A 56833-nucleotide genomic window follows, 5' to 3' on the forward strand; every position below is an offset into this window, starting at 1 on the left:
CTCGGTGCCCGGCGCGATCTGGTTGCGCAGGCGGATGTTGGCGAACGTACCGCGGATCATGACCTCGTGGTTGCCGCGGCGCGAGCCGTAGCTGTTGAAGTCACGGCGCTCGATGCCGTGCTCCGTGAGGTACTTGCCGGCCGGGGTGTCGGCCTTGATGGCGCCGGCCGGGGAGATGTGGTCGGTGGTGACCGAGTCGCCCAGCTTGGCCAGCACGCGGGCACCGGCGATGTCCTCGACCGGGGCCGGCTCCATCTGCATGCCCTCGAAGTACGGGGGCTTGCGCACGTAGGTGGACTCGCTGTCCCACTCGAAGGTGTCGCCGGTCGGGATGGGCAGCGCCTGCCACTGGGCGTCGCCGGCGAAGACGTCGGCGTAGGACTTGGAGAACATGTCCTCGCCGATGGCGTTCGCCACGACGTCGTTGACCTCGGCCTCGGAGGGCCAGATGTCCTTCAGGAAGACCGGGTTGTTGTCCTGGTCGTAACCGAGGGCCTCGCGGGTGATGTCCACCTTCATGGAACCGGCGAGCGCGTAGGCGACGACCAGCGGCGGGGACGCCAGGTAGTTCATCTTGACGTCCGGGTTGATCCGGCCCTCGAAGTTGCGGTTGCCGGACAGCACCGAGGTGACGGCCAGGTCGTGCTCGTTGACGGCCTTGGAGACCTCGTCCGGCAGCGGGCCGGAGTTGCCGATGCAGGTGGTGCAGCCGTAACCGACCAGGTTGAAGCCGACCTTGTCGAGGTAGGGGGTCAGGCCCGCCTTCTCGAAGTAGTCGGTGACGACCTTGGAGCCCGGGGCGAGGGTGGTCTTGACCCACGGCTTGCGGGTCAGGCCCTTCTCCACCGCCTTCTTGGCCACCAGCGCGGCGGCGACCATGACGTACGGGTTGGAGGTGTTGGTGCAGGAGGTGATGGCCGCGACCGTCACCGCGCCGTGGTCCAGGGTGTAGGTGGTGCCGTCGGGGGCGGTCACCTCGACCGGGTGGGAGGGCGCGCCGTTGGAGATGGCCGGGGCGTCGGAGGCCGGGAAGGACTCCTTGCTGGCCTCGTCGACGTCGCCGCCGTCCTTGACGTAGTTGCGCACGTCCTGGGCGAACTGGGTCTTGGCGTCGGCGAGGACGATGCGGTCCTGCGGGCGCTTCGGGCCGGCGATGGACGGGACGACCGTGGCCAGGTCCAGCTCGAGCTTCTCGGAGAAGTCCGGCTCGGCCTTCGGGTCCAGCCAGAGGCCCTGCTCCTTGGCGTACGCCTCGACCAGGGCGACCTGCTGGTCGCTGCGGCCGGTCAGGCGCAGGTAGTTCAGCGTCTCGTCGTCGATCGGGAAGATCGCGGCGGTGGAGCCGAACTCCGGCGACATGTTGCCGATGGTGGCGCGGTTGGCCAGGGAGGTGGCGGCCACACCCTCGCCGTAGAACTCGACGAACTTGCCGACGACGCCGTGCTTGCGCAGCATCTCGGTGATGGTGAGCACCAGGTCGGTGGCGGTGGTGCCGGGCTTGAGCTCACCGGTGAGCTTGAAGCCGACGACGCGCGGGATCAGCATGGAGACCGGCTGGCCGAGCATGGCGGCCTCGGCCTCGATGCCGCCGACGCCCCAGCCGAGGACGCCGAGGCCGTTGACCATGGTGGTGTGCGAGTCGGTGCCGACCAGGGTGTCGGGGTACGCCTTGCCGTCGCGGATCATGACGACACGGGCCAGGTGCTCGATGTTCACCTGGTGGACGATGCCGGTGCCGGGCGGGACGACCTTGAACTCGTCGAACGCGGTCTGACCCCAGCGCAGGAACTGGTAGCGCTCCTTGTTGCGGCCGTACTCCAGGTCGACGTTCTGCTTGAAGGCGTCGTTGGTGCCGAACTTGTCGGCGATGACGGAGTGGTCGATGACCAGCTCGGCCGGCGCCAGCGGGTTGATCTTCGCCGCGTCGCCGCCGAGCTCCTTCACGGCCTCACGCATCGTGGCGAGGTCGACGACACAGGGCACGCCGGTGAAGTCCTGCATGATCACGCGGGCCGGCGTGAACTGGATCTCCTGCGACGGCTGCGCCTGGGAGTCCCAGCCGCCCAGGGCACGGATGTGGTCGGCGGTGATGTTCGCGCCGTCCTCCGTGCGGAGCAGGTTCTCCAGCAGCACCTTCAGGCTGTAGGGAAGGCGCGCGGAGCCCTCGACCTTGTCCAGCCGGAAGATCTCGTACGACTCGTCGCCCACCTGCAGCGTGCTGCGGGCGTCGAAGCTGTTCGCCGACACGACAGTCTCCTTCATTGATGTGCGCGTACCACCGTCAATCGTGCCGCCACGCCGGCTTGGCCGTTGAGGTGAGGTCAGGCTAAGTTAGGTTGACCTAACTCGCGTGGCGACCGCGGTGCGCCTCGGCAGATATCTCGATGTCGAGATAACTCTAGTACACGGGCGCGGAATGGTCATGCCCGGGTTCCGGTGTGGCCCCGGTGCGCCCGCTCCCGGCGCCCTTCCGCGGGCGCACTGTCCTCCTCCCCTCCACCCTCCCGCCGCGGCGGGCCGGGCGCCACGGGTGACACGGCTCCCGTGGCGCCCGGAGCCGTCGAGGGCACCCGGGCACGTCGGCCGCCGTGGACACCGACGGGGCCGTAGACGCCGTAGATGCCGTAGACGGCGAGGAGGCCGTAGACGCCGTCGATGCCGTAGACGGCGAGGAGGCCGCGAGAACACCGGGTGCCATCACCGCTCCGGACCGGGGTATCCGACTGAGACACAGTCAGTCACAACAGGACCGACCAAGGAGGCGAGGATGCCCCTCACGTTCCGTAAGAGTTTCCGGATCCTTCCGGGGGTGCGGCTGAACATCAACAAGAAGTCGTGGTCCATCACCACCGGCGGAGGGAAGAACGGCCCCCGGTACACCCGGAGCAGTACCGGATGTCGTACGACATCGATGGATTTGCCCGGACCTTTCGGATGGCGGCGCACCACCGGCAGCCGCCGGACCAGGGGATATTGACGTCACATCACCCGACCATCACCCGAACGGACCCCCCAAGAGGCGCCATCTCATATCTGAGATAGCCTCAACCCCATGGCAGACGACTACCTCGTACGCATCGGCAAGCTCATCCGTGACGCCAGGCAGCACCGAGGCTGGACACAGACCCAGCTCGCCGAGGCACTCGGCACCAGTCAGAGCGCCGTCAACCGCATCGAGCGCGGCAACCAGAACATCAGCCTTGAGATGATCGCCCGCATCGGTGAGGCGCTCGACAGTGAGATCGTCTCCCTGGGCTACGCCGGTCCGATGCACCTGCGGGTGGTGGGCGGTCGGCACCTCTCCGGCTCCATCGACGTCAAGACGAGCAAGAACGCGTGCGTGGCACTGCTGTGCGCCTCGCTGCTCAACAGCGGGCGCACGGTGCTGCGCCGCGTGGCCCGCATCGAGGAGGTCTACCGCCTCCTGGAGGTGCTGAACTCCATCGGGGTGCGCACCCGCTGGATCAACGAGGGCGTCGACCTGGAGATCGTGCCGCCGGCCGAGCTGGACCTCGCGGCGATCGACGCGGAGGCGGCCCGCCGTACCCGCTCCATCATCATGTTCCTCGGCCCGCTGCTGCACCGCCTGGACCGCTTCATGCTGCCGTACGCCGGAGGCTGCGACCTCGGCACGCGCACGGTGGAGCCGCACATGATCGCGCTGCGCCGCTTCGGCCTGGACATCGCGGCGACGGAGGGCCAGTACCACGCGGTGGTCGACCGCGCCGTCGCCCCGGACCGCCCGATCGTGCTGACCGAGCGCGGGGACACGGTCACCGAGAACGCGCTGCTGGCCGCCGCGCGGCACGACGGCACGACCGTCATCCGCAACGCGTCCTCCAACTACATGGTCCAGGACCTGTGCTTCTTCCTGGAGGCGCTGGGCGTCAAGGTCGACGGCATCGGCACGACGACGCTCACCGTGCACGGCGTGCCGAAGATCGACGTGGACGTCGACTACTCCCCCTCTGAGGACCCGGTCGAGGCGATGAGCCTGGTGGCGGCCGCGGTGGTGACGGAGTCGGAGCTGACGGTCCGCCGGGTGCCGATCGAGTTCCTGGAGATCGAGCTGGCGGTCCTGGAGGAGATGGGCCTCGACCACGACCGCACACCGGAGTACTTCGCGGACAACGGCCGTACGCGCCTGGTGGACCTGACCGTCCGGCCCTCCAAGCTGGAGGCGCCGATCGACAAGATCCACCCGATGCCGTTCCCCGGCCTGAACATCGACAACGTGCCGTTCTTCGCGGCGATCGCGGCGGTGGCGCAGGGCAAGACCCTCATCCACGACTGGGTCTACGACAACCGCGCCATCTACCTGACCGACCTCAACCGCCTCGGCGGCCGACTCCAGCTCCTCGACCCGCACCGGGTCCTGGTCGAGGGCCCGACCCGCTGGCGCGCCGCCGAGATGATGTGCCCACCGGCCCTGCGCCCGGCCGTCGTGGTCCTGCTCGCCATGATGGCGGCGGAGGGCACGTCGGTGCTGCGCAACGTGTACGTCATCAACCGCGGTTACGAGGACCTGGCGGAGCGGTTGAACTCGATCGGGGCGCAGATCGAGATCTTCCGGGACATCTGAGGACACCCAGGCGGATTGAAGACTCGAGCGCTTCCAAGACGTGGAGTGTCGGTGGGCGCCCGCCCACCGACACTCCACGGGCGGGCCCCTCGCCGGCGCGGTGTCGGCGCGGTGTCGGGCTATTTCGGGCCTTCCGTGCCGGGTTCGCTGCGGCTGGCCAGTCGTTCGTACCGCTGCCTGGCCGCTTGCGGAGTGCCGAGCCCGAGGCCGAAGGCGATCTCTTGCCACGTCATGCCTCGTCCACGTGCCATCTGCATGAGTCCCGTTTCCAGTTCGTCCATCTCCCCGCGCATCAGCGGCACGAGGCTCAACGCAGCGGTGATGTCGGCCTGGTCCACCTCCGGCTCGCCGTCGTCGAGCAATGCGGCCCCGCTGAGCAGGAAGGAGACGAGCCTGACAGCTTCGTGCGGTCCGAGGACCGAAGGATGAACCTGTCGGTGGCGTTGCTCGTCGGTGACCGCGTGCCGCTCGGCGATGCGAAACAGGGACGCATGGACACGGTGCGCTCGCGCCTGCTCCGGCTGCTGAGGCGTGAACGGATCGGCGTGCTGTTCAGGAGTGGACGACATGAGAAGAGGATGCGACGACCTACGAACCGTTGTCAACGAATTGATGTAAACAAGTCGTTCAATTGTGGCTCGCCGCGGCTCCCTGCGCTGTGGCTGACAGGTTCACCGGGGCGGATCGAGCCCCGAGCCGCCTGCGGCTTATCCGTGGCGGGGACGGCGGTCGATCATGCGGGTATGAGAGACGAGGTGCGGGCGTTCGTCGCCGACGGGCCGCTTCCCGACTGGGACGCGGACGAGGAGGAGATCGACTGGCGTGACGGGCAACTCCGGGCGATCGCGCGGCCGGTGACCGCGGTGGAGGCGCGGGCACTCCTCACCTGTTTCGGCCCCGACGACTGCTACGGGCTCGCCTGGTCGCTGCTGCACCTCGTCGAGACCGGACCGGGCCCCGCCCTCACCGCCGACCCCGGACCGGATGCCAACGAATGGCACCGGCGACTCTTCCTCCGCGCCGCCAACGCGGGACTCGTCCCGTGACGTCTCGTTCCGCTGCGCTTCGGGCAGTGCGCGTTCACCGTCCCGTGAGCTGTTGATTGGGCGTGGGAACAGTCCCGCTCCACGCCACCTCCTCGTCTGGTTGACTCCGCGGGCCACCCCCACATCCGTGCCGGCACCCCACCGCGGGTGCCGGATCGTCGTGCGTGAGCGGAGTCGTCTTGGAGTTCTACGAAGCGGAGCCGTACCGGCAGGGGCCGCCGGTGCCTGATGACCGCGCCCTGTCCGCGCACGTCCCGGCGGAGGCCGCGCGGTTGAAGGTCGGCTTGCGGGTCGGTCTGCGGATCGCCCTCGTGTGGGTGCTGTACGTGGTGGCCGCCGCGCTCGTGCCGGGTGTGTACGGCACTCCGGTCGCCGGGGCCGTGAGTCTCGGGGCGGTGCTGGCAGTCGTACCGCTCGGGATCGGTGTGCACGGCCTGGTCGTGTACGGGCGGCGGGTCGACCAGGTCACCGCGGCCTCCGACGGGGACGACCGGAGGTGGGCGTGACCGCGTTGCTCGACTCCTCCTCACGGTCGCTCGTCTTCGCCGTGTTCTCCGTGTTCGTCGTCATCTGCCTGATGCTGTGCGTCATCACCGGCGCCGACGAGGACGACCGCGCGCTCGTGCGGTCCGACAGCCGGCGGCTGCGGTCCTGGCAGCAGGGCATCGCGATGGGCGGCGACACCACGACCGTCGCGACCGTCACCGTGCTGGTGGGTATGGTCGCCACGACCGGGTTCGACGGGCTCGGCGTGATGCTGGGCAGCCTGGTCGGTGTGCTCCTTTTCCTCGTGCTGGTCATCGAGCCGTTGCGGGCGCACGCCTCGCTGACCACGCCGGACCTGCTGGACGCGCGTGGCAGCGGCGGGTCCGGCGTGCGGGTGGCCTGGGGTGTGGTGACGCTGCTGGTCTGTTTCCCGCTGCTGGTGGTGCAGTTGGTGGTCGTCGGCAATGTGGCCGCCGCGCTGCTGGGGCAGCCCGGCGCGCGGACCGGGTGCATCGTCGTCATCGGCTGCGTGATGACCGCGCTGGCCGTCAGCGGCGGCATCCGGGGCACGGGTGTGGTGATGATCGCCAAGTCGGTGATCGCCCTGCCCGTGCTGCTGGTCGCCGCCGCGCTCGTCCTGCACCGCTTCGGCGGGGATCTCGGGCGCCTGCTGGACGCGGCCGCGAACGGTTCGGGGACCGGCGAGGGGTTCCTTCGGCCCGGTGGCTACACGGGTGACGGATGGGTCGGGGCGGTGAACCGCGTCGGACAGATCCTCGGCATGACCATGGCCACGCTGGCCATGCCCGCCGTACTGATGCGGGCCATCGCGACGAAGAGCCCGCGCGGGGCCCGTACCGTCGGCCGCTGGATGCTCGGTGAGCTCGTCCTGCTGTACGGCGCCCTCGCCGTCGTCGGCGTCGGCGCGGCGGCGCTGGCCGGCGGGGTGCTGCGGGAGGCCGGTCCGTCGGCGCAGGTGTTCACGCCGCTGCTGCTGGGGCGGGCGCTGGACAGCGGCGGCATCCTGGTCGCGGCCCTCGCCTGCGTCCTCTTCCTCACCGCGCTGGCCGCCGTGGTCGACGTGACCCTCGCCGCCGGGATCACCCTGGGCCGGGACGTGGTCGGGGCCTCCGGTGGGCGCCCGGCGGGCCGGGTGGACGGCACCGCGTCGCGGTGGGCCGCCGCGCTGACCGGGCTGGCCGCCGCGGCCGTCGCCGTGGTGTGCGCCGACTGGAACCTGGTGGTCGTCTCGACGCTCTGGCTCGGCCTCTGCGGCGCCGCCCTCGCGCCCGTCCTGCTGTACGCGCTGTACTGGCCCGGGTTCACCGCCCGCGGCGCGCTGTGGTGCCTGTGGGGCGCGACGGTGGTGACCGTGGTGGCGCTCGCGGTGTCGCCGTACATGTCCGGCACCCCCACGTCGATCATGCCGGGGCACGACTTCCGGGTCTGGGACGTGACCATCCCGGGGCTGGTGACGACGCCGGTCGGGTTCCTGCTGGGCTGGCTGGGCAGCGTCACGGATCGGCGCCGGACGGCCGGCGACACCGTCCTGAGGTCTTCACCGCGTGCCGCGCACCGATGATTTCCGCTCGGTGGCACGGTCGTAATCGGTAACACGGACCGGACACCCCAGGAGGACACCATGTCCCGGAAGATCGTCGCCAGCCTGTTCATCTCGCTCGACGGTGTCGTCGAGGCACCCGACCAGTGGCACTTCCCGTACTTCAACGACGAGATGGGCGCGGCCGTCGGCGAGGGCCTGAGCAACGCCGACACCATGCTCTTCGGACGCGTGACGTACGACAGTTTCGCCGGCGCCTGGCCGGCGCGGGAGACGGCGGGCGCGGAGGACGCGGGCTTCGCCAAGCAGCTCGGCGACATGCGCAAGATCGTGTTCTCGCGCAGCCCGCTCGAGTTCCAGTGGCGCAACTCGGAGCAGGCGCAGGGCGACGTCGCCGAGGTCGCCGCCGCCCTGAAGAGCGAGTCCGGAGGTGACATCGCGCTGAGCGGCTCGGTGTCGGTCATCCGGCAGCTGCTCGCCGCGGGCCTGCTCGACGAGCTCCAGCTCCTCGTCCACCCCGTCGCCGTCCGCAAGGGCATGCGCCTGTTCGACGAGGGGGAGCCGTCGATCCCGCTGCGGCTGCTGAAGTCGGAGACGTTCGGGACGGGGGTGCTGAACCTGGTCTACGGGCCGGACACGGCGCCGCCGACGGGCGGGTACGAGGAGGCGGTGGCGTCTCTCGGGGAGTAGGCACGGTCAACAGCGCTTCATGAGCGTCCTCATCTCAGTGGAAGGCCAGCCATCCGACTCCCAGGGCACAGGTGAGGCCGGCGGCGGTCATGGCGGCGGGCCGGTTGCGGTGCAGTGCGAACCAGAGCAGCACGGCGGTCACCGCCACGGCGCCCGTCCCTAGGGACGCGCGCAACGGCCCGTCGTTGTACCCGAATTCGTCGACATGCTGTGCCAGCCAGGCGAACCAGGTGATTCTCACGGCGCTTACGCATCCCTCTTGTTGGGGTGGTGTTCGGTCTCTGGAGTGCGGCACAGGATCCGCGTGCCGACCTCGCTTCGGCGCGCCCGTCAACTCTTTCACGCGACGCCGTGACGTTGTTGAACGTGGCAACAGGCGTGCCAGGGGTCCCAGTTGAGGCGTAAGGTCGTACCTCCTGAGGGAGCGCGAAAGGGGAGACGCGTGGAACCCGTGGCGGCGGACCTTCTCATGGCCCTGGCGAGCGGGACCGCCGGGGCGGCCGGGCAGAGTGTGTGGGAGCGGCTGCGGGCCCTCGTGCAGGGGTCACCCGACCGACAGCCCGATGCCGGGCAAAGTGACGGCGAGCCCGAGGTGGGCGCCTTGGTCGGAGCTCTCGACGAGGACTCCTCCGACGAGGAGCGCGCCGCCCGGCTGGCCGAGGGTCTCGCCCTGCGCGCCCGGCAGGACCCCGCGTTCGCCGAGGCGCTGGCGCTGTGGCGGCGGGAGGCGGAGCAGGTGTCCGGCGCGGCGGCCGGCGGTGGCACCCAGCATCAGGAGATCTCGGGCGGCACGCAGCACAGCGTCGTCTTCACCCGCGACGTCCACGGTTCGATCAATCTGGGCTGACCGAGGAGGAGCGGGACGTGGCGAGCGGCGGCGACGGCCTGCACCAGGAGATATCCGGGGGAACCCAGCGGAACGTCGTCTTCGCGCAGGTCGTCGAGAACGTCTCCCTGCACGGGGACGGCGACCTGTACGCGGGGCACGGTGCGGGCGGGCCCGGCGCCCGTCGCAATCCTGGCGTGGCCGTTCTGCCCTACGCCGTCGGTCTGCTCGGGGTGTTCCTGCTCATCGCCCGCCCCGAGCTCCCTCTTCCCGCACGGCTCGACCCGGGACCGGTGGTCGGTGGCGGACTGCTCCTTGCCGGCACCGTCGGACTCTCCGCGTGGTCCTGGCTGCGCGGGAAGTGGGCCCACCGGCGCCGGGCGGCCTGGCGCACCGAGCGCACCCTCGACCGCGCCGCCGAGGCGCTCACGGAGAGCCTGGTCGTCCGCTACGACGAGGACGAACGCCTGAGAAGGCTCAACGACCCCCACCCGCTGGACGTGGCCTGGACGACCCTGCCGCCGCCGAGAGAGGAGAGCGGCGAGGAGGAGGACCCGTCGGCGCGGCCCGGCCCACCGGACATCGCCGACTACTACACCGCCACCCCCGCGCGTCGCCTCGTCGTCCTCGGCGGCGCCGGCGCCGGAAAGTCCGTGCTCGTTCTGCGCCTGGCCCACGCCCTGCTGCACCGCCGGACCCGCGGCTCCGGCGATCCGGTCCCTTTGATCGTGTCGCTGGCGTCCTGGGACCCGGACCAGGGACTGTTGCGCTGGATGGCGGAGCAGCTCGCCGACGCGCACCCGGAAGCCTGCACCCCGGCGCCCGACGTCCCGCCGACGGAGGTGGCCTTCCACCTCCTCCTCACAGGTCGGGTCCTGCCGGTGCTCGACGGTTTCGACGAACTCCCCGAGCACCGCCGGCCCGCCGCCCTCCGCCAGATCGGCGAGACCATGCGCGGCCGCCGGCCCTTCGTACTCGCCAGCCGCGAACCCGAGTACCGCCGACACGTCCTCGACCAGCTCGACTTCGAGCGCACGGAGATCCACCTCAGGCCGCTCGGCGAAGCGACCGTACGGGCGTATCTCAGCCCCGGCCGAGCTCCCACTCGCTGGACACCGGTCCTGGACCGGATCGCCGACCGCTCACCCGCCGCCCCACCCGAGGTACGGCGGCTGAGGCAGGTGCTGTCCGTTCCGCTGATGGTGGAACTCGCCCGGGTCGCGTACGCCCGCGTCGGTGCCGATCCCTCGGAACTGCTCGAGTCGGATGTGTTCCTGTCCCGCGCCGACATCGAAAGCCATTTGTACGACGCGTTCCTGGACGCCGTCTACAGCTCCTCGTACGACATCCAGACGGCCCACGGCGGCTGGTCACCCCAACAGGCCCGCACCTGGATCGGCTTCCTCGCCGCGCACATGAAGGCGGTGAACGAGCAGGACTTCGCCTGGTGGCGGCTGGACCGCACCCTTCCCCGGTTCGCCTCCGTGCTCGTCATGGTGCCCGCACTTGTGGTCGGCTGGCTGTCGGTGGCCGTCGTCGCCTTCGGGCTGCCGTGGTGGCGGCAGTGGCCGGCACTGCCGTCCCTGGCCGGGGCGTACGCGGTGCTCTGCGGGCTGGCTCTCCTGGCGGAGGCGGCCGAGCGGACCACCGGGCGGCAGGAGCCGCCGCGCAGGCTGCGCCGCCCTGGGCGCGGAGATCTCCGGGGCGCGTTCACCTCGTGGTGGGAGCGAGGGCTGGGAGTTCTGGCCGTCCTCACGGTCGGCGCCACGATGACGGCCGTCGTCCGCCGGGACGGCTCGTCGTTCCTGTACCTCTGGCTCTCCGGCGTAGTGGTGTGGTGGTACGGGCGCCGAGCTCTCAGACACGTGTGGCGCGGCGCCGATCCGGCCAGGGCGGACAGCCCGGCCGGCCTGCTGCGGGCGGACCGGCGGAGCGTGATCACCGTGGGCTGGTTCTCCCCGCTCCGCCTGGCCGACGATGCGACGCCGTTGCGGCATGTGCTCGCCCTGCCGCCCGTGCTGCTGCTCGCCTGGCAGTCCATGGGAGGCGGCAGGGACGTCGTCACCGTCGGCGACTGGACGCTGATGGCGGTGGCGACGCCGGTGTTCTGGCTGCTGTTCGCCTTCGGCTCCTCCGCGTGGGGCGGGTTCACCGTGGCCCGCCTGTACTTCTGGGCCACCGGCCGGCTGCCCCGGCGCCTCCTGCCCTTCCTGGAGGACGCGCATGCCCGGGGGGTGCTACGTCAGGCGGGCGGCGTCTACCGGTTCCGGCACATCGAGCTGCGGAACCGTCTCGCCCTCGGTGTGCCGTCCGAGGTGCGGGCGCGGCCCCGGAGCGCGCCCGGGCGGGTTCGCCGATCCGTGGCCGCGGGGCTCGCCGCCGCTGTCGCCGGCGGGCAACTGGTGGTGGGCTCCGGTGCCGTGGTCGCCGAGCGTCTGCCAGGACCCGTCCGCTCGCTGCCCACCGCCTGCGCACTGCTCGACGCGGCGGACGCGGCCCGGCTGATGCGGGATCCCGCCCGGGTGGCCGCCGACGACGCTGCTTCGTGCTCGGTGGGCGAGCAGGCGCCGTTCAGCCGCAACGTGACCATCGGCATCAGCCGCATCCTGCTCACCGGGAACGGCGTCACCGTCAGCGGAAGCGACATGGCTCAGGCCCGGTACGGACAGCTTCGCGCCGGCGCACCCAACGCCGGGGAGAGGGAGGTGTCGGACGACGGCTTCCACAGGGATCTCCGTGGTCTCGGCCACGAGGCGTACGTGGCCGCCTGGTCCCGCTCGGCCGACACGACGGCCCGCCTTGAGCGTTCGAGGACGGTGGCCAGAGTGGGCGTACGGGTCGCCAACGCTGTGGTCCAGGTCGACTACAGCGAGGAGTTCGCCTCCTTCGACCGTGCTGCCGAGGTCGCCCAGGTCCTGGCCCGGCAGGCGCTGCACCGGGCCGGCCTCGACGGCACACGCCCACGGGACGGTGACCCGAAGCCCCTTTCCCGGGGTGCCACCGAGCCCGCCGTCGACGGGCCGCTCTCCTCGGTCACCCCGCAGTCGGCGCTGCCCGCCAAGGAGAACCGCTTCGCCTTCTACAACCGGCGGGCCACCGGTTCCGTGTACGGCGCGACCTGGCAGGACGACGACCGCTCGTACATCTGGGAGCTGGTGTTCGCTCCTTTCGTCTTCCGCGCGCCCAAACACATGGACTGTCACCAGGCCGGCAGCTACACGCGGAGCGCGTACACGTGCACGGCGGTGCCCGACCTCGTCGAGGCCGGCCTGCTCCCCGACCTGCGCCTCGAGATCCGCAACCTGCGGTGCGGGGTGAACTGCAGCGACCAGCAGACGGCGGCATACCTGCGCTCCGCTCCCGATCACGCCACCACCCCGTGGACGAAGCACAACGAAGCCACGTACTACGCGGCCGACGTGGTCGGTGACGGCCGCTACCGCATGACCATGCAACGATTCTGGGCCTGGCAGAACAAGACAGAACGCACCCAGCAGGCCTACCTGCTGTGGGTGCGCGTCGAGGTTCCGTCCACACACCGGGCCTTGGCACAGAAGATCGTCAACGACATGTACGCGCAGACGGGCGCCGGCGACATCGTTCAACTCGGCTGAACCCGTCCTGCTCGGACTCGTCGCCCATACGTGACCCGCCTGGCCAGCACCTCGAAGGGACCCCGGTGACCCCTGCGACGCATCTGGTGGGCGAGGAGGACTGTCCCCATCCACGTCGCCAGGGCCAGGAGGGCCGTGGTGGTGACGGTCAGGGTCCCGGAGAGGTCGAGCAGGAAGGGCGTGAAGACGAGCGACCAGATCACCGACTGCACGAGGTAGCAGGTCATCGAGCGTTGGCCGGTGGCGGCGATCGCGTTCACCACCGGCCCCCGGCGGGGCCCGAGCCGCAGCGCGAGCAAGGACACCGCCGCCGCGTATCCGAAGCCGCCGAGGACGCCCGTGGCGTCGTGCAGCGGGCCGATCAGTTCCTGGGTCGGCCGGTCCGGCACGGGCACGACTCCCGCGAGCATCAGCGAGACCGGCTGGGCGCCGAGGACGGCGGCGCCGATCCCCACGGAGGCTGTGACCCGCAGCAGGGCCCGGTACCGCTCGGGCTGCTCCAGGATCCGCCGGCGGCCCGCCCAGAGCCCCGCCGCGAACGGGCACATGAACCCGAGGGGTCCGAGCAGCGCGATGTAGGGAGCCGTCTGCGCCCGCTCCACGACCATCGTGAGCAGGTCGGCGGGGAGCAGCGCGCCGTCCGGCGGATCGGTGCTGATGGTCGACGAGTCCCCGCCCGGCAGGGAGACGAGGACCAGGAACAGCGCGGCGGTCAGCAACAGTGAGCGGTCCTTCCAGCGGACCATCCACGCTCCGACCAACAGCAGCACCCCGTAGGCCGCCAGGATGTCCCCGACGTAGAGCAGCAGTGCGTGCAGGGCTCCGACGACGACCAGTGCCAGGCTGCGCCGCCACAGCAGCCGCCGCACCGACCGAGGTGTGCTGTCCTCCTGCCTGCTCACGATGCGGGCGACGCCGTACCCGAACAGCAGCCCGAACATCGGGAAGGCGCGGCCGTCGACGAACGTCGAGATCAGCCATGTCACGGCCGAGTCCACGGGGGAGCCGTCGCGTGGGTAGCCGCCCAGCACCGCCGTGCCGCGCAGGAAGTAGTGCGAGTTGGCGAGCGCGATGAACAGGAGCATGAAGCCCCGCGCCAGGTCGGGGGCGAGGGCGCGGGTGGCCACGGCGGTGGGCTCGGACGTCCGGATCGGCATGCGTCCAGTCCATCGGCGGGCGTCCGGCCAAGGCATCGGGCGGAAGTCGTCGGCCGGGCGACTTTCGTCCCTGTCCGGCCTCGGGCGACGGGACCAAGGAAGCGGCGATGTCAGTGGTGGGTGCCACCATCGGCGCATGAACAGTGACGGGCTCGACTGGGGGACGTTCCTGCGGCGTTGGCAGGACGAGTGGGTGCCGAGCGAGGACGAGGCGATGGAGCTGGCGGAGGGGGACACGACCCTCGCCGACCTGACGCTCGCGGCTCCGCCGGCGTCCGAGGCCGAGGTGGCCGACGCCGAGCGGCGTCTGGGGACCCGACTGCCGCCGTCCTACCGGGAGTTCCTCCTGGCGAGCAACGGATGGGGCCTGCGCGACGATTCGATCCACCAGCTCGGTGCGGCGCACGAGATCGGCTGGTTCGGCGACCCGTTCGGCATGACGCCGATGTACCGGGAGAGCCTGGACGAGCGGGCGACCGAGCGGGAGGTGCTGCTCGCCGGGATGTGGGAGCGCGCGCTTCAGCTGGAGACCGACTCCGACATGTCCTACGCGCTGCTCGACCCGGGCGACACCGACGACGACGGTGAGTGGGCCCTCTACGTCTACAAGGGCTGGAGCGGCGAGTACCCGACCCGGTATCCGTCGTTCCGTGCCTACATGCGGCGCAGGTACGAGTCCTTCCACGCCGAGCGGGCGCCGCTCCCGGACTTCGTGAACGACACGACCCGCGCCCGGGACGCCGAGGTCGAGCGGGCGCGGGAGGACGCGCTGAGCGGGCGGTGGGAAGCCGCGCGGGACCTGCTCGCCGGCGCCGAGCGCTACGGGCGGCCAGGGGCCTGGGGGATGCTGCGACAGCTCGACACACTGGCCCAGGGCTACGGGGCCAATACCGCGAGCTTCGGCGGGCTCGTCGCCGATCCGCGCTGCGTGCAGGACCTGGTGCCCGTCCTGGCCCTCGCTCATGTGCGGGACGGCCGCCCCGGCGGCCCCGCCCGTCATTTCGCGCTGGGCGCCGGGACCGACGACGGCGTCCAAGCAGCCGCCGAGGAGATTCTCGCCCGGGTGCGCGACGGCTCCCACCGCTACGCACCGGACGGCGCCTTCGGACAAGCGGTCGCCGAGGCGAGGGAGGCGGCCCGCTGGGGTGACACGGACACCGCGTGGCGGGTGATCCGCGCCGGGCTGCCGTCGTGGTCGCCGCCCGCGCCGGACCTGCTGGCACCGCTCGGCCTGCTGGCCGACCCTGTCCTCGGGCCGGTGGTGACGCGGGAGCGGGGGCTGGAGTTGCTGGCCACGCCCCGGGCCGGCCGCACGGGCGCGCTGCCCGAGCCGGTGCCGGACCTGGATCCGCCGGGGCTGTGCTGGCTGGCGGAGCCCCAGCGGTGGAACGCCCCGCACCGCTCCTACCGCTGTCTGTGGGTGGAGGGCGTGGAGCCGGAGGCGCTGCCTGGTCTGGTCGGTGAGGACGGGGGTGCGGGCGAGGACGGGGGCACGGGACTGACCGCTGCGCCCGTTCGTCCCGCCGGGTGGTTTCCGTACGACGTCGGGCAGCGGGACGACTCGGCGCCGTGGGAGGACCGGGCCGTGATGGCGGTGGGCCGGACGGGCTCGGGGTGGGCGTTCGGCTTCGACGCGGCCCCGCGGGCTTCGGAGCCCAGGACGTTCTTCGTCTCCCCGGCCGCCGGCGCATCGCGCGGCGGACGCGCGGTGGTGCTGTGGGTGCGCCGCGGTCGCGACGACACCCCCGCGGTGTTCCACCTCTCGGTGGCCGAGCGGGGTGAGGAGCGGTACGCGTACACGCTGCGCGGCACGGACGTCGAGCGCTCGGGGCAGGTGCCGGCGGCCCTCGACCCGGAGCATGTCCTGCGCGGCGTCGACGACGCGGACCGTGAGCGGCGCCTGCTGGCCGCCGTGCAGGACGAGTTCGGCCTCTCCCTCCCCCGGCACGCCCTGGCCGAGGGCATCCTGCCGCAGCTGACCACCCGGTCCTGGAACCGCGCGCCCCGGGAGGGTGAGGCCTTCGCGTACGTCACGGTCACCGTCAGCCCGTGATGACCCCGGCCGGGAGTGGTCCGGCCGGGGGCGGCCCCGGCCGGGCGGGTCAGGCCGGGGCGGGTGAGGCGGCTTCGTGGATCACGAGTTTGAACTCGGCCAGGACGATCTTGCGGGCCACCGAATCGTCATGGGTGGCGCGTACGGCGAGGGGGACGGCCGGGTCCACGAAGATGCCCCAGCTCTTGGTCCAGCACTGCATGCCGGGGCTGGGCGGGCGGTGCTCCGTGGCCGTCGTGTCGTTCGGATTCGGGGTGAGACCGAGCGGGTCGCGGACGAACTGGTCGCGTAGTTCGCTGTAGCCGCCCGCCTCCCACTGGATCATCGCGTACAGGGTTCCCCAGCCGGCGACGCTCGGCCATATGAGTCCGGAGCGCGGGTCGGTGTCCCAGTTGGTGATGACGTACCCGTCCGGCTGGTTGACCTGGTGCATGGTGAAGTGGTCGCTGGACTCGGCGGACCCGAAAGGGAACCTGATGACCGTGTAGGGGCTGTTCGCCGGGATCGTCTGCGGTGTGTCCCGCTTGAGGGAACAGACCTGGACCCCGGCCGCCGCCGTCGTGTGAGTGGACATGTCCCGCTTCTTCCCGTCCGGCGGCCCGGTGAGTCGGCGCACACCGCACTCAACGGGCGGAACCGCCGGGGAACTTACGTATGCCATACAACCGTTCGACGTCTCGAACGGTCTTCATTGATGACCAACGCGGTCATTTTCACGAGGAGATCGTCATTTTCGCGCTGCGCAAGACTCTGACCACCACCGCCGTCGCCGGTATGGTTCTCGCCGGCACCGCCGCCTGCGGCACCGTGGAGAACCTGTCCGCCGGGCAGAAGCTGGACAACGCCTTCGACAAGCTCGGTGAGGAGCGTTCGCTCTCCTTCGAGCTGGACCTGGACACCGACGCCGCGTCGCTGAAGGCGCTGGACGCCGAGTCGTCGGAGCCGGGCGAGGAGATGCCCGACGAGGTCGCCGAGCTGCTCAGCGAGGCGCGGATCAGCTTCTCCGTGCAGTCGAAGAAGCCGATCGAGAAGTCCGAGGAGAAGGACTTCACGGCCATGGCGATGAAGGTCAGCGGCGCCGACGGCGACCTGCTCGAGTACCGGCTGGTCGGCGACCACGTCTACTTCCGCGTGGACGCCGTGAAGCTCGGGGAGCTCTCGGGCAGCCCCATGCCGCCGGCCGACGAACTTCCCGCCGAGGCGGGTGCGTTCAAGAAGCTCCTGGACGGCAAGTGGCTGAAGGTCTCGAAGAAGGAGATGGAGGAGACCGGCAAGGGGATGGCGGGTGCCGGGGCCCTCGGGGGCGAGGAGCCGTCGGCGGAGCCCAGCCTCGACGCCAAGGCGCAGAAGAAGCTGACGAACGCGCTGAAGAAGGTCGTCGCCGAGAACGTCGACTTCACCACCTCCGGCGGGTCGGACGGCACCGAGCACATCAAGGCGACGGCGCCGTTCCGCACCCTGGTGACCGAGCTGTTCGACACGCTCCGGCCGCTGCAGAAGGACCTGCCGATCGGCGACGAGCTGCCCACCGCCAAGGACTTCGCGGACGCGCCCAACAAGAAGGTCACCGCCGACTTCACCCTGAAGAACGGTGAGCTGACCGAGGTGTCCGTGGACCTCGCCAAGCTGGCCGAGAAGGCGAAGGTCAAGAAGTTCGCATTGGTGCTGCGCGTCGGCAAGGGCGAGAAGACCACGGCGCCGGCCGGTGCCACCGAGGTGCGCGTCGAGGAGATCCTCGGGGGGCTCTTCGCCGGGGCCGTCGGCTCCGCGTTCACGGACGAGGAGTTCGGTGATGCGTCGTTCGAGGAGGGCGACCTCTCGGACGACGTGCAGATGTGGTGAGCCGTCCCCTGCGGGCCGGAGCCGCGCCGGGGCCTCAGCCCGCGGCCACCGCCTCCCAGGGGACCGTGCGGTCGCACCAGCGGTTCAGCAGGGTGCGGTCGTGGCCGACCGACAGCAGGCCGGCACCCGTCGACGCGCGGTAGTCCTCGACGACGCGCACCAGCACCGCCGTGGTCGACGCGTCCAGCATCGCGGTCATCTCGTCGCACACCAGCCAGCGCGGTTCCAGGGCCAACGCGCGGGCGAGGCAAGCGCGTTGCAGTTGGCCGTCGCTGACCTCGTGGGGGCGGCGGCCCAGCAGGTCGGGGGTGAGGCCGACGGCGTCGGCCAGTTCGGCCACGCGGGCGGGGGCCGCGGCGCGCCGGCCCGTCGCCCGCAGGGGTTCCGCGATCAGGTCGGCGAGGCGCAGCCGGGGGTCGGCCGCCAGGCGGGGCTGCTGGAAGACGACGCCGACGGCGGTGCGCTGTGCACGGGGCGCCCGGTGCCGGAAGCGGTGGACGGGAACGCCGTCGAGGACGACCTCGCCGGCGTCCGGGCGGTGCAGCAGGGCGGCGACCCTGGCCAGGGTGGACTTGCCGCAGCCGCTCGGGCCGAGCAGGCCCACCGCCTCGCCCGGGGTGACGGTGAGGGTCGCGTCGCGGACGACGGGGGCGCGGCGGTCGTAGCCGGCGGTGACGGCGCGCAGCTCAAGCACGGATGTCCTCCGGGGTGGGGGCCGTTTCCGGCAGGCCGGCGGGGGCCGGGTGGTGGCAGGCGACGGAGTCCGTGAACGGCGGCGGGGTGGCGCAGAGGTCCGTGGCGCGGTGGCAGCGGGGGGCGAAGGCGCAGCCGTCGGGGAGGTTGCCCAGCTCGGGCGGCAGCCCGGGTACGGGGGTGAAGGACCGTTCGGGGAGGGCCTCCAGCAGGCCGCGGCTGTAGGGGTGGCGGGGGCCCGGGGAGCCGAAGAAGGCCGGTGCGTCGGCCAGTTCGACGATTCGGCCCGCGTACATGACGGCTACGCGGTCGGCGATGCGTTCGGCGGCGGCCAGGTCGTGCGTGATCATCAGCAGGGCGTGGCCGGCGTCCACATGGCGGCGCAGTTCGTCCACCGTGCGGTCCACGAGGTCGCGGTCCAGGCCGGTGGTGGGCTCGTCGGCGAGCAGCAGCGGGGCGTCGCCGATGAGCGCGAGGGCGGTGGCGGCACGCTGGGCCAGGCCGCCGGAGAGTTCGTGCGGATGGCGGTCGAGGTGGTCGAGGGGGAACTCGACGCGTTGCGCCGCCCGTTCGGCCGCCTTTCGGCGGGCGGCGCGGCCCCGGGTGCCGGTGAGCCGGGCGACCGTCTCCTCGATGTGGGAGCGGATGGTGCGCACGGGCGTGAGGTGCGCCGCCGGGGACTGCGGGACGAGCCCGACACGGCGGCCCCGCACGGTTCGGGCGAGGGTGGGTTCGTCGGCCGTGAGCAGGTCGAGGTCGCCGAGGTGGGCGTGCCCGGCGGTGCGGGCGTTGGCGGGGAGGAGCCCGAGCAGGGCGGAGGCCAGCACGGACTTGCCGCAGCCGCTCTCCCCGATGAGGGCGAGGCACTCCCCCGGCGCGACGTCGAACGACGCGTCGGACACGGCGGCGACACGGCGCCCTCCGGGCAGCAGGAACCGCACGGAGAGCCCACGGACGGACAGCACCGGCGCGAGGCGGCTCCGCCCGGCACCAGCTGGGGCGGCCGCAGCCTCAGGGGCGGCGCCCGGCGACGAGGGTGCCGGACCGGCCTCCTCGTCTCCAACGCCCGGCACGGCGGCCGAGTCCGTCTCTGCCGGGGAAGGCGCCGATGTCAAGGCGTCCTGCGTAGTCACAGCATCAGCTCCGATCGGCGGCGCGGGTTGATCCGCTCGCGCCAGACGCCGGCCAGGCCGGCGACCGCGAGGGTGGGGATGATCAGGAACAGGCCCGGGAAGAGGGTGGGCCACCACTGCCCGGCGAGCAGCGAGCCGCGGGCGCCCTGGATCAGGGTGCCGAGGCTGGCGGTGTGGGTGGGCAGGCCGAGGCCCAGGAAGGACAGGGCCGACTCGTGCCACATGGCGTGCGGGACCATCAGGACGGCGGCGAGGCCGGCCTGCGGCAGCACCCCCGGCAGCAGATGGCGTACCGTCACGCGCCACCGGGACGCGCCACCGGAGACGGCCGCGTCGACGAAGGGGCGGGACCGCAGTGACAGCACCTCCGCGCGGACGATGCGGGCGGTGGACAGCCAGTGGGTCAGGGCGACGGAGACGACCACCGGCCAGACGCCCGGCCGGAACATGGCCACGATGAAGATGCCGAGCAGCAGATGCGGCACGGAGGACAGGGTGTCGACCAGGCGCATGACCGCGCGGTCGGCCCAGCCGCCCAGCGCGCCGGCGGTGGCGCCGACGGCCGTGCCGATGACGGTGGCGGTCAGTGCGGCCACCACGCCCACCAGCAGCGAGACGCGCAGCCCGTAGACGCAGCGCAGCAGCAGGTCGCGCCCCACGTCGTCGGTGCCGAACGGGTGCGCCCAGCTGGGCGGCAGGAGCTTGGCGGCCAGGTCGACCGCCTGCTGGTCGAGCTGGGTCAGCGGCGGGACGAGCAGCACGGCGAGCACCGTCACGGCGACCAGCACGCCGGAGACGCGCAGCCGCAGGACGTGCGTGGAGCGGCGTGCGGTCCCGTGCGCGCGCCACGCGGGGGCGGCCGGTTTCACGTCCGCCGTGTCGACGTCGGTCGTCACATCTCCTCCAGCTTCACCCTCGGGTCGATCAGCCCGTAGAGCAGGTCGGCCAGCAGGTTGCCGGCGAGGACGGCTGCGGTGGCGAGGGTGGTGAGGGCGGCCAGCAGCGGGAAGTCGACGGCGGTGGCCGCCTCGACGGTCGCCGAGGCGATCCCGGGCCAGCTGAAGACGGTCTCCACCAGCAGGGCGCCGGTGATGAGTTCCGGCACGCGGGAGCCGATGAGCGTCAGCACCGGCAGCAGTCCGGAGCGCAGGGCGTGGCCGAGCAGCACCGTGCGTTCGCTCAGGCCGCGGGCCCTGGCCCCGCGCACGGGGTCCTCCGCGAGGGCGTCGCCGACGCCTTGGCGGACGTACAGCGTGAACCAGGGCAGTTGGGAGAGGGCGAGGACGCCGGCGGGGAGGATCAGGTGCTGCACCAGTCCGCCGAACGTGACCGCATCACTGCCGGTGTCGGTGAGGCCGCCGGCCGGGAGGACGTCCAGCCGCAGGGCGAACAGCCACACGGCGAGCAGCGCGATCCAGAAGACCGGAGCGGCCTCCAGGGTGTACGCGAGCGAGGTGACCGCGCGGTCGACGAGGGAGCCGGGGCGGCGGGCGGCGAGCACCCCGAGCACCGTGCCGAGCAGCACGGCGGCGGCGAACGCGACGGCGCACAACAGCGTGGACCACAGCAGTCGTTCGCCGATCACCTCGGCCACCTGTTGACGCATGACGGTGGACCGGCCGAGGTCGCCACCGACGGCGGAGGTGAGCCAGTCCCACCAGTGTGCGGTGAACGGCCGGTCCACGCCCAGGTTGTCCCGCAGCCGGTCCAGGGTCTCCTGGTCGGCGCCGAGCGCGGCGGTGCCCGCGTACGCCTTGACGGGGTCGAAGGGGGAGGCGGCGGCGACGGCGAACACGCCGAAGGTGACGACGCCGAGCACGGGCACGGCGTACAGGGCGCGGCGGGCGGTGAGCCGTGCCATCGCTCCCCAGGGGGCGTGGGTCATGGCGCGGGCTGCCAGTCCTCGACGTTCCACCAGGGGCCGGCGGCGAAGCCGTGCTCGTGGGGTTCGGTCTGGGTGGTGAGGCCCTTCCAGCGGTCGGCGAGCACGTACATGTGGTCGATGTGGGTGAGGAAGGTGTAGCCGGGGTCCTTCATCAGGGCGCGCTGCAGGTCGTCGTAGGCGGCCTTGCGGGCCTCGGGGTCCTGGGTGCGGCGGCCGGTCTCCAGGGCCCGGTCCACGGCCGGATTGTCGTAGCGGGCCATGTTGTTGAAGCCGTCGCCGGCGAGGGAGGAGTGCAGCAGTGTGTAGAGGCCGAAGTCCGGGTCGCCGATGCTGCCGAAGCCCGCGAGGACGGCGTCGTGCTTCATGCGGGGTTCGATGACCTCCCAGGTGGCGCTCTGCACCCGTACGTCGATGCCGGCCTTCTTCGCGTCGGAGGCGTAGGCAAGGGCGTGGTCCTGGCGGACCTTGTCGCCCGAGGGGTAGTACAGGGTGAAGCGGGCGGGGCGGCCGTCCTTGGCGCGGATGCCGTCCTTGCCCTCCTTCCAGCCTGCCGCGTCGAGGAGGCGTCCGGCCTCGGCGAGGTCCCGGGACCGCTCGACGTCCTTGGCGAACCAGGGGTCGCCGACGGGCAGCGGGCCGTAGGCGGGGCGTCCGGCGCCGTCGAGGATCTTGTCGACCATGGCCTGCCGGTCCACGGCCAGGTCGAGGGCACGGCGGATCGCGGTGTCGCCGGTGACGGGGTGGCCGGTGGGGAGGCTGACCGCGCGGAAGTCGTACGAGGTGGCGCGGTACGTCTTCCTGCCGTCGTCGCTCTTGAAGGTGGCGGCGAGGTTGGGCGGGAGGACGGCGCCGTCGAGGTCGCCGGAGCGCAGGCGGGTGGCGCGGACGTCGTCGTCGGCGACGATCGCCATGGTGAGCTTCTTCACCTCGGGTGCGCCGCCCCAGTAGTGCGGGTTGGCCTTGAAGGTGAGCTTCTCGCCCTTGCGCCAGTCGACGAGGACGTACGGACCGGTGCCGACCGGCTCGGTGTTGAAGGCGCCGGTGTTGGGGTCCTGCTTCCCGGCGACGTGCTCGGGGACGACCGGCAGCACCGTGCGGGCGGCGAAGGGCGCGTACGGGTGGTGCAGGGTGAAGACGACCGTGTCGTCGCCCACCGCCCGGACGTCCTTGACGGCGGCCAGTTCGCTCTTGGCGGTGTTGTTGGTGGCGTCGTCGAGCACCGTGCGGTACGTGAAGACGACGTCCCGCGCGGTCAGCGGCTTGCCGTCACTGAACTTCACACCCTGGCGCAGGGTGTAGGTGTAGGTGCGGCCCCCGTCCGTGATCGTCGGGAGCGCCTTGGCCAGCGCGGGCTCGAGGCCCATGTCGGCGTCACGGGCGAGGAGTCCGTCGAAGATCTTCGAGTTGCCGTCCTTGCCGTAACCGAGCAGCGGGCTCAGGGTGTCGGGCTCGGTGGACACCCCGATTACGACGGACTCGGCGGCCGCCCCGCTGTCCGCGCCGCCACTGCCGGGCGCCGAGCAGGCCGTGGCCACCGCCGCCGTCGCCAGTACCGCGGCGGCTCCCCGTATGCGTCGGGTCGTCATCGAACCTCACATCCCAGTTGGCCGGGCCTCTCGCCCGGACCTCTTGCCCGTGCCCATGGCCCGGACCTGTTGCCCGCAAGTCGTTGTTGCATATTAGTTGCAGCAAGATCCTGCCCAGGACGGCGGCCCCCTATCCCCCGGATCCGGAGGCGGGCCCCGCGCGGCCCGAACGCGCAGGTGTGCGCCGGGTCGCGAGCTGCCGGGCGCCGTCCGCGCGCCCCCGTCGCCGCTTGTCACCGGGCCACGCCGGGGACTACTGTCGCCACGCCTTGGTGACGGGAAATCGGTGCGATACCGGTGCGGCCCTCGCCACTGTGATCGGGAAGTCCGGCTCCGGCCCTCGCGGGCAGCCACTGGGTCCTTCGGGACCCGGGAAGGCGGAGCACGGGCGGTGGTACCCGTCAGCCAGGAGACCGGCCAAGGCGCGTCAACCATCCACGAGGTGCTGGAGAGGGTCTGCTGAGCCATGCACATTGCCGAGGGTTTTCTGCCTCCGGCGCACGCGGTCGCCTGGGGCGTCGCGTCGGCGCCGTTCGTCGTCCACGGAGCCCGGTCGCTCATCCGTGAAGTGAGAGCTCATCCCGAGAGCACACTGCTGCTGGGCGCGTCGGGCGCCTTCACGTTCGTCCTGTCCGCGCTGAAACTGCCGTCGGTGACCGGGAGTTGCTCCCATCCCACCGGTACGGGGCTGGGCGCGATCCTGTTCCGGCCACCCGTCATGGCCGTGCTCGGAACCATCACCCTGCTGTTCCAGGCGCTGCTGCTCGCGCACGGCGGGCTGACCACCCTGGGCGCCAACGTCTTCTCGATGGCGATCGTCGGACCGTGGGCGGGGTACGCCGTCTACCGGCTGCTACGCCGGTACGACGTGCCGCTGATGGGCGCGGTGTTCTGCGGCGCGTTCGTCGCCGACCTGTCGACGTACTGCGTGACCAGCGTGCAGCTGGCGCTCGCCTTTCCGGACCCCGGCAGCGGATTCCTGGGCGCGCTGGGCAAGTTCGGGTCCATCTTCGCGGTCACGCAGATCCCGCTCGCGGTGAGCGAGGGGCTGCTGACCGTGCTGGTGATGCGCCTGCTGGTGCAGTCGAGCAAGGGCGAGCTGACCCGGCTCGGGGTGCTGGTCACCTCGGTCGCCGGACGTCGCGAGCGGACGGGGTCCGCCGGGTCGGCGGACTCGGCGGACTCGGCGGAGGTGGTGGTCCGATGAGCCGCAACGCGAGGATCAACACCCTGCTCCTGCTGCTCGTCGCCGCCCTCGCCGTGATCCCGCTGGTGTTCGGGCTCGGCGACCACAAGGAGGAGCCGTTCGCCGGGGCGGACGGGGAGGCGGAGACCGCGATCACCGAGCTCGACCCGGATTACGAGCCGTGGTTCTCACCGCTGTACGAGCCGCCGTCCGGTGAGATCGAGTCGGCGCTGTTCGCCCTCCAGGCGGCGCTCGGCGCGGGCGTCCTGGCCTACTACTTCGGGCTGCGGCGGGGGCGCCGGCAGGGCGAGGCAGGGGCACGGGCACAGGCACGGGCACGGGCACGGGCACGGGAGCTGACCACGGCGGACGCGGGTGCCGGTGCCGCGAGTACGGGTACGGGTGCGGGTGCCGTCAATACGAGTGCCGGCGCAGGTACAGGTACGGGTGCCGCGGGTACCGGCGCGGGTGTGCGTACCGGCGCCGGTGACGGACGGGACTGACGGTTCCGTGCTGCCGATCGACGCGGCGGCGCACAGCAGCCGCTGGCGCCGCCGTCATCCGGTGGACAAGGCCGTCCTCGGCCTCGGTCTCACCGTGCTCGCGATCTCGCTGCCGCCCTGGCCGGGCGCGGCCCTGGTGCTGGTCACCGCACTCGTGCTGCTGCTCGGCCCGGCGGGCGTGCCGGCGCGGCGGCTGTGGCGTGCGTACCGGGTGCCACTGGGCTTCTGCGTCACCGGGGCGCTCACCCTGCTGGTGCAGGTGGGCGGCCCGGAAGGCATCGTCTCACCGGCCGGCAACGGGCCCGTGCGCGCCGGGGAGTTGCTGTTGCGCACCTCGGCCGCCTCGCTGGGCGTCCTGCTGTTCGCGTTCACCACGCCGATGTCGGACCTGCTGCCCCGGCTGGTGCGCGCCGGGGTGCCGGCGCCGCTCGTGGACGTGGCGCTGGTGACGTACCGGATGAGTTTCCTGCTGCTGGACTCGGTGCGCCGGGTGCACGCGGCGCAGGCGGCCCGGCTCGGGCACACCACCCGGGCGGCGGCCTGGCGTTCGCTCGGCGGGCTCGGCGCGACCGCGTTCGTGCGGTCCTTCGACCGGGCGGCGCGACTGCAGACCGGGCTCGCGGGGCGCGGCTACGACGGCACCCTGCGCGTGCTGGTGCCCGAGGCGCGCGTGTCCGCGCGGTTCACGGCGGCGAGCGGGGCGCTCCTGGCGGCGCTGGCCGTCCTCACTTCCGTACTGGAAAGGCCTCTGTCGTGAGCGAGTCGGTGCTGGTGGCCCTGCGGGGCGTGTCGTTCGGGTACGAGGAGGGGCCGCCGGTGTTCACGGGGCTGGACTTCGAGGTGCGCGAGGGCCGGGCGCTGGCCCTGCTGGGGCGCAACGGCAGCGGCAAGACGACGCTGATGCGCCTGCTGAGTGGAGGACTGCGGCCAGGTAGTGGGGAGTTGAGTGTGTCGGGGCGGGTGGTGCGGCACGACCGGCAGGGGCTGACGGCGCTGCGTACCACCGTGCAGCTGGTGGTGCAGGACCCTGACGACCAGTTGTTCGCCGCGTCCGTGGGGCAGGACGTGTCGTTCGGGCCGCTGAACCTGGGGCTGTCCGACACGGAGGTGCGCGCGCGGGTGGCGGAGGCGCTGGCCGCGCTGGACATCACCGCGCTCGCCGACCGGCCCACGCACCTGCTCTCCTACGGGCAGCGCAAGCGGACGGCCATCGCGGGCGCGGTGGCCATGCGGCCCCGGGTGCTGATCCTGGACGAGCCGACGGCGGGGCTCGACCCCGACGGCCAGGAACGCCTGCTGGCCACCCTGGACGGGCTGCGGGCGAACGGCACGACGGTCGTGATGGCCACCCACGACGTGGACCTCGCCCTGCGCTGGGCCGACGACGCGGCGCTGCTCACCCCGTCCGGCGTCCACACCGGCCCCGCCGCCGAGGCGCTGGCGCGCCGGGACCTGCTCACGGCGGCGGGGCTCCGGCTGCCGTGGGGTGTGGCGGCCGGGCTCTTCCTGAGGGCGTGCGGGGTGAGGGCCGGCACGGTCCCCGGTCCCCGCACCCCGGAGGAGCTGGCGGCGCTGGCCGCCGCGCCGGAGTGCGGGGAACGGAGGTCCGGCTAGGCGCCGAAGGAGCCCCGGACGGGGTCAGCAGCCGCCGCAGTTGTGGTACGTGACGTCCCAGTGGTTGCCCTCGTCGGCGTAGACGTTGCCCGAGCCGGAGCGCCACTGCGGGGCTCCGTCGCCGCGCACGCCGATGTAGGTGAACGTGTTCTTGACGTAGTTCGAGACGCAGGTGGTCTTGCCGAAGTCGAGCTTGTAGCCGTTCCAGTGCGAGTACGTGCCGGAGGCGTGCCCGGTCTCGGTGCCACCGGTGATGTTCAGGGCGCAGCCGCTGGCCCGTTTGAGGGTCTGGGCGCCCTGCGCCGTGGCCAGGTTGAGCTGGTCGAAGGACGTGCAGGTGGAGACGTTGCGGTTGGAGCAGCCTCCGGACGACGACCAGGTGACGCCGGCGTCGCGGAACATGGAGGTCGCGGTGGCGTGGCTGATCTTGGTGACGGCGGCGGCCTCGCCCGCGGTACCCATGACGGCGGCGCCCGGGGCGACGACGAGGGCGAGAGCGGTCAGGACCGAGCGGAGCTTCGGGGCCTTGATGGCCTTCATATGGGGGGACCTTCCTGCTGGGGGCCATGGTTCGTGAGGGGACGGCTGTGCAGGCGGAGCAGACCGATGATGCCCGTGGTCTACGCGCGTCCGCCAGAGGACAAAACGGAATGCCGGCGCCGAGGGGTCGGGCCGGCACCGTCTGCCTGGCGGCCGTCCACCTCGCTGACCCCTCACGGGTCAACGAGGTGGTGAGCGACGGCGGTTCAGACGGCCGAACGGAAGGCGGGCAGGTAGCCGCCCGACTGGCCGACGGCCTTCGGGTGGTAGGAGTTGCCGATCGGGATGGTCACGCTGTGCAGCCAGGCGTCGCCCGAGCAGAGCTCGTGTCCGCTGAACTCGTCGACCACGCTGGAGTAGGCGAACCCGGCGTTGGCCGCCCGCTTGGCGATCACCCCGTTCAGCACGTCACCGGCGTTGTTGATCGCGGAGCGCTCGGTCTCGGTCAGGCCCACGATGCAACTGCCCGACAGCTTGTAGAAGCGCGGGTAGCCGAGGACGACCACGCGTGCCTGCGGGGAACGGGAGCGGATGCCGGAGTACAGCGAGTCGAGCTTGCCCGGGAGGGTGTTCTGCATCTGCGAGACCGCGGTGTTGACCCGGGAGACGCAGGTCGCCTCGCTCTGCAGCACGCAGGCCTGCATGACGTCCGCGAAGCCGACGTCGTTGCCGCCCGCGGTGACGCTCACGAGCGTGGTGGAGGAGGACAGGGCGCTGAGCTGGGTGGAGGCCACACTCGTCGTCGTCGCCCCGGAGCAGGCGACGAACTTGAACGACGCCGGGGCGTTGGCGTTCTTCCAGAGCTGGGGGTAGGCCACGGTGCTGCGCTTGCAGTCGCCGCTCTCGGAGGTGTAGCTGCCGGCACCCACACCGGAGGAGTAGGAGTCGCCGAGCGCCACGTAGTTGTGGCCGGCGGCAGCGGCGGGCTGGGCGATGCCGAGTACGGTCGCCAAACCCAGAACGAGCGTGGCGAGAGTTGTTCCCAGGGAGCGCGTTGACACGTGTATCCGCCTTTCACGACGAACCTCGCGACGGTAGTTGAGGGAGCAACAGGAGTTGTAGCAGGCCGGAATACCGCCCGGTAACTACCGGTCGGAAAGTCTTCCGCAATGACCCGAATACTGATTTCGCCGAACCAGCTCCGCGCGTAGATAAACGTCCATCAGGACGTGTTCACGTCAACTTGATGGCGTGAAACCGATGCCGGGTCACGCCTCGGCGTGACCCGGCTCGGTGCCCTCAGCCGGCCGCGTTCAGCCGTCGTCCTCCTGCCGGGGCGGCCCCGCCAGGAGGCGGCGGGGGTCCGCGGCGCGGGTGATCGCCGACTCGACCGCCGCGATGCGGTCGCCGAGGAGGGCGAGGGCGGCCACCGCGCGGCCGAGGGCGTCGTCGTCCGGGCCGCCCAGGGTGAGGGTCCGGACGTGGGCCGCCTTCACCTCCGCCCAGCGCGCCGCCTGTTGGGGTGTGAGTCTGCCGCGCAGTTCGGCGAGCTTCAGCAGGTTCGCCTCGGCGCCCGTGGTGAGGGTCTGGGCCTCGGCCGTGTAGTGGTCCCCGATGACGGCGGACAGTTCGGCGTCGTTCATCACGGGCTGGATCCGCTGGGCGATCTTGTTCATGTTGCGGTAGGAGCCCTGGAGCAGGAAGGGCGGCTCGGTGCGGGCGTCGTCGGAGCGGGCCGCGGAGGCGATGTAGGCCGCGTTCACCGCGAGGACCGTGCGGCGGGCGGTGAGCAGATGGCGCAACACCGCGAGGACGCGGTCGAGTTCTGTGGGCGCGTACGGGTGGAGCAGGCGGTCCGGGCGGGCTGTCGGGTCGTCGGAGGCGAGCCGGATCAGCAGGTCCAGGTCGCCGCGGTCGCGTCCGGCGAGCGGGGCGAGGACCGGGTTCGCGGTGAGGGCGTTCTCCACGAAGCTGAGCGCGAAGACGTCGTCCTTGCCGGTGAGGACGTCACCGAGGTTCCACACGTCGGCCCGGTTGGCCAGCATGTCGGGGACCCGGAAGACCTCGCCGGACTCGGTGTAGGGGTTGCCGGCCATGCACACCGCGAACCGCTTGCCGCGCAGGTCGTAGGTGCGCGGCTCGCCCTGCCACACGCCCTCCATGCGGCGGGTGGCGTCGCACAACGGGATGAACTTCTGGAGGAGTTCGGGCGAGGTGTGCTGGATGTCGTCGAGGTACAACAGGGTGTTGCTGCCCGCCGCCAGCGCGAAGTTGATCTTCTCGACCTCCTGGCGGGCGGTGGCGTTCGGTGCCTCGGCCGGGTCGAGCGAGGTGACGCCGTGACCGAGCGCGGGGCCGCTGATCCGCACCAGCACCAGGCCGAGTCGGTGCGCCACGTACTCCATGAGCGTCGTCTTGCCGTAGCCGGGCGGGGAGAGGAGCAGCAGCAGTCCGCCGGTGCCGGTGCGGGCGGACTCGCCCGTGGTGCCGAGCTGCTTGGCGAGACTGTCGCCGATCAGCGGCAGGTACACCTCGTCGACCAGGCGGTTGCGGACGAACGACGCCATCACGCGCGGCCGGTGGTCGTCCAGGCGCAACCGCGCGCGTTCGGTGGTGACGAGGGTGGCGCGGCGCCGCTGGAAGGCGCGGAAGGCGGGCACCTCACGCGCCCGGAACGCGTCGGTGCGGGCGAGGAACTCGTCCAGACGCAGGGTGAGGCGGCGGTCGGCGATGCGCGGGTGGGTGGAGACCAGGCCCTCGACGGTGGCGGTGAGGGACGCGTCCGACTCGTGCCGGGGCAGGTCCGGGCACAGCTCCGCGGCCACGGCCTCCGCGAGGTCGCCATCGTCCACCCGGTCGCCGGTGGCCTCGGTGTAGGCGGTCAGCCACGCCTCGACCAGCTGGCGGCGCGCGCTGAGGCCGTCGAGGGCGGTGAGGTCCTCGTCGTACGCCTCGCCGGCGACCGTGCGGCGGAACTTGTCGAGCAGGGTGCGCGCCCGCGCGCTGATCACGAACCCTTCGGGTCCGGTGGTCAGTTCGTCGAAGAGGTACGCGGCGCTCGCCTCCGGACGGACCGGCGCGTCCGGTGCCCACTCCCCCACCGCGCGGGCGAGTTCGTCCCGCAGGGCGTCCAGCGCGGGCGGGGCGCCGAAGGCGTCCCGGACCCGGGCCAGTGAGCGGGAGCGGGTCGTCCAGCCGGCGCGCTCCTGCTCCGTCGTACCGTGCGCCCAGAACAGCAGGGCGTGGGCGCGGGCGGCGGAGGCGTGACGCAGGGTGCCCGCGCCGTCGTACAGCGGGAGCAGGGAGGTGAGGATCGCGGCGGCGTCGTGGTCGTGGACACCCCGCTCGTAGCCCTCGTCGTACGCCTCCTCGGCGGCCGTGCGGACCATGGCGGTGAGGTCGTCGACGCCGGCCAGGGCGTCCGGGCCGTGTTCGTGCAGCAGGCGGGCGGCGAGGTGTTCGGCGCGGGCGACCCGCGGCGACTCGGACGGCAGCTGCCGGTCCCACAGCGGGCGGTCGGCGAGCAGGGCCGGGTCGGTGACGGGGGCGCGGTAGTCGGTGCCGGTGAGCGCGAGCGCGAGGCCGTCGTCGTGCGGGACGACGGTGAGGGCGAAGGGCTGGGTGGAGACGGCGAAGCGGTGGGTGCCGAGGCGGATGGTGCGGCCGCCGTCGGCGTACAGGTCGGTGCGGTCGCGCAGGGCGCGGGCGGCCTCCTCGCGGGCGGACCGCAGCTTGCCGTCGAGCTCCTCGGCGCGCACCCGGTCACCGAGGGCGCGCAGGTCGTCGGCGCTGCGGCGGACCTTGGCGACCAGCGGGTCGGAGGCGAAGTAGGTACTCACCGCGTCCGTGTCGGCGAGCGCGGCGCTGCGGCGGGCGATCGTCTCCAGCACCCGCTCGGCGGCGGAGGCGAGCTGTCCGGCACGTCGGGCGCGGGCGTCGGTGAGGCTCTGCTTACGGGCGGAGAACGCGTCGTAGATCTCGGTCCGCCTGTCGGCGAGTTCACCGAGGACGTCGTCGAACTCGGCGAACCGCGACTCCAGTTCCTCGAGCTGGGCGAGGACCCGGGAGAGCTGGTCGTCGCAGGCGTCCGGGTCGTCGGCGGCGGCGAGGGCGCCGGTGACGGTCTGGCCGAGCAGGGTCAGCTCGGCGGCGAACCCGGCGCGCGCCTCCCGGTCGAGCAGGCCCCGGCGACGGGTGTCGAGGGTGGCGCGGGCACGGTTGACGCCGCCCATGGCGTCGGCGACGCGCTCCAGGACGTCGGTGCGGACGGTGGCGTCGGCGATGTCGAGCCCGGCGACCACCTCGGTCACCGTGCGCAGTCCGTCGGCGAGTTCGTCGAGGCGGGCGGTGAGCGGGGCGGCCTGGGCGGTGGTGGTGACCGCCTCGATGGCGGCGTGCAGCCGCTCCAGGTCGGCGTGGTGGACGGCGAAGGCGTCCGCGCGGGCCAGGAAGGCGACGGCGCGCTGTCCGAAGGAGCCGAGGTCGTCGTCGGTCTCGGCGGCGAGTGCGTCGATGCGCGCGTGGTCGGCGTAGCGCATCTCCTTGAGGGTGAGCAGGTGGCCCTGGGCCTGGCGGAGTTCGGTGAGGCCGCGCACCCAGGCGGCGGCCTCGCGGGGCTGTTCGCCGCGCAGCCGGCGCACCACGGACGCGATCCGCTCGGCCGCTTCGTCGAGTGCCTCGGCGGCCCGACGGGTGAGGTCGGTGACGGTCTCGAACTCGGCGAGCACCTGCTCGGCGGTGGCGCGTACCTCCTCCAGCGGGCCACGCAGGTCGCCGACCTCGGGGTCGCCGAGCCAGTGGTGGGTGTCCAGGGCGCGTACGCAGGCGGCGGCGAGGGTCGCGTAGATCTCGGCGGTGGGGGTGGTCTCGGCGGCGGAGCGGGCCAGGGACAGGCAGTCGGAGATGCCGCGTACGAGGTCGGCGTTGCCCACCCGGGCCAGTGGTCCCTCGCCGGCGGGCCGTGCGGCCGCGTGGGTGTCGGAGAGGTAGGGCGAGTCCCACAGCTGCACGGGGTGCACGCGGGCGGGTTCGTCGCCCTCGGGGCGCAGCAGGGTGAGGTGGCCGTCGTCGAAGAGGGCCCAGCCGTGGCAGGCCATCGGGGTGGCGACGGCCTCGCGGATCTGGTTGTAGGAGAGCAGCAGGGCGCGTCCACGCGCGGGCGCGTGGAAGGCGTAGAGCACGTCCTCGCCGTACGGGGAGCGCACCTCCCGCTCGAACTCCATGCCCTCGGTGTCGAGTTCGTAGGTCTTGTGGCTGCCTGCGGCGAGGCAGTAGCCGCCGGGGAAGACGATGCCCTGGTCCTCGGGCAGCCGGCGAGCGCCCTGTCCGATGGCGTCGAGGCGGACGACGGTGCGGGTGAGGGTGTTGAAGACCAGGTGACGGTGGACGGTCTCCTTGTACGGGAGGATCCGCAGCAGGATCAGCGGGCCGACGCGGGCGTGGGCGACGTCGGCGTCGGCGAGGGACTGCAGGGGCTCGTCGACGGGTTCGCTGTGGATGCCGTCGGGCGTGCCGGTGTCGTTCTCCGCCTTGACGGTGAGGGTGCCGCCGAGGGTGTCGACGAACACCTCGCCCCGCACGGAGACGTGCGGGTGGCGGCCGAGGACGTGGTCCTCGCGGGTGGCGGGCGTCCACGTGATGTCGGCGGGCGGGACGCTCGCGTGGTCGCGGTCGCCGCGGGCGTCGAGGAACTTCGCGTGGCCGTCCTCGGAGACCGTCCAGCGCAGGACGCGGATGTCGCCGGCCTTCTCGCCGGTCTGGAAGACGGCGAGCAGCTTGCCCTCGACACGGCGCAGCCGCAGCAGGCGGACCTGCCGGTAGTAGCGGTGCAGGGCGGCGAACCCCCGCACGAACGCGGGGTCGTCGAGGAGGCCGGGCACGGCGTCGTCGGGCAGCCGGTTCAGGTCGCGGTCGTGCGGTACGAGGACGTCACCGACCGCGGTGTCCCGCTCCGGGCGGGGCCGGGTCTCGTAGCCGAAGAGCAGCACGTCACCGACGGCGACGATGTCGCGGGGCACCGCGGTGCGTTCGGTGTGCAGCCGCTCGGTGCCGGTGAGGCGCAGTTCCGGCGCGCCGAACTCCTCGGCCCGGCGGCGGTTCAACGCCTGTGCTCGGCGGGCCAGTTCGGATGCGCGGTCGGTGAGGCGGTCGCGCAGCACCTGGTAGGCGCCGTCGTCGACCGCCGCGGACGCCTCCGTGGCGGCGCCGGCCGGGCCGGGGCGGGCGCTGTCGTGGGTGGGCTCGTGGGTGCCGGTGGTCATGGCTGCCTCTCGGGAGGGTTCCGTCCGGGAGCCGCCGTCCCCTGTGCGGCGGCTCCCGGACGGACGGTGGTCAGGCCCTGGTGTGGCCGTTCAGCACGGCCAGCGGAGTGTCCGCCAGACCCAACTCACCCGCCTTATCGAGCAGTTGTTTGAACTGCCCGGTGTTCTCGCCGCCCTGCTTCATCAGCTTCATCAGCAGGGCGGACACGGTGAGGTTCTGCACGTCGGCCGTGGAGACGGAGCCGAGGATGCGGCTCAGGTCGTCGGGGAAGCTGGCGGAGCCGTCCAGCCAGGGCCCGGCGAGGGCCTGCGCGGTCTCGGAGTTCTTGACGAACCCGTCCACGCTCTTGCCGAGCGCGATGGACGACATCAGGCGGTCGAAGAACACCGAGTCCCCGCCGACGATGTTGATGTCCGCGTTCTCCAGGCCGGTGGCGAGGACGGTGGCCTGGGCCTCCGCGACCTGCCGCTGCACGTCGAGACCGGCGAGCCGGACGTCCTTCTCGGCCTCGAGGCGCAGCCGGTACTCCTCGTGACCGCGGGACGCCTCGTCGAGCGCGGCCATCGCCGCCGCCTTCTCGGTGAGTCCGGCCGCCTCCGCCCGCAGCTTGCTGCCGACGGCCTCCGCCTCGGCGAGCGCCTTGGCCCGCGCGCCCTCGGCCTCCGCGCGCAGCCGGGCCTCGGTGGCCTCGGCCTCGGCGCGGCCCGCCTTCTCGATGACCTCCGCCTCCTTGTCCCGCACCTGGACCGCGGCGAGCCCTTCGGCGGCGGACTCGGCCTGGACGGCCTCCGCGAGCCGCAGCTTGGCCTGTGCGTCGAGGTCGGCGGTCTTCAACCGGGCCTCAGCGAGGGTGAGTTCCTCGGCGGCTCGGTGCGTGGCGGCCTGTTCGGCGGCCTCGGCGGCCTTGATGTCCTTGACCAGCTTCTCCTGCGCCTCGGCCTCCGCCGCGATGATCACGGCCTGGCGCCGGCGCTCCGCCTCCTCGACGGCCCGCAGCTTCTTGATGGACTCCTCCTGCTCGGCGACCGTACGGTCCACCGCCACCCGCTCGCGGACGACCTCGGCGATCTCCCGCTTCTCCGCCTCGACCTCCTTGTCGGCGGCGATCCTGGTCAGCGAGGTCTCCCGCTCGCGGGCGATGACCTCCAGCAGACGGTCCTTCTCGATCCGCTCGCTCTCCACGGCGATGACCCGCTCGCGGTTCTTCGCGGCGACGGCGACCTCGCGGGCCTGGTTCTCCCGCTGCACGCCGAGCTGTTCCTCGGTCTTCAGGAAGGCGCTCTGCGCCCGCAGCCGCTCCTCCTCGACCACCCGCGCGGTCTCCGCCTCCTCGCGGGCACGCACGGTCTCGATCTCCCGCTTCTGCTTGATCTCGGCGTCCGTCTGCCGGCGCTGGAGCTCCAGGATCGCCTCGCGGGCGTCGACGTCCTGCCGGGTGATCTCCTTCTCCTCGTTGCGCTGGGCCTCGTTGGTGCGGACGTGCTCCACCGCGGTCAGCTCGGTGATCTTGCGGATGCCCTGCGCGTCGAGGACGTTGCCCGGGTCGAGCTGGGTGAGCGGCGTCTGCTCCAGGTAGTCGATCGCCGCGTCCTCGAGGTGGTAGCCGTTCAGGTCGACGCCGATGACCTCGATGATGCGGTACCGCAGTTCCTCGCGCTTGGTGTAGAGGTCGGTGAAGTCCATCTGCTTGCCGACGGTCTTCAGCGCCTCGGAGAACTTGGCGTGGAAGAGTTCCTGCAGGGTGTTGCGGTCACTGGCGCGGGCGGTGCCGACGGCCTGGGCGACCTTGATGACGTCCTCGACGGTCTTGCTGACCTTGACGAAGAACGTGATGCGGATGTCCGCCCGGATGTTGTCCCGGCAGATCAGGCCTTCCTTGCCGGCCCGGGTGATCTCGATGGTCTTCACCGAGATGTCCATCACCTCGGCCTTGTGCAGCACCGGCAGCACGACCGAGCCGGTGAAGGTCACATCGACCTTGCGGGTCTTGGAGACGATCAGCGCCTTGCCCTGTTCCACCTTGCGGAACAGTTTGGTGACGAGCAGCAGACCGATGAGCACGAGCAACAGGGCGGCGCCGGCGAGTACGGCGATGCCCACGGTGGCGGCATCCATGGGACACGTCCTTCTGGGCTGACATAAGGGCAGAAGTCGGGTGTGTACGGCGCCTCGCGGGCGAGGTGCCTCAAGGGTGTGGTGCCTCGCGCGGGCGAGGCGGTGGCGTCCGGTGGAGAGGGAGACGGCTCAGCCGGCGGAGCGGTTCTGCGCCGGATGCGGACGGACGGCGTCCGCGGTGTGGCGCGCCGGGCGCGCCGTGCCGTCCCGGTCCGCACCGCGGGTGCGCGGGGACCGGGACGGCATGGGTTCGTCAGGGGCGCTGCGGTGCAGCGGGCCCGTGCGGCGGGGGGCGGTCAGACCGTCGGCACCCTTCACGAAGCCGCGCATCCCCGCCCCCTTCCGTCCATCGGTCGACGTCATCGGGTAGCACTGCTCCCCTCCGGTTCCGGCGCGGACACCTGCCGGTGTCCGGCACCGGAACCTGCGCAGTGCTCCCCGCGAGTCATGCTGCCCGGTCGGGGGTGCACAATGCATTGCCGGATCCCGGCAAAGTTCATTAGGGTCTGCATGCCGGTGAGCCGCCATGGACGCAGTCGCAGTCGGCGCGGAACCGCATCAGGAACGCGTCAAGAGTTGGGGGGACGACGTGACGGAACGAGACCTTCCGGAGCAGTATCTGGAGGGCTATGCCCAGATCCTGGCCGAGGTCGCGGCCACGGGCAGGCGCCTCACCCGGGACGAACTCGCCTCCCGCCGCGCCCTCGGGGAACAGGCCGCGGAGGCCGGCTTCGGTCTGCGCTCCCTCGTCATCGCCCATCTCGCCGGGGCGCGCGGCGCGTGGCCGGCGCGCGGCACGGACGCGGCCGACGACGCCCTCGCGGCCGTGCAGCAGGTCGTGGACGCGTTCGCCGAGGGGTACGAGCGGGCGCAGCGGCAGGCGGTCCGTCAGGAGGAGGCGGCACGGCGGGAGTTCATCGACGACCTGCTCTACGGCCGCAGCGACCTGGGCCGGCTGGCCGAGCGCGCCGAGCGGTTCGGGCTGCGGCTGTCCCACGAGCACGCGGTCGCCGTCGCCCGGGGGCCCGTCGCCTACGAGGAGGGCGACCCGGTGCCCCGGCAGGTGGAGCGCGCGCTGATCTCCCGGTTCGGCGACCGCAGCATCCTGCTCACCACCAAGGACGGGCGGCTGCTGTGCATCGCGCCCGGCCACCAGGGCGAGGTGCTCATCCACTTCGCCAAGCAGGCGCACGCCGCCACCGACGGCGGACAGGTCGCCCTCGGACGCCCGCAGTCCGGCCCCGGCGGGGTCGTCCAGTCGTACGAGGAGGCGCTCAACGCCCTGGAGATCGCCGAGCGGCTGGGCATGGACGACCCGGTGCTGCGCGCCTCCGACCTGCTCGTCTACCCCGTGCTGGCCCGCGACCGGCAGGCCATGGCCGACCTGGTGCACAACACCCTGGGTCCGCTGACCGAGGCCCGCGGCGGGGCCGGGCCGCTCATCGACACGCTCACCGCCTACTTCGACTCCGGCTGCGTCGCCGCCGAGGCGGCCCGGCGGCTCTCCCTGAGCGTGCGGGCGCTGACGTACCGGCTGGAGCGGATCCACCGGCTCACCGGCGCGGACCCCGGGGACCCGGCGCACCGGTACATGCTGCAGACGGCGGTCATCGGGGCCCGCCTGCTGGACTGGCCGGCCGCCGCGGCCTGAGCCGGCGCGCGGGCCGGGCCGGGCCGACGGCCCGGCCTCCACCTCCGTCCCGAACGCCGACCCGGTCTCCGCCTACAGCTACGGCCCCGGCACCGGCACCGCCCACAGTTACGGCTGCGGTTCCGGGAGGATTTCGCGGCGCAGGTCCTCCGGGCCCAGGGCCGTCAGCTGTGGCACCTCGGTGTTCCACTGCGCGGCGAAGTCGTCCAGGGCCCGCCCCCAGGCGCGGGCGAGGGGGCGGCGGAACAGGCGCAGGGCGAGCGAGGCGACCGGGCGGAGCGCGCCCCGGCCACGCAGACGCGCCGTCACCCTCACCTCCCAGCCGTCGTCCTCGCGCGCGGGACGCGGGAGGGCCACCAGCTCGGCGCGGGCGATGCCGCACGTCAGCCGGATACGCAGCGGTGCCTTGCGCGCGGGGCGGTCCCGGTCCGCCGCCGTCCACCAGTCCTCGCACCGCAGGACGGCGTCGCCGCTCGGCCGGGACAGCGCGGACCACACGTTCTCGATGCGTGCGCGGCCCGTCAGTTCGACCAGGTCCGGGCTGTCCGGGCCGCGCAGCACGGCATGTGCCGAGAGGACGCCGTCGGGCGCGGACGCCGCGACGGCGAGACGCACCGCCCGGGTACGGCGCCACTCCTCGACGGTGACGCGCACCGTCTCACCGGCGGCGGCCCCGGCGTCCCCCTTGTCGTACCCGGTGTCCGAGGTTCCGTCGGTGCGGTCGGTGCCGTCGGAGCTCCCGGTCTCCTCCGCGACGCTCTCGTAGACGGCGCCCGGGCGCAGGTGGCGTCCTTCGACCAGCCGCACGTCCGGCACCTCGCGTCCGTCGGGCAGCAGGACGTACCCCGCCTCCGTGCGACTGCTCTCGGCGAGGTCCATGAGGACGCCGAGGGCGTCGACGAGCCAGGGGCGCGGGACGGGGGCGAGGACCACCGTGTGGGCGAGTCGGACCATGGGAACACGGTGGCGGCCGTGGGGTGCCCCGGTCCATGCCCGTGCCCGGCAGAACGTCCGCCGGGGTGCTTCCGGGGCTCGGCAGCGGGGGCGGCGGGCGCGGCCCCCGGCGGGTGAGGGGCGGTCAGCCCTCGACGAGGGTGACGTCCTCGTGGCTCACGGCGTGCGGGACGGGGATCACCAGGAGGCCGCTGCCGCGCAGTTCCAGGACGGTGGCCTCCACCCGGGCGGGACCGGCCGCCAGGGCGTTCCGCGGGGCGGTGCCGCTGTTCTGCCAGCGGTGCTCCTCACCGTCGCACACCGCGCCGGTGCCGCCGATGCCGTAGTTGATCGTGGGCGTGCCCTGGCTGACGGAGGAGCTGACGAAGACGGGGCCGGTGCCGGCGGTGCAGCGGTAGGTACCGGAGAGGGTCACGGCGCCGTCGGCGGTGACGCGGCCCTCCGGGTCCACCGTCACGTACTCCTCGGGAACGGCGGACGCGGATGCCGAGGGGGCCGCGACGGCGGTGCCGAGCAGCAGCAGGGCGGCACCGGCCGCCGTGCCGAGGACGTGGCGTACTGGCATGGGGGAACCTCCGGAGAAGGGCGGAAGGGTGACCTCCAGCAGTACCCGCCGTGCGGGGGCACGGCCACTCATCGTCACCCTTCGGTGGCGGAGCCGCCTCGGCCGTCGGGGAACCGTCCCGGGAGTGTCCGGGGACTGTCACGCTTCCCGCCCGGCCGTATCGGCGGGTGCCCCGGCCGCCGCATGGTCGTGCTGTACGACGCGCTCGTACGTCAAGTTCGGATCGTTCCACCGATGTGGAGGTGCGCCATGTGTGCCCACCGGACGTCCTGCGACCCCGCCGACTCCCCCGCCCCGCACGTGGTGGCCGCCCACCCCGAGCAGGGGTGGACCCTGCTGTGCGACGGCTCGATCGTCTTCGACGACACGGGGGAACTGCGCCCCGACGGCCGTGTCGTCGCTCCGCACCGGCTGGCGGTCGCGGCGTGAGGGGCGCCCCCTGCCCGAGTGACCGTTCGCGCAGTTCCCCGCGCCCCTGAAGGGGCAGGCTCAGCCCTCCGTCACGAACCACCGCAGCAGCGAGGCCAACCTCTGCGGGCGGTCCTCGGCGATCAGGGTGCGGGTGTTCCTCAACTCCACCAGCCGCCCCTGCGGCAGCAGTTCCGCCAGCAGGCGGCCGTGTTCGCGGGGCATCATCAGGTCCTCCCTCGCCCAGACGATCAGCGCGGGGCGGTCGAAGTACCGCAACCCCTGTGCCGCCTCGAGGAGTTCCGTGCGCCGGACATGCGTGATGTAGTGGCGGAAGTCGCGGCGGATCGCCGGGTCGGTGCGCAGGGGCCGCAGCCAGCGGTCGACGATCTCGTCCGGCACCGGGCGCTTGGTGAGCGCGCCGAAGCCGACGGGCAGCCGGCGCAGGGGCTTCCAGCCCAGGGTGCGGATCAGGAGGGGGACGCCGCCGGGCACGCGGCAGGCGAGGCCGATCATCCTGCCGGGCGGTCCGGGCGGGTAGTTGTCGAAGGCCTCGCAGGAGATCAGCACCAGCCGGGCCAGTCGCTCGGGGTGCCGGGCGGCGACCGTCTGGGCGCGTCCGCAGTCGCTCTCCACGAGGGTGACGTCTTCGAGGTCCAGCCGGTCGAGGAACTCCGCGATCAGCTCGTTGACCAGGTCCGGTGTGGGCGGGCGGGTCATGGGCCTGCGGTGCGCGCCGTACGGGAGGGTCGGCGCGAGGATCCGGTGACCGGCGCGCAGTTCGGCGACGACGTTCCGCCAGACGGAGGCGTCGTGGAGGAGTCCGTGCAGCAGCACGACGACGGGTCCCTCGCCGCCCGTGTCCTCGTACTCGACGGTGCCCGCGCTCAGCTCGATCTCCGGCATCACCCCAGGCTAGGAGGCGTGGGCCGGGCGCGCCCGGCGGCTCACGGGAGCAGGGCGAAGCCGTCGAGTTCGACCATCGCCTCCTCGTCCCACAGCCGGACCACCTGGACGACCGCCATCGTCGGGTAGTCGCGGCCCGCCAAGTCGCGCCACACACCGCCGAGTTCGCGGGCGTGTGCGCGGTAGGCGGCGACGTCGGTGGCGTAGACCGTGACGCGGGCCAGGTCGGCGGGTGTGCCGCCGGCGGCCCGCAGCGCGGTGAGCAGGTTGCCGAGGGCGCGGGTGAACTGCTCGGGCAGGGTGTCGCCGACGATCTTCCCGTCGCCGTCGAGGGCGGTCTGCCCGGCGAGGAACACCAGGCGTGTGCCGGTGGCGACGACGGCGTGCGAGAAGCCGGCCGCCGGGGCCAGGTCGGGCGGGTTGACGCGCTCGGCGGTCACCGGTCCTCCAGGGTCTTGTACAGCTCCTTGGCGATGATGCCGCGCTGGACCTCGCTCGCCCCTTCGTAGATGCGGGGGGCGCGGACCTCGCGGTAGAGGTGTTCGAGCAGGTGGCCGCGGCGCAGGGCGCGGGCGCCGTGCAGCTGGACGGCCGTGTCGACGACGTACTGGGCGGTCTCGGTGGCCAGCAGCTTCGCCATCGCGGAGCGCCGGGGGACGTCGGCGGCGCCCTCGTCGTACGCGGTGGCCGCCGCGTAGACCATCAGGCGGGCCGCCTCGGTGCGCACCGACATCTCGGCGACCTGGTGGGCGACGGACTGGAGGTCCTTCAGCCGTCCGCCGAAGGCGTCCCGCCTGGCGGTGTGGGTGACGGTCGCGTCCAGGGCGGCCTGCGCCATCCCGACGGCGAAGGCGCCGACGCTGGGCCGGAACAGGTTGAGGGTGTCCATGGCCACCCGGAAGCCGGCGTCGGGCTCCCCGAGGACGTCGTCGTCGGTCACCGGCACACCGTCGAAGCGCAGGGCGCCGAGGGCGTGCGGGGAGATCATGTCGAGCCGGCTGCCGGTCAGGCCGGGCCGGTCGGCAGGCACCAGGAACGCGGTGACCCCGCGTGCGCCGGCCCCGGGGGTGGTGCGCGCGAAGACGGTGTAGAAGTCGGCGTCGGGGGCGTTGGAGATCCAGCACTTCTCGCCGGTGAGCCGCCGGCGGCCCGTGCCGTCGGGCTCCGCGGACAGGGACAGCGCCGCCGCGTCCGAGCCGGCGCCCGGTTCGGACAGGGCGAAGGCCGCGATCGCGGTGCCGTCACCCACCCGGGGGAGCCAGCGCTCGCGTTGTGCGGGGGTGCCGTGGGCGTGCACGGGATGGGCGCCGAGCCCTTGGAGGGCGAGGGCGGTCTCCGCCTCGGTGCACGTGCGGGCGAGGGACTCGCGCATCAGGCACAGCTCCAGCGCGCCCGAGGTGAACAGCCGGGCGAGCAGCCCGAGGGCGCCCAACTCGGCGACGAGGGCGCGGTTGACGCGGCCCGGTTCGCCCTTCTCGGCGAGCGGACGGAGCCGTTCGGCGCCCAGGTCACGCAGCTCCGCGCACCGGGCGAGTTGTGCCGGTTCGAGCGAGAATGCGGTCATCGCCGGTCCCTTCCCTCGCCGCTGGGCCACTCCCGAGGTTATCGCGGACTGTTGACTGCCGTCACCAACACGATACGCTCACGGTGCGAGCCCACCACGCCAAGGGGGCGGATCGACATGAAGCCACGGGCCACCGCGCACGTCGACACCTTCGCCCGCGACCATCTCCCGCCACCCGACGAGTGGCCCGAGCTCCTCTTCGACCTGCCGGAGCTGCGCTATCCCGAGCGGCTGAACTGCGCCGCCGAACTGCTGCACGGCCAGCCCGACGACCGCCCGGTGTTCCGTACACCGGACGGCCCGGCCTGGACGTACGGCGAGCTGCGCGCCCGGGTGGACCGGCTGGCCCACCTGCTCACCGGCGACCTCGGGGTGGTCCCGGGCAACCGGGTGCTGTTGCGCGGCCCGACCACGCCCTGGCTGGCCGCCTGCTGGCTGGCGGTGCTGAAGGCGGGCGCGGTCGCCGTCACCGTGCTGGCCCAGCAGCGCCCGCACGAACTCGCCACCGTCTGCGCGCTCGCCGAGGTCCGGCACGCCCTGTGCGACATCCGGTCCGTCGACGACCTGGTCAAGGCCGAGGTCCCGGGTCTGCGCATCGCCACGTACGGCGGGGACTCCCGGGACGACCTGCTGCGCCGCCCGGCACCCGACGGGCCGTTCGAGGCGGTGCCCACGGCCGCCGACGACGTCGCCCTGATCGCCTTCACGTCCGGCACCACCGGGAAGCCCAAGGGCTGCGCGCACTTCCACCGGGACGTGCTGGCGATCGCGGACACCTTCTCCCGGCACGTCCTCAAGCCGGTCGACGACGACGTGTTCGCCGGCAGTCCCCCACTCGGCTTCACCTTCGGCCTCGGCGGTCTCGTGGTGTTCCCGCTGCGGGCCGGCGCGAGCGCCCTGCTGCTCGAACAGGCGCATCCCCCGCAGCTGTTGGCGGCGATCGCGGAGCACCGCGTGACGGTGGTGTTCACCGCGCCCACCGCCTACCGGGCGATGCTGGCCGAGGCGGACGCCCACGACCTCACGAGCCTGCGCCGCTGCGTCTCCGCGGGCGAGAACCTGCCGGCGGCGACCTGGCGGGCGTGGCAGGAGCGCACCGGACTGCGCGTCATCAACGGCATCGGCGCCACCGAGCTGCTGCACATCTTCGTCTCCGCCGCGGACGAGGACATCCGCCCCGGCACCACCGGCGTCCCGGTGCCGGGCTGGCAGGCGCGGGTGCAGGACGCGGACGGCGTCCCGGTGCCCGACGGGGAGCCGGGACTGCTCGCGGTGCGTGGTCCCGTCGGCTGCCGCTACCTGGCCGACCCGCGCCAGCGGGACTACGTGCGGGGCGGTTGGAACATCACCGGTGACACGTATGTCCGGGACCCGGACGGCTACTTCCGGTACGTGGCCCGCGCCGACGACATGATCATCTCGGCCGGGTACAACATCGCCGGGCCCGAAGTCGAGGACGCCCTGCTGCGCCATCCGGACGTGGTGGAGGCGGCGGTGGTCGGCCGCCCCGACGAGGCGCGCGGTCAGGTCGTGGTGGCGTACGCGGTGCTCGAGGAGGGCGCGGAGCGGGACGCGGAGGCGCTGCGGGCCTTCGTGAAGGCGGAGCTGGCGCCGTACAAGTGCCCCCGGGAGATCGTGTTCCTGGACACGCTGCCGCGCACGGCGACCGGCAAGCTCCAGCGGTTCCGGCTGCGCACGGGCGCCGGCACCCGAGGCGACCAGGACTGATGCCGGGGAACGGGGCCCTCGGGCACGACCTAAGATGATCAACGTGTCCGACCAGCATGCTCCACGGTCCCTCATCGTCACGCTCTACGGCGCCTACGGCCGCTTCGTACCGGGCCCGGTGCCCGTCGCGGAGCTGATCCGGCTGCTGGCCGCCGTCGGCGTGGACGCCCCGTCCGTGCGTTCGTCCGTGTCCCGGCTCAAGCGGCGCGGACTGCTCCTGCCCGCCCGCACCGCACAGGGCGCGGCGGGCTACGAACTGTCCGGCGAGGCGCGCCAGTTGCTGGAGGACGGTGACCGGCGGATCTACGCCACCGCGCCGCCCGGTGACGAGGGCTGGGTGCTCGCGGTGTTCTCGGTGCCGGAGTCCCAGCGGCAGAAGCGGCACCTGCTGCGCTCCCGGCTGTCCGGTCTCGGCTTCGGCACGGCGGCGCCCGGGGTGTGGATCGCCCCGTCCCGGCTGTACGAGGAGACCCGGCACGCCCTGGAGCGCCTGCGCCTGGACGGGTACGTCGACCTGTTCCGGGGCGATCACCTCGGGTTCGCGGCCACCACTGAGGCCGTGGCCCGCTGGTGGGACCTGGAGGCGATCGCGGAGCGGCACGAGGCGTTCCTCGAGCGGCACGCGCCCGTGCTGCGGGCCTGGGAGCGGCGCGCGGACACCCCGCCGGAGGAGGCCTACCGCGACTACCTCCTCGCCCTGGACTCCTGGCGTCACCTGCCCTACACCGACCCGGGCCTGCCCGCCGCGCTGCTCCCCGCGGAGTGGCCCGGCACCCGCTCGGCGTCCGTCTTCCAGGCGCTGCACGAGCGACTGCGTGACGCGGGCGCGGAGTTCGCGAACCCTGAGGCGGCCCCCGCGTCGACCCCTACGGCGAACCCGGCGGCGGCCCCCGCGTCGGACCCTACGGCGGACCTCGACGCGGACTGAGGCGCGCCTCCGGGTTCACGCCCCGGGCGCCGGGGCCTGTGCGAGCGGCGGGTCGGAGAGGGTGCGCCGGGGTTTGGGGGCGTCGGTCCGGCCGGTGCGCGGCGGGCGGCTGCCCGCGCGGTACTGCGGGGGCCAGGCCACGCCCGGGCCCTCGTAGCCCTGCTCGGCGGCCGCGTGCAGCGTCCAGTGCGGGTCGTACAGGTGCGGGCGGGCCAGCGCGCACAGGTCGGTACGCCCGGCCAGGATCAGGGAGTTGACGTCGTCCCAGGAGGAGATCGCGCCGACCGCGACCACCGGGACGCGGACCTCGTTGCGCACCCGGTCGGCGAACGGCGTCTGGTAGGAGCGGCCGAACTCCGGTTCCTCGTCGGCCACGACCTGCCCGGTCGAGACGTCGATCGCGTCGGCCCCGTGCTCGGCGAAGGCGCGTGCGACGGCGACCGCGTCCTGTGCCGTCGTACCGCCCTCGGCCCAGTCGGTCGCGGAGATCCGCACGGTCATCGGCCGGTCCCCCGGCCACACCGCGCGCACCGCGTCGAACACCTCCAGCGGGAAGCGCAGCCGCTTCTCCAGGGAGCCGCCGTAGGCGTCGGTACGCCGGTTGGTGAGCGGTGAGAGGAAGCCGGAGAGCAGGTAGCCGTGCGCGCAGTGCAGTTCGAGCAGGTCGAAGCCGGCCCGCGCGGCGCGCACCGCGGCGGCCGTGAACTGCTCGCGCAGGTCGGTGAGCTGGGCGCGGGACAGTTCACGGGGCGTCCGGCTGCCCGGCTTGTACGGCAGCGCGGACGCGGCGACCAGCGGCCAGTTGCCGTCGTCCAGCGGCTCGTCCATGCCCTCCCACATCAGCTTGGTCGAGCCTTTGCGTCCGCTGTGCCCCAGCTGCACGCCGACGGCCGTCCCCGGCGCGCGGGTGTGCACGAAGTCGGTGATCCGACGCCACGCCTCCGCCTGCCTGCCGGACCACAGACCGGCGCAGCCGGGCGTGATCCGGCCCTCCGGGCTCACGCACACCATCTCCGTCATCACCAGGCCCGCACCGCCCAGCGCGCGGGCGCCCAGGTGGACGAGGTGGAAGTCGCCGGGCACCCCGTCGGCCGCCGAGTACATGTCCATGGGGGAGACCACCACCCGGTTGCGCAGGGTGAGGCCGCGCAGCCGGAACGGCGTGAACATCGGGGGTGTGCCGGGCGGGCAGCCGAACCCGCTCTCCACGGACTCGGTGAACCGGGCGTCCCGCAGGCGCAGGTTGTCGTGCGTGACGCGGCGGCTGCGGGTGAGCAGGTTGAAGGCGAACTGGCGGGGCGGCTGGTGAAGGTACAGGGAGACGTTCTCGAACCACTCCAGGCTGGCGCGGGCGGCGCGCTGGGTGGAGGCGACGACGGGCCTGCGCTCGGCCTCGTAGGCGTGGAGGGCGTCGTCGGGCGAGGGGTGTTCGCTCAGGCAGGCGGCGAGGGCGAGCGCGTCCTCCACGGCGAGCTTGGTGCCGGAGCCGATGGAGAAGTGGGCGGTGTGGGCGGCGTCGCCGAGCAGCACGACGTTCCCGTGCGACCAGTGCGCGTTGACCACCGTGCGGAAGGTGGTCCAGGCCGAGTTGTTGGAGCGCAGCGGGCGTCCGCCGAGCGCGTCGGCGAAGATCTTGGCGCAGCGTTCGACGGACCCGGTCTCGTCGAGCTCGTCGAACCCGGCGGCCCGCCACACCTCTTCGCGCATCTCGACGATCACGGTGGAGGCGTCGGCGGAGAAGGGGTAGCCGTGCAGTTGCATCACGCCGTGTTCGGTCTCCGCGATCTCGAAGCGGAAGGCGTCGAAGGCGAAGTCGGCGGCCAGCCAGATGTAGCGGCAGCGGTGCGAGGTGACGGTCGGGCGGAAGACGTCCGCGAAGGCCGCGCGGGTGGTGCTGTGCACGCCGTCGGCGGCGATCACCAGGTCGTACGACTCCGCGAGGCGGGCCGGGTCGGGCGCCTCCGCCCGGAAGCGGAGTTCGACGCCGAGGGCGCGGCAGCGGTCGTGGAGGATCTCCAGCAGGCGGCGCCGGCCGAGGGCGGCGAAGCCGTGTCCTCCGGAGGTGTGGCGGGTGCCGCGGTGGACGATGTCGATGTCGTCCCAGCGGACGAATTCCGCCTGGAGGGCGGTGTAGACCTCGGGGTCGGCGTGTTCGATGCCGCCGAGGGTCTCGTCGGAGAGGACGACTCCGAAGCCGAAGGTGTCGTCGGGGGCGTTGCGTTCCCAGAGAGTGATGTCCCTGGTCGGGTCCAGGCGTTTGAGGAGGGCCGCGGCGTAGAGGCCCCCTGGGCCTCCTCCGACGATCGCCACGCGTAGGGGGTTGTTCGCCCTCGTCGGCGGGTGCGGGTTCGTTGTGGCTGGTCGCGCGGTTCCCCGCGCCCCTGAGGGAGTCGACAGCATCGGGGTCACCTCCCCCGCCACTTCGGGGGGCGCTTCTCCGTGAAGGCGGCGTGGAACTCCGCGTAGTCCTCGCCGTGCATCAGGAGGGCCTGGGTGGAGGCGTCCAGTTCCACCGACGCCGCGAGCGGCATGTCCAGCTCGGCCGTCAGCAGGGCCTTGGTCTGGGCGTACGCGAGCGCCGGGCCGTCGGCGAGGCGGCGGGCCAGGTCCCGGGCCGCCGTGTCCGCGCCGCCCTCGTCGGCGAGCGCGCTGATCAGGCCGATGCGTTCGGCCTCCGGCGCGTGCACCGGTTCGCCCAGCATCAGCAGCCGGGTGGCGTGGCCGAGGCCGACGACGCGGGGCAGCAGGTAGGCCGCGCCCATGTCGCCGCCGGACAGGCCGACCCGGGTGAACAGGAAGGCGAAGCGGGCGGTGGGGTCGGCGACCCGGAAGTCCGCGGCCAGCGCGAGGACCGCGCCGGCGCCGGCCGCCACCCCGTGCACCGCGGCGACCACCGGGAACGGGCACTCCCGTACGGCCCGGACCACCTGGCCGGTCATCCGGTTGAAGTCGAGCAGCCGGGCGGTGTCCATGCCGAGGCTGGCGCCGATGATCTCGTCGACGTCACCGCCGGAGCAGAAGCCGCGGCCCTCCCCGCCCAGCACCAGGGCGCGCACGGCACGCTCCCGTGACAGCTCGGCGAGCAGGTCGCGCAGGTCGGCGTAGGCGCCGAAGGTGAGCGCGTTCAGTTTGTCGGGGCGGGCGAGGGTGACGGTGGCGACGCCGTCGGCGAGCTCGACGCGCAGATGCTCCCAGCGCGCGGTGCGGGCGGCGGAGCCGGTGAAGGGACTCATGAGGGCGGCCTCCTCGGGCGGGCACTGCGCGGCTCACTGAGGTCTGCCCCTCGAAGTTATCACCCGTCGGTGACTGTCGTCACGACTGCGCGATACGCCGTTCGGGCGCCGTCACACGCGTCACGGATCGTCGACGCCTCGGTAACGGTGCGGGCGGGTGCGCGAGGCGGGGCCGCGGCGCGGGTAGGCCGCCGGTGCCGGGGCGCAGCTCCGGACGGCGCGCCCCGGCAGGGCCGCGGTACCGCCCCTCCCCGGGCGGGGCCCGGGTTCCGTGCGCCGTACCATGGGCACTCGAACACGGGAGCGCCTGCTCCATGAACGGAACCACTGTGTACGAACCCCCCGCCGCACCCACCTCCTGGCGCGTCGCGCTGCCGCACACCACCGCGGCAGTGCCGGTCGCGCGTGCGCTGGTGCGCACGGCGCTGGCCGAGCGGGACCACACCGCCGACTGCGACACGGCGGAGCTGCTGACGGCGGAACTGGTGGCGAACGCCGTGGAGCACACCTCGGGCCCCGCCCCGATAGAGCTGGTCGTACGGCTGCTGCCGACCGGTTTCCAGGTGGAGGTGCACGACGCCGACCCGGAGCCGCCCCGTGACCTCACCCGGCCCAACCCGGACCTGCCCGATCCGTGGCAGGAGCACGGGCGCGGGCTGCTGCTGATCCGCATGCTCAGCTCGTCCTGCGGGCACCGCCCCACCGAGTCCGGCAAGGCCGTGTGGTTCCGGCTGCCGGGTCAGCGGCGCCCGGTCTGAGTCTCCGGGGCCGCCGGACCGGCGCCGGTGGCTCAGCCGAGGGTGGCGACCAGGACCGCCTTGATGGTGTGCATGCGGTTCTCGGCCTCGTCGAAGACCAGCGAGTGCGCCGACTCGAACACCTCGTCGGTCACCTCCAGCGACTCGAGGCCGTGCGCCTCGTACACGTCCCGGCCGACCGCGGTGCCCAGGTCGTGGAAGGCCGGCAGGCAGTGCAGGAAGCCGACGCCCGGGTTGCCGGTGGCGCGCAGCACGTCCATGGTCACCGCGTACGGCGCGAGGGCGGCGATCCGCTCGCCCCAGACGTCCTTGGGCTCCCCCATGGACACCCAGACGTCGGTGGCGACGAAGTCGGCGCCGGCAACCCCCTCGGCGATCTCCTCGGTGAGCGTGATGCGGGCGCCGCTGGTCGCGGCGAGCTCGCGGGCCCGGTCGACGACCTCCTGCGCGGGCCAGTAGGTCTTCGGGGCGACGATGCGCACGTCCATGCCCAGCAGGGCCGCGGTGACCAGGTAGGAGTTGCCCATGTTGAAGCGGGCGTCGCCGAGGTAGGCGAAGGCGATCTCCGTGAGCGGCTTGTCGCTGTGCTCGGTCATGGTGAGCACGTCGGCGAGCATCTGGGTGGGGTGCCAGTCGTCGGTGAGGCCGTTGTAGACGGGGACGCCCGCGTAGGCGGCCAGCTCCTCCACCTTGTCCTGGCTGTCGCCCCGGTACTCGATCCCGTCGTACATCCGGCCCAGCACCCGAGCGGTGTCCTTCACGGACTCCTTGTGGCCGATCTGCGAGCCGGAGGGGTCGAGGTAGGTCGTGGAAGCGCCCTGGTCGGCGGCGGCGACCTCGAAGGCGCAGCGAGTGCGCGTCGAGGTCTTCTCGAAGATCAGCGCGATGTTCCTGCCGCGCAGGTACGGCGTCTCGGTCCCGGCCCGCTTGGCGGCCTTCAGCTCCGCGGCCAGCTCCAGCAGGCCGCGGAACTCCTCCGCGGTGAAGTCGACCTCCTTGAGGAAGTGACGGCCGGCGAGGGGGGTCGGGACTGTCGCCATGGGGGCGCTCCAGGGATGGGGGACACGAACCATGGAAGTCTATACGACGATCTGCAATTCTATACAGCGCGTCTATACGGCGTCCCGCTCCACGGGGCAGCTCATGCAGCGCGGCCCGCCCCTGCCCCGGCCCAGCTCGCTGCCCGGGATCTCTATCACCTCGATGCCCTGTTTACGCAGGTGGGTGTTGGTGGTGGCGTTCCGCTCGTAGGCGACGACCACGCCCGGTTCGACGGCCAGCACGTTACAGCCGTCGTCCCACTGCTCCCGCTCCGCCGCGTGCACGTCCTGGGTGGCGGTCAGCACGCGGATCTCGCTCAGGCCCAGCGCGGCGGCGATCGCCCGGTGCATGTGCTCCGGCGGGTGGTCGGTGACCTTCAGCTCCTTCTCGTCGGCGCCCGGCTCGATGGTGTAGGAGCGGAGCATGCCGAGACCCGCGTACTGGGTGAAGGTGTCCCCGTCGACCATGGTCATCACGGTGTCGAGGTGCATCAGCGCACGTCTCTTCGGCATGTCCAGGGCGACGATGGTGCGGGCCGAGCCGGCCGCGAACAGTTTGTGCGCGAGCATCTCCACGGCCTGCGGGGTGGTGCGCTCACTCATCCCGATCAGCACCGCGCCGTTGCCGATGACCAGCACGTCCCCGCCCTCGATGGTGGACGGGTAGTCGGCCTGCCCCTCGGACCAGAGGTGGAAGGACTCCTTGCGGAACAACGGGTGGTGCCGGTAGATCGCCTCGAAGTGCACCGTCTCGCGCTGCCGGGCCGGCCACCGCATGGCGTTGATCGCGACCCCGTCGTAGATCCAGGCGGAGGTGTCGCGGGTGAAGAGGTGGTTGGGCAACGGGCCGAGCAGGAAGTCGTCGAGCTCCATGGCGTGGAAGCGCACGGACACCGGCTCCGGGTGGGCGTCCAGGAACTCCCGCTTGGTCGTCCCGCCCACCAGCACCTCGGCCAGCTCCTGCGCGGGCAGCGTCTCGAACGCGGCGCGGAGGTGGTCGGTGGCCAGCGGACCGTACTCCTTCTCGTCGAAGACCCGGTCCAGGACGAGCGCGCGGGCCTCGGGGAGCTCCAGCGTCTCGGACAGCAGGTCGCCGAAGAGGTGGACGGTGACACCGCGGTCGCGCAGCACGTCGGCGAAACCGTCGTGCTCGGCGCGCGCCCGGCGTACCCAGAGCACGTCGTCGAAGAGCAGGGCGTCCTTGTTGCTGGGGGTGAGCCTTTTGAGCTCGATATCGGGCCGGTGCAGGATGACGCGGCGCAGCCGCCCGGCCTCGGAGTCGACGTGGTAGGTCATGCCTCCATCCTGACCGCCCGGACCCGGGTTCACCCCTGCCCTCCGCGAATCCCGTCCGCCGCACGCGGAACCGCGGCGGGGGCGGAGGGCGACGGCCCTCCGCCCCCCGCCCGCCTCACAGGCGCGGGTCGACCGGCTCCGACTCCAGGGCGAGGACCGCGAACACCGGCTCGTGGACCCGCCACAGCGGCTCCCCGTCGGCGAGGCGGTCCAGGGCCTCCAGACCGAGCGCGTACTCGCGCAGCGCGAGGGACTGCTTGTGGCCGAGGAAGCGGGACCGCAGCCGGGCCAGGTTCTCCGGGCGGGTGTACTCGGGACCGTAGATGATCCGCAGGTACTCCCGGCCTCGGCACTTGATGCCGGGCTGCACCAGGCGCCCGGCGCCGTCGCGGGCCAGGGCCCCGGCCGGCTTGACGACCATGCCCTCGCCGCCGCGTCCGGTCATCTCCAGCCACCAGTCCACGCCGGCCCGCACAGACTCGGGGTCGGCGGTGTCCACGTAGAGCCGGCGGGTGGTCCGCAGCAGGCCGGTGCCGTCGTGCTCGACCATGCGGTCGAGCAGGGCGAGCTGCCGGTCGTGCGGCAGGGCGGCCAGACTGCGGCCCTGGACGGCGAGGATCTGGAACGGCGCGAGACGCACGCCGTCCAGCCCGTCGGTCGTCCAGCAGTAGCGGCGGTACGCGTCGGTGAACCCCGCCGCCGATCCGGCGCGCTCGCGCTGGCGGTCCAGCAGCTCCCCCACGTCCACCCCGCGGGCCGCCGCGCCCTCCAGCGCCGACAGGGCGGCCGGGAAGACCGCGCCGGCCGCGGCGCCGACCGCCGCGTACTGCGTGCGCAGCAGCCCGGACGCCTTCAGCGACCAGGGCATCAGCTCGGCGTCCAGCAGCAGCCAGTCCGTCTCCAGCTCCTCCCAGAGCCCGGCCTCGGTGACCGCCGTGCGCAGCCGGCCGAGTATCTCCTCGGCGACGGCGGCGTCGTCGAAGAACGGCCGGCCGGTACGGGTGTACAGCGACCCCGTCTCACCCCCGGCCGCGCCGAACCGCCGGGCCGCCACGCCCGCGTCGCGGCACACCAGGGCGACCGCGCGCGAGCCCATGTGCTTCTCCTCGCACACCACCCGGGCGACGCCGTCCTGCTCGTAGCGGGCGAAGGCCTCCACCGGGTGCTCCAGGTAGCCGTCGAGCTGCGAGGTCGCGGTGGGCGCCATGGTCGGCGGCAGGTACGGCAGCAGCCGCGGGTCGAGCGCGAAGCGGCTCATCACCTCCAGGGCCGCCGCCGCGTTCTCCTCGCGCACGGACACCCGGCCCATGTGCCGGGTCTCCACCACGCGCCGGCCGTGCACGTCCGCCAGGTCCAGCGGGCGCCCCTCGTGGCCGCCGGGCGCCTCGGTGCGCAGCGGACGGACCGGCTCGTACCAGACCTGCCCGGCCGGTACGTCGACCAGCTCGCGCTCCGGCCAGCGCAGCGCGGTGAGCTTGCCGCCGAACACGGCACCGGTGTCCAGGCAGATGGTGTTGTTCAGCCAGGTCGCCTCCGGGACGGGCGTGTGCCCGTAGACGACGGCGGCCCGGCCGCGGTAGTCCTCGGCCCACGGGTAGCGCACGGGCAGCCCGAACTCGTCGGTCTCCCCGGTGGTGTCGCCGTACAGGGCGTGGCTGCGGACCCGGCCGGAGGTGCGGCCGTGGTACTTCTCCGGCAGACCGGCGTGGCAGACCACCAGCCGGCCGCCGTCGAGGACGTAGTGGCTGACCAGTCCGTCGACGAACTCCCGCACCTCGGCGCGGAACTCCTCGCTCTCGCCCGCCATCTGCTCGATGGTCTCGGCGAGTCCGTGGGTGTGCTGGACGTTGCGGCCCTTCAGGTAGCGGCCGAACTTGTTCTCGTGGTTGCCGGGCACGCACAGGGCGTTGCCCGACTTCACCATCGTCATGACACGGCGCAGCACGCCGGGGCTGTCGGGTCCCCGGTCGACGAGGTCGCCGACGAACACCGCGGTGCGGCCCTCCGGGTGGACTCCGTCGACGTAGCCCAGCTTGCCGAGCAGCGCCTCCAGCTCCGAGGAACAGCCGTGGATGTCGCCGACGATGTCGAACGGCCCGGTGAGGTGGGTGAGGTCGTTGAACCGCTTCTCGGTGACGACGCTCGCGTGCTCGATCTCCTCCACGCCGCGCAGCACGTGCACCTTGCGGAAGCCCTCCCGCTCCAGGTGGCGCAGGCTGCGGCGGAGTTCGCGGGTGTGGCGGCGGATCACCCGGCGGGGCATGTCGGCGCGGTCCGTGCGGGCCGCGTTGCGCTCGGCGCACACCTCCTCGGGCACGTCCAGCACGATGGCGACGGGCAGCACGTCGTGCTGCCTGGCCAGGTCGATCAGCTGTCGGCGGGCGTCCTGCTGGACGCTGGTGGCGTCGACGACGGTGCGGCGGCCCGCCGCGAGGCGCTTGCCCGCGATGTAGTGCAGCACGTCGAAGGCGTCACGGGAGGCGCTCTGGTCGTTCTCGTCGTCGGCGACCAGACCCCGGCAGAAGTCGGAGGAGATGACCTCCGTCGGCTTGAAGTGACGCCGCGCGAAGGTGGACTTGCCCGAGCCGGAGGCGCCGATCAGCACGACCAGGGACAGGTCGGTGACCGGCAGGGCACGGCCGCGTGCGGCGGCGGTGGTGTCGGTGGTGGTCATGCGGCCTTCGCCTCCTTCGGAGTGCCGAGCCGGAACACGGCCATCTGGGTGGGCGGGCCGACCTCGGGGTCGTCCGGCCCGACGGGCAGGAACTCCACGGCGTAGCCGTGCCGTTCGGCGACGGTGCGGGCCCAGCCGCGGAACTCCTCGCGGGTCCATTCAAAACGGTGGTCGCCGTGCCGGACGTGCCCGGCCGGCAGGCTCTCCCAGCGGACGTTGTACTCGACGTTCGGGGTGGTGACACAGACGGTCCGGGGGCGGGCCGACCCGAACACCGCGTACTCCAGGGCGGGCAGCCGGGGCAGGTCGAGGTGCTCGATCACCTCGCTGAGCACGGCGGCGTCGTAGCCCTTGAGGCGCTTGTCGGTGTAGGCGAGGGAGCCCTGGAGGAGGGTGACGCGGGACGCCTGCCGCTCTCCCATGCGGTCCAGTTTCAGCCGCCGGGAGGCGATGGTGAGCGCCCGCATCGACACGTCGACACCGACGATCTCGGTGAACGCCGGGTCCCGCAGCAGCGCCTGCACCAGCTGACCCTGCCCGCAGCCGAGGTCCAGCACCCGGGCGGCGCCGGACGTCCGCAGCACGGACAGGATCGCCTCGCGGCGCTGCACCGCGAGCGGGGCCGGCTTCTCCTCGTCCTCGGCCTCCGGCTCGACGGCGTTGTCGAGCTCGTCGACCTCGCTGTCGTCCGCCTCGGCCAGCCGGACCAGCTCCAGCCGCTCCTTCGCCTGCCGGGTCAGCGACCAGCGGTGCGAGAGGTAGCGGCGGGTGATCAGCTCCCGCTCGGGGTGGCCGGGCAGCCAGCCGTCGCCGACGCGCAGCAGCTTGTCGACCTCGTCCGGGGAGACCCAGTAGTGCTTGGAGTCGTCGAGGACGGGGAGCAGCACGTAGAGGTGGCGCAGCGCCTCGGCGAGGGTGAGGATGCCGGCCTCCAGGCTCAGGCGTACGTAGCGCGAGTCGCCCCAGTCGGGGAACTCCGTGTCCAGCGGTACGGGCTCGGCGGTGACCGTCCAGCCGAGAGGCTCGAACAGCCGGCGGACGAGGTCGGCGCCGCCGCGTGCGGGTAGCGCCGGCACCTCGATGCGCAGCGGCAGCGGGACGCCCACGAGCTCCGGGCGGGCGGTGCAGACGCCGCGCACGGCACTCGAGAAGACGGCGCCGAGGGCGACGGCGAGGAGTGAAGAGGCCGCGTAGGGACGGTCGTTGACGTACTGCGCGAGGGCGGCGTCGGGGGCGCCGCCGCGGCCCTTGCCCTTGCCGCGCCGGACCAGTGCCACCGCGTCGACCTCCAGCAGCAGCGCCGCCGTGCAGCGTTCGGCGTCCGCCTCGGGGTAGACGACGTGGGCCGTGCCGTACGACGTGGAGAACGCCTGCGCCTTCTCGGGATGCTTGTGCAGCAGATAACCGAGGTCGGTCGCCGGACGCTGCGCGGAGCCGGTGGTACTGATCGTCAGGAACACGGGGTCACACCTCGAGACACCTTCTGAGCTGCGGGTACACACCGGGATTCCGGTGTCGGCCCAACGTACAGGGAAGGTCTCGCGGCGGTCCGCGCATTTCTCGTACCGGGGGCGCGGGGGCGTACGCGGAGCGGGGCCGCCCCCTGGTGGGGACGGCCCCGCTGCGGAACCGGGTCGGGACGACCGGGTCGGGACGACCGGGTCATGCCGGCCGGGTCGGGACAGCCGGTTCAGGACAGCTGGTTCAGGACAGCTGGTTCAGGACAGCTGGGACTGGACCTCGGAGGAGATCAGCTCCAGGTGGTCCAGGTCGGACAGGTCGAGGACCTGAAGGTAGACACGGCTGGAGCCGGTCTCGGCGTAGCGGCCGATCTTGTCGACGACCTCGGCCGGGGAGCCCGCGAGGCCGTTGGCCTTGAGCTCGTCGGCCTCGCGGCCGATCGCGGCGGCGCGGCGGGCGACCTCCTGGTCGCTCCGGCCGACGCAGACCACCAGCGCGTTGGAGTAGACGAGGTCGCCGGGGTCGCGTCCGGCCTCACGGGCGGCGTCGCGGACCCGCTGGAACTGGGCCGCGGAGTCCTCGACCGACGCGAAGGGGATGTTGAACTCGTCCGCGAACCGGGCCGCGAGGCGCGGGGTCCGCTTGGCGCCGTGGCCGCCGATCAGCACGGGCACCTTGGACTGGGCCGGCTTGGGCAGCGCGGGCGACTTGGTGAGGTCGTAGTAGGTGCCGTGGTGGTCGAAGGTCTGGCCGGCCTCGGTGGCCCACAGGCCGGTGACGATCTCCAGCTGCTCCTCGAGGCGCGCGAACTTCTCCTTGGGGAAGGGAATGCCGTACGCCTTGTGCTCCTCCTCGAACCAGCCGGCGCCCAGGCCCAGTTCGACCCGGCCGCCGGACATCTGGTCGACCTGGGCGACCTGGATGGCGAGCACGCCGGGGAGCCGGAAGGTGCCGGCCGTCATCAGCGTGCCGAGCCGGATGCGCTTGGTCTCGCGGGCGAGTCCGGCGAGGGTGATCCAGGCGTCGGTGGGCCCGGGCAGGCCGTCGCCGGAGCCCATGCTCAGGTAGTGGTCGGAGCGGAAGAAGGCGTCGAAACCCAGGTCCTCGGTGGCCTTGGCGACGGTGAGCAAGGTGTCGTAGGTGGCCCCCTGCTGGGGCTCGGTGAAGATGCGAAGATCCATGACTCCATCCTGCACGCTCCGGGGCGCGCGGGCGCGCGCGGATCACCGGGCGCGCCCCGGGGCCATGCGCGTGCGCTCCCGTGGGCCACGGGCGGGTGAATCGCGGCCGGGACCCCGCGCGGGGCGTGGACCGGCAGTGACCGGGGGTGAGAAAGATCGTTGGCTCGGCTGGAGCCGGAGCACCCGGCGCCCGCGTCGGCCGGTGGGTGCGCCGGGGTGTCACTGTGTCGGCCCCCCGGTGGGGCCATGGGCTGGGGAGGCCGTCATGTCCGAGGGAAGCGTGCCGCTGCGGGGCGGGGCGGAAGACGGGCCGCCGTCGGGGCTGCTGCGGCAGATGGAGGAGCTGATGGCGGCGCTGAACGCGGACCTGTCCGCGCTGGACGCGGATCTGCGGGCCACGGGGTCCGGGCCGGGCGGGGGCGGCGGAGCCGTGGAGGAGAGCGGGGGCCGCTGAGGGTCCTCGCAGAGGGGCGGGCGTGCGGGAGGGGCGGCGCGGTCAGCCGGCCTCCCGCCCGAGTAAGGCCGCGTCGCGCTCCGCCAGCTTGCGGAGCATGTCCCGGACGCGGTCGCGCGCCTCGTCGGCCGCGTCGATGGCCTCCACGCAACTCCAGTACGTGGCCTCGTCGTCGGCGGCGCAGGCGATGCCGACCAGGGCGATGCCGACGTCGCCGAGGAGACCGCCGAGATGCGTGAGGCACGGGCGGGTCTCGCCCAGGTCGGTCAGCTTGGCCGCGCGCGGCTTGCCGGGGGTGGGCGGGGCATGGTCCAGCACCCCGCAGCCCCGGCCTGCCAGCTCGGCCAGCCCTTGTGCCTCACCGCGCAGTTCGGGCGGGCCGGCGACGGCCAGGCGGCTCCCTATCGCCTGGGCCAGCGCCTGCGCCTGCCACACCTCGGTCAGCAGCTCCGGCACACCGACGCCGGCGGCCAGGGCCTTCCTGCTCTTCACGATGAGCCGCACAGCGTCCATGCGCTGCCCCCGTCTGTCCGACGCGCTGCCCACGCGTCCGCATCCGTTGAACTCCCTTGTTCACTACCCAGAGTGAAGCTCTGTGAGACAAAAGGCCAGAGGAAGTCCGAAATCTGCGGACAACAATTCGAGCCGGATCGACTTATCGAACACGGAGCGTGAGAACGGAGTGTGCGCGTCGCTTCCTAGGTCTCGGGGGGCGCCGG

49 protein-coding genes and 1 riboswitch (2 of these 50 cut by a window edge) are annotated in these 56833 nt (G+C 72.6%); of the genes, 20 read left to right on the plus strand and 29 right to left on the minus strand.

The genetic code is table 11. The features are described from left to right. On the minus strand, positions 1-2247 hold the 5' portion of the coding sequence (acnA, locus tag B100_RS0112455) for an aconitate hydratase AcnA (protein ID WP_024884769.1). Its footprint begins 477 nt before the window's first position; only the first 2247 of its 2724 coding nucleotides appear in the window; the start codon lies at positions 2245-2247; the stop codon falls past the left edge of the window. Positions 2248-2767: 520 nt separating this feature from the next. Between acnA and B100_RS35465 the strand changes: the two genes are divergently transcribed. Together B100_RS35465 and B100_RS0112460 are read left to right on the plus strand one after the other, a co-directional pair. After that, positions 2768-2977 carry a DUF4236 domain-containing protein gene (locus tag B100_RS35465; protein WP_078540877.1) on the plus strand — a complete coding sequence of 70 codons (210 nt, stop codon included), beginning with the start codon at positions 2768-2770 and terminating at the stop codon, positions 2975-2977. 75 nt (positions 2978-3052) lie between these two features. Continuing rightward, positions 3053-4582 carry a helix-turn-helix domain-containing protein gene (locus B100_RS0112460; RefSeq protein WP_024884770.1) on the plus strand — a complete coding sequence of 510 codons (1530 nt, stop codon included), beginning with the start codon at positions 3053-3055 and terminating at the stop codon, positions 4580-4582. Between the two features lie 119 nt (positions 4583-4701). Here the strand turns inward: B100_RS0112460 and B100_RS0112465 are convergent, their stop codons facing one another. After that, positions 4702-5151, minus strand: coding sequence for a hypothetical protein (locus tag B100_RS0112465; RefSeq protein ID WP_024884771.1), 450 nt, complete (start codon positions 5149-5151; stop codon positions 4702-4704). Positions 5152-5325: 174 nt separating this feature from the next. On the opposite strand from B100_RS0112465, the gene B100_RS0112470 reads away from it, so the two are divergent. The 4 genes from B100_RS0112470 to B100_RS0112485 all read left to right on the plus strand — a co-directional run bounded on the left by B100_RS0112470 (position 5326) and on the right by B100_RS0112485 (position 8365). Further along, a complete protein-coding gene (locus tag B100_RS0112470) occupies positions 5326-5628 on the plus strand; it encodes a hypothetical protein (RefSeq protein WP_486585630.1) in 303 nt (100 codons plus the stop codon). 179 nt (positions 5629-5807) lie between these two features. Beyond that, positions 5808-6134 carry a hypothetical protein gene (locus tag B100_RS0112475; protein WP_024884773.1) on the plus strand — a complete coding sequence of 109 codons (327 nt, stop codon included), beginning with the start codon at positions 5808-5810 and terminating at the stop codon, positions 6132-6134. Further along, positions 6131-7696, plus strand: coding sequence for a sodium:solute symporter family transporter (locus tag B100_RS0112480; RefSeq protein WP_024884774.1), 1566 nt, complete (start codon positions 6131-6133; stop codon positions 7694-7696). Before B100_RS0112475 ends, B100_RS0112480 begins: the two co-directional genes overlap by 4 nt. 60 nt (positions 7697-7756) lie before the next feature. Continuing rightward, the gene (locus tag B100_RS0112485; protein WP_024884775.1) at positions 7757-8365 is read left to right on the plus strand and encodes a dihydrofolate reductase family protein; all 609 of its coding nucleotides are present in this window, start codon (positions 7757-7759) and stop codon (positions 8363-8365) included. Positions 8366-8399: 34 nt separating this feature from the next. Here B100_RS0112485 and B100_RS0112490 read toward each other — a convergent pair whose 3' ends face one another. Continuing rightward, on the minus strand, positions 8400-8606 hold the full coding sequence (locus tag B100_RS0112490) for a hypothetical protein (RefSeq protein WP_024884776.1): 207 nt from the start codon (positions 8604-8606) through the stop codon (positions 8400-8402). Positions 8607-8807: 201 nt separating this feature from the next. Between B100_RS0112490 and B100_RS0112495 the strand changes: the two genes are divergently transcribed. Together B100_RS0112495 and B100_RS0112500 are read left to right on the plus strand one after the other, a co-directional pair. After that, positions 8808-9212, plus strand: coding sequence for a hypothetical protein (locus B100_RS0112495; RefSeq protein ID WP_024884777.1), 405 nt, complete (start codon positions 8808-8810; stop codon positions 9210-9212). 17 nt (positions 9213-9229) lie between these two features. Then, a complete protein-coding gene (locus tag B100_RS0112500; RefSeq protein WP_024884778.1) occupies positions 9230-12805 on the plus strand; it encodes an NACHT domain-containing protein in 3576 nt (1191 codons plus the stop codon). Here B100_RS0112500 and B100_RS0112505 read toward each other — a convergent pair. After that, positions 12793-13962, minus strand: coding sequence for a DUF418 domain-containing protein (locus B100_RS0112505; RefSeq protein ID WP_024884779.1), 1170 nt, complete (start codon positions 13960-13962; stop codon positions 12793-12795). The genes B100_RS0112500 and B100_RS0112505 overlap by 13 nt on opposite strands. Positions 13963-14098: 136 nt before the next feature. On the opposite strand from B100_RS0112505, the gene B100_RS0112510 reads away from it, so the two are divergent. After that, a complete protein-coding gene (locus B100_RS0112510; protein ID WP_024884780.1) occupies positions 14099-16015 on the plus strand; it encodes an SMI1/KNR4 family protein in 1917 nt (638 codons plus the stop codon). A 49-nt stretch (positions 16016-16064) separates the two neighbouring features. Here the strand turns inward: B100_RS0112510 and B100_RS0112515 are convergent, their stop codons facing one another. Continuing rightward, the gene (locus B100_RS0112515) at positions 16065-16589 is read right to left on the minus strand and encodes a hypothetical protein (protein ID WP_024884781.1); all 525 of its coding nucleotides are present in this window, start codon (positions 16587-16589) and stop codon (positions 16065-16067) included. A 200-nt stretch (positions 16590-16789) separates the two neighbouring features. Between B100_RS0112515 and B100_RS0112520 the strand changes: the two genes are divergently transcribed. Beyond that, a complete protein-coding gene (locus B100_RS0112520) occupies positions 16790-17857 on the plus strand; it encodes a hypothetical protein (RefSeq protein ID WP_064751470.1) in 1068 nt (355 codons plus the stop codon). A 34-nt stretch (positions 17858-17891) separates the two neighbouring features. Here B100_RS0112520 and B100_RS0112525 read toward each other — a convergent pair whose 3' ends face one another. The 5 genes from B100_RS0112525 to B100_RS0112545 form a co-directional block, all read right to left on the minus strand. After that, the gene (locus B100_RS0112525) at positions 17892-18551 is read right to left on the minus strand and encodes an ATP-binding cassette domain-containing protein (RefSeq protein ID WP_024884783.1); all 660 of its coding nucleotides are present in this window, start codon (positions 18549-18551) and stop codon (positions 17892-17894) included. Continuing rightward, positions 18544-19515, minus strand: a complete 972-nt coding sequence (locus B100_RS0112530) for an ABC transporter ATP-binding protein (RefSeq protein ID WP_024884784.1) — start codon at positions 19513-19515, stop codon at positions 18544-18546. The genes B100_RS0112525 and B100_RS0112530 overlap by 8 nt, the downstream gene beginning before the upstream one ends. Positions 19516-19679: 164 nt before the next feature. Beyond that, positions 19680-20579: an ABC transporter permease gene (locus tag B100_RS0112535; protein WP_024884785.1), complete on the minus strand. Its 900-nt coding sequence runs from the start codon at positions 20577-20579 to the stop codon at positions 19680-19682. Beyond that, positions 20576-21544, minus strand: coding sequence for an ABC transporter permease (locus tag B100_RS0112540; RefSeq protein WP_024884786.1), 969 nt, complete (start codon positions 21542-21544; stop codon positions 20576-20578). The genes B100_RS0112535 and B100_RS0112540 overlap by 4 nt, the downstream gene beginning before the upstream one ends. A 20-nt stretch (positions 21545-21564) precedes the next feature. Further along, a complete protein-coding gene (locus B100_RS0112545) occupies positions 21565-23154 on the minus strand; it encodes an ABC transporter substrate-binding protein (RefSeq protein ID WP_024884787.1) in 1590 nt (529 codons plus the stop codon). A gap of 253 nt (positions 23155-23407) precedes the next feature. Next, a riboswitch (cobalamin riboswitch) is annotated at positions 23408-23590 on the plus strand. Between the two features lie 30 nt (positions 23591-23620). On the opposite strand from B100_RS0112545, the gene B100_RS0112550 reads away from it, so the two are divergent. Genes B100_RS0112550 through B100_RS0112565 form a run of 4 tightly spaced genes read left to right on the plus strand, consistent with a single transcriptional unit; the run spans position 23621 to position 26457 of the window. After that, positions 23621-24361 carry an energy-coupling factor ABC transporter permease gene (locus B100_RS0112550; RefSeq protein ID WP_024884788.1) on the plus strand — a complete coding sequence of 247 codons (741 nt, stop codon included), beginning with the start codon at positions 23621-23623 and terminating at the stop codon, positions 24359-24361. Further along, entirely contained in the window at positions 24358-24843 is a 486-nt protein-coding gene (locus tag B100_RS0112555) for an energy-coupling factor ABC transporter substrate-binding protein (RefSeq protein WP_024884789.1), read from the plus strand. The genes B100_RS0112550 and B100_RS0112555 overlap by 4 nt, the downstream gene beginning before the upstream one ends. 7 nt (positions 24844-24850) lie before the next feature. Then, a complete protein-coding gene (gene cbiQ / locus B100_RS0112560; RefSeq protein WP_024884790.1) occupies positions 24851-25600 on the plus strand; it encodes a cobalt ECF transporter T component CbiQ in 750 nt (249 codons plus the stop codon). Then, positions 25597-26457 (plus strand): ATP-binding cassette domain-containing protein, encoded by an 861-nt coding sequence (locus B100_RS0112565; RefSeq protein ID WP_024884791.1) that lies wholly within the window; start codon positions 25597-25599, stop codon positions 26455-26457. Before cbiQ ends, B100_RS0112565 begins: the two co-directional genes overlap by 4 nt. A 24-nt stretch (positions 26458-26481) precedes the next feature. On the opposite strand, the gene B100_RS0112570 is transcribed toward B100_RS0112565, so the two are convergent. The 5 genes from B100_RS0112570 to B100_RS0112590 all read right to left on the minus strand — a co-directional run bounded on the left by B100_RS0112570 (position 26482) and on the right by B100_RS0112590 (position 35643). Beyond that, on the minus strand, positions 26482-26997 hold the full coding sequence (locus B100_RS0112570; RefSeq protein ID WP_024884792.1) for a hypothetical protein: 516 nt from the start codon (positions 26995-26997) through the stop codon (positions 26482-26484). 206 nt (positions 26998-27203) lie between these two features. Continuing rightward, the gene (locus tag B100_RS0112575) at positions 27204-27998 is read right to left on the minus strand and encodes an SGNH/GDSL hydrolase family protein (RefSeq protein WP_024884793.1); all 795 of its coding nucleotides are present in this window, start codon (positions 27996-27998) and stop codon (positions 27204-27206) included. Positions 27999-28250: 252 nt separating this feature from the next. Then, positions 28251-33197: a DNA repair ATPase gene (locus tag B100_RS0112580; protein WP_024884794.1), complete on the minus strand. Its 4947-nt coding sequence runs from the start codon at positions 33195-33197 to the stop codon at positions 28251-28253. 70 nt (positions 33198-33267) lie between these two features. Beyond that, positions 33268-35313 carry a flotillin family protein gene (locus tag B100_RS0112585; protein ID WP_024884795.1) on the minus strand — a complete coding sequence of 682 codons (2046 nt, stop codon included), beginning with the start codon at positions 35311-35313 and terminating at the stop codon, positions 33268-33270. A 129-nt stretch (positions 35314-35442) separates the two neighbouring features. Beyond that, the gene (locus B100_RS0112590; protein WP_024884796.1) at positions 35443-35643 is read right to left on the minus strand and encodes a hypothetical protein; all 201 of its coding nucleotides are present in this window, start codon (positions 35641-35643) and stop codon (positions 35443-35445) included. 259 nt (positions 35644-35902) lie between these two features. Here B100_RS0112590 and B100_RS0112595 point away from each other — a divergent pair, with 259 nt between their 5' ends. Beyond that, complete coding sequence (locus B100_RS0112595) at positions 35903-36964, plus strand: helix-turn-helix domain-containing protein (RefSeq protein ID WP_024884797.1); 1062 nt, start codon at positions 35903-35905, stop codon at positions 36962-36964. Between the two features lie 108 nt (positions 36965-37072). Here B100_RS0112595 and B100_RS34835 read toward each other — a convergent pair whose 3' ends face one another. Then, a complete protein-coding gene (locus B100_RS34835; protein ID WP_024884798.1) occupies positions 37073-37918 on the minus strand; it encodes a hypothetical protein in 846 nt (281 codons plus the stop codon). Between the two features lie 124 nt (positions 37919-38042). After that, positions 38043-38483 carry a DUF6299 family protein gene (locus B100_RS0112605; protein WP_024884799.1) on the minus strand — a complete coding sequence of 147 codons (441 nt, stop codon included), beginning with the start codon at positions 38481-38483 and terminating at the stop codon, positions 38043-38045. 249 nt (positions 38484-38732) lie between these two features. Between B100_RS0112605 and B100_RS0112610 the strand changes: the two genes are divergently transcribed. Continuing rightward, positions 38733-38912 (plus strand): DUF5999 family protein, encoded by a 180-nt coding sequence (locus tag B100_RS0112610; protein ID WP_024884800.1) that lies wholly within the window; start codon positions 38733-38735, stop codon positions 38910-38912. 60 nt (positions 38913-38972) lie between these two features. Here B100_RS0112610 and B100_RS0112615 read toward each other — a convergent pair whose 3' ends face one another. From B100_RS0112615 to B100_RS0112625, 3 genes are read right to left on the minus strand one after another with little or no spacing between them, the layout of a single operon-like run. Beyond that, positions 38973-39797, minus strand: a complete 825-nt coding sequence (locus B100_RS0112615; RefSeq protein ID WP_024884801.1) for an alpha/beta fold hydrolase — start codon at positions 39795-39797, stop codon at positions 38973-38975. Positions 39798-39838: 41 nt separating this feature from the next. Beyond that, the gene (locus tag B100_RS0112620; RefSeq protein ID WP_024884802.1) at positions 39839-40237 is read right to left on the minus strand and encodes a RidA family protein; all 399 of its coding nucleotides are present in this window, start codon (positions 40235-40237) and stop codon (positions 39839-39841) included. Then, the gene (locus tag B100_RS0112625; protein WP_024884803.1) at positions 40234-41361 is read right to left on the minus strand and encodes an acyl-CoA dehydrogenase family protein; all 1128 of its coding nucleotides are present in this window, start codon (positions 41359-41361) and stop codon (positions 40234-40236) included. Before B100_RS0112625 ends, B100_RS0112620 begins: the two co-directional genes overlap by 4 nt. Before the next feature lie 117 nt (positions 41362-41478). Between B100_RS0112625 and B100_RS0112630 the strand changes: the two genes are divergently transcribed. Both B100_RS0112630 and B100_RS0112635 read left to right on the plus strand, forming a co-directional pair. After that, complete coding sequence (locus B100_RS0112630) at positions 41479-43089, plus strand: AMP-binding protein (RefSeq protein ID WP_024884804.1); 1611 nt, start codon at positions 41479-41481, stop codon at positions 43087-43089. 34 nt (positions 43090-43123) lie between these two features. Beyond that, positions 43124-44017 carry a PaaX family transcriptional regulator C-terminal domain-containing protein gene (locus B100_RS0112635; RefSeq protein ID WP_024884805.1) on the plus strand — a complete coding sequence of 298 codons (894 nt, stop codon included), beginning with the start codon at positions 43124-43126 and terminating at the stop codon, positions 44015-44017. A gap of 15 nt (positions 44018-44032) precedes the next feature. Here B100_RS0112635 and B100_RS0112640 read toward each other — a convergent pair whose 3' ends face one another. Together B100_RS0112640 and B100_RS0112645 are read right to left on the minus strand one after the other, a co-directional pair. After that, positions 44033-46417: a bifunctional salicylyl-CoA 5-hydroxylase/oxidoreductase gene (locus B100_RS0112640; RefSeq protein ID WP_078540884.1), complete on the minus strand. Its 2385-nt coding sequence runs from the start codon at positions 46415-46417 to the stop codon at positions 44033-44035. Positions 46418-46422: 5 nt separating this feature from the next. Beyond that, the gene (locus B100_RS0112645; protein ID WP_024884807.1) at positions 46423-47250 is read right to left on the minus strand and encodes an enoyl-CoA hydratase family protein; all 828 of its coding nucleotides are present in this window, start codon (positions 47248-47250) and stop codon (positions 46423-46425) included. Between the two features lie 314 nt (positions 47251-47564). On the opposite strand from B100_RS0112645, the gene B100_RS0112650 reads away from it, so the two are divergent. Further along, complete coding sequence (locus B100_RS0112650) at positions 47565-48008, plus strand: ATP-binding protein (protein ID WP_037722640.1); 444 nt, start codon at positions 47565-47567, stop codon at positions 48006-48008. Positions 48009-48040: 32 nt separating this feature from the next. Here the strand turns inward: B100_RS0112650 and argF are convergent, their stop codons facing one another. From argF to B100_RS0112680, 5 genes are all read right to left on the minus strand, one after another. Then, positions 48041-49048, minus strand: a complete 1008-nt coding sequence (gene argF, locus B100_RS0112655; protein WP_024884809.1) for an ornithine carbamoyltransferase — start codon at positions 49046-49048, stop codon at positions 48041-48043. A 72-nt stretch (positions 49049-49120) separates the two neighbouring features. Then, positions 49121-50344 carry an arginine deiminase gene (locus tag B100_RS0112660; RefSeq protein ID WP_024884810.1) on the minus strand — a complete coding sequence of 408 codons (1224 nt, stop codon included), beginning with the start codon at positions 50342-50344 and terminating at the stop codon, positions 49121-49123. 115 nt (positions 50345-50459) lie between these two features. Then, positions 50460-53018, minus strand: a complete 2559-nt coding sequence (locus B100_RS0112665) for a polynucleotide kinase-phosphatase (RefSeq protein WP_024884811.1) — start codon at positions 53016-53018, stop codon at positions 50460-50462. After that, on the minus strand, positions 53015-54478 hold the full coding sequence (locus tag B100_RS0112670; protein WP_024884812.1) for a 3' terminal RNA ribose 2'-O-methyltransferase Hen1: 1464 nt from the start codon (positions 54476-54478) through the stop codon (positions 53015-53017). The genes B100_RS0112665 and B100_RS0112670 overlap by 4 nt, the downstream gene beginning before the upstream one ends. 258 nt (positions 54479-54736) lie before the next feature. Next, a complete protein-coding gene (locus B100_RS0112680; RefSeq protein WP_024884814.1) occupies positions 54737-55660 on the minus strand; it encodes an LLM class F420-dependent oxidoreductase in 924 nt (307 codons plus the stop codon). A 265-nt stretch (positions 55661-55925) separates the two neighbouring features. Between B100_RS0112680 and B100_RS0112685 the strand changes: the two genes are divergently transcribed. Continuing rightward, entirely contained in the window at positions 55926-56114 is a 189-nt protein-coding gene (locus B100_RS0112685) for a hypothetical protein (RefSeq protein ID WP_024884815.1), read from the plus strand. 42 nt (positions 56115-56156) lie between these two features. Here the strand turns inward: B100_RS0112685 and B100_RS0112690 are convergent, their stop codons facing one another. Together B100_RS0112690 and B100_RS0112695 are read right to left on the minus strand one after the other, a co-directional pair. After that, entirely contained in the window at positions 56157-56627 is a 471-nt protein-coding gene (locus B100_RS0112690; RefSeq protein ID WP_024884816.1) for a DUF6099 family protein, read from the minus strand. A gap of 185 nt (positions 56628-56812) precedes the next feature. Continuing rightward, positions 56813-56833, minus strand: the 3' end of a protein-coding gene (locus tag B100_RS0112695; protein ID WP_024884817.1) for a nucleotide pyrophosphohydrolase. It continues 342 nt past the right edge of the window; 21 of the gene's 363 nt are visible here — the last part of the coding sequence; its start codon lies off the right edge, out of view — the gene reads right to left on this strand; it ends in the stop codon at positions 56813-56815.

This window comes from Streptomyces sp. CNH189 (assembly GCF_000527195.1).

Excerpts from the sequence above, each read along its gene's own strand:
- B100_RS0112580 (WP_024884794.1), bottom strand. The coding sequence starts at position 33,197 with ATGACCACCGGCACCCACGAGCCCACCCACGACAGCGCCCGCCCCGGC.
- B100_RS0112515 (WP_024884781.1), bottom strand. The coding sequence starts at position 16,589 with ATGTCCACTCACACGACGGCGGCGGCCGGGGTCCAGGTCTGTTCCCTC.
- B100_RS0112680 (WP_024884814.1), bottom strand. The coding sequence starts at position 55,660 with ATGGATCTTCGCATCTTCACCGAGCCCCAGCAGGGGGCCACCTACGAC.
- B100_RS0112540 (WP_024884786.1), bottom strand. The coding sequence starts at position 21,544 with ATGGCACGGCTCACCGCCCGCCGCGCCCTGTACGCCGTGCCCGTGCTC.
- B100_RS0112585 (WP_024884795.1), bottom strand. The coding sequence starts at position 35,313 with ATGGATGCCGCCACCGTGGGCATCGCCGTACTCGCCGGCGCCGCCCTG.
- B100_RS0112465 (WP_024884771.1), bottom strand. The coding sequence starts at position 5,151 with ATGTCGTCCACTCCTGAACAGCACGCCGATCCGTTCACGCCTCAGCAG.
- B100_RS0112510 (WP_024884780.1), top strand. The coding sequence starts at position 14,099 with ATGAACAGTGACGGGCTCGACTGGGGGACGTTCCTGCGGCGTTGGCAG.
- B100_RS0112485 (WP_024884775.1), top strand. The coding sequence starts at position 7,757 with ATGTCCCGGAAGATCGTCGCCAGCCTGTTCATCTCGCTCGACGGTGTC.
- B100_RS0112570 (WP_024884792.1), bottom strand. The coding sequence starts at position 26,997 with ATGAAGGCCATCAAGGCCCCGAAGCTCCGCTCGGTCCTGACCGCTCTC.
- B100_RS0112635 (WP_024884805.1), top strand. The coding sequence starts at position 43,124 with ATGATCAACGTGTCCGACCAGCATGCTCCACGGTCCCTCATCGTCACG.
- B100_RS0112615 (WP_024884801.1), bottom strand. The coding sequence starts at position 39,797 with ATGCCGGAGATCGAGCTGAGCGCGGGCACCGTCGAGTACGAGGACACG.
- argF (WP_024884809.1), bottom strand. The coding sequence starts at position 49,048 with ATGGCGACAGTCCCGACCCCCCTCGCCGGCCGTCACTTCCTCAAGGAG.
- B100_RS0112690 (WP_024884816.1), bottom strand. The coding sequence starts at position 56,627 with ATGGACGCTGTGCGGCTCATCGTGAAGAGCAGGAAGGCCCTGGCCGCC.
- B100_RS0112505 (WP_024884779.1), bottom strand. The coding sequence starts at position 13,962 with ATGCCGATCCGGACGTCCGAGCCCACCGCCGTGGCCACCCGCGCCCTC.
- B100_RS0112650 (WP_037722640.1), top strand. The coding sequence starts at position 47,565 with ATGAACGGAACCACTGTGTACGAACCCCCCGCCGCACCCACCTCCTGG.
- B100_RS0112610 (WP_024884800.1), top strand. The coding sequence starts at position 38,733 with ATGTGTGCCCACCGGACGTCCTGCGACCCCGCCGACTCCCCCGCCCCG.
- B100_RS0112660 (WP_024884810.1), bottom strand. The coding sequence starts at position 50,344 with ATGACCTACCACGTCGACTCCGAGGCCGGGCGGCTGCGCCGCGTCATC.
- B100_RS0112460 (WP_024884770.1), top strand. The coding sequence starts at position 3,053 with ATGGCAGACGACTACCTCGTACGCATCGGCAAGCTCATCCGTGACGCC.
- B100_RS0112545 (WP_024884787.1), bottom strand. The coding sequence starts at position 23,154 with ATGACGACCCGACGCATACGGGGAGCCGCCGCGGTACTGGCGACGGCG.
- B100_RS0112665 (WP_024884811.1), bottom strand. The coding sequence starts at position 53,018 with ATGACCACCACCGACACCACCGCCGCCGCACGCGGCCGTGCCCTGCCG.
- B100_RS0112555 (WP_024884789.1), top strand. The coding sequence starts at position 24,358 with ATGAGCCGCAACGCGAGGATCAACACCCTGCTCCTGCTGCTCGTCGCC.
- B100_RS0112645 (WP_024884807.1), bottom strand. The coding sequence starts at position 47,250 with ATGAGTCCCTTCACCGGCTCCGCCGCCCGCACCGCGCGCTGGGAGCAT.
- B100_RS34835 (WP_024884798.1), bottom strand. The coding sequence starts at position 37,918 with ATGGTCCGACTCGCCCACACGGTGGTCCTCGCCCCCGTCCCGCGCCCC.
- B100_RS35465 (WP_078540877.1), top strand. The coding sequence starts at position 2,768 with ATGCCCCTCACGTTCCGTAAGAGTTTCCGGATCCTTCCGGGGGTGCGG.
- B100_RS0112520 (WP_064751470.1), top strand. The coding sequence starts at position 16,790 with ATGGTTCTCGCCGGCACCGCCGCCTGCGGCACCGTGGAGAACCTGTCC.
- B100_RS0112630 (WP_024884804.1), top strand. The coding sequence starts at position 41,479 with ATGAAGCCACGGGCCACCGCGCACGTCGACACCTTCGCCCGCGACCAT.
- B100_RS0112685 (WP_024884815.1), top strand. The coding sequence starts at position 55,926 with ATGTCCGAGGGAAGCGTGCCGCTGCGGGGCGGGGCGGAAGACGGGCCG.
- B100_RS0112470 (WP_486585630.1), top strand. The coding sequence starts at position 5,326 with ATGAGAGACGAGGTGCGGGCGTTCGTCGCCGACGGGCCGCTTCCCGAC.
- B100_RS0112640 (WP_078540884.1), bottom strand. The coding sequence starts at position 46,417 with ATGCTGTCGACTCCCTCAGGGGCGCGGGGAACCGCGCGACCAGCCACA.
- B100_RS0112590 (WP_024884796.1), bottom strand. The coding sequence starts at position 35,643 with ATGCGCGGCTTCGTGAAGGGTGCCGACGGTCTGACCGCCCCCCGCCGC.
- B100_RS0112625 (WP_024884803.1), bottom strand. The coding sequence starts at position 41,361 with ATGACCGCATTCTCGCTCGAACCGGCACAACTCGCCCGGTGCGCGGAG.
- B100_RS0112550 (WP_024884788.1), top strand. The coding sequence starts at position 23,621 with ATGCACATTGCCGAGGGTTTTCTGCCTCCGGCGCACGCGGTCGCCTGG.
- B100_RS0112605 (WP_024884799.1), bottom strand. The coding sequence starts at position 38,483 with ATGCCAGTACGCCACGTCCTCGGCACGGCGGCCGGTGCCGCCCTGCTG.